Below are 47,811 nucleotides of genomic sequence, written 5' to 3' on the forward strand. Positions count from 1 at the left end.
CCGATGGCCATGACTTCACCGACCGACTTCATCTGAGTGGTCAGGCGGGCGTCGGCTTTCGGGAATTTCTCGAAAGCGAAGCGTGGCAGCTTGGTGACGACGTAATCGATCGACGGCTCGAAGGAAGCCGGTGTTGCGCCGCCGGTGATTTCGTTCTGCAGCTCGTCCAGGGTGTAACCGATCGCCAGCTTGGCGGCGATGCGCGCAATCGGGAAGCCGGTAGCTTTCGATGCCAGCGCCGAAGAACGCGATACACGCGGGTTCATCTCGATCACAACCATGCGGCCAGTGTCCGGGCAGATGCCGAACTGGACGTTGGAGCCACCGGTTTCCACACCGATCTCACGCAGCACCGCCAAAGAGGCGTTACGCATGATCTGGTATTCCTTGTCCGTCAGGGTCTGTGCCGGCGCAACGGTGATCGAGTCACCGGTGTGCACGCCCATCGGGTCGAAGTTTTCGATCGAGCAGACGATGATGCAGTTGTCCTTCTTATCGCGGACAACCTCCATCTCATATTCTTTCCAGCCGATCAGGGATTCGTCGATCAGCAGCTCTTTGGTCGGAGACAGGTCCAGGCCGCGGGCGCAGATTTCTTCGAACTCTTCACGGTTGTAAGCGATACCGCCGCCGGTGCCGCCCATGGTGAAGGACGGACGGATGATGCACGGGAAGCCCAGGCGCTCCAGGACCGCGTTGGCCTCTTCCATGCTATGGGCGATACCGGAACGCGGGCAATCAAGGCCGATGGACTTCATGGCCTTGTCGAAACGCGAACGGTCTTCAGCCTTGTCGATGGTGTCGGCATTGGCGCCGATCATCTCTACGCCGAACTTCTCCAGGACGCCTTCGCGCTCCAGGTCCAGTGCGCAGTTCAGGGCGGTCTGGCCACCCATGGTTGGCAGCAGTGCGTCCGGACGCTCTTTCTCGATGATCTTGGCAACGGTCTGCCACTTGATCGGCTCGATGTAGGTGGCGTCGGCCATGTCCGGGTCGGTCATGATGGTGGCCGGGTTGGAGTTCACCAGGATGACGCGGTAGCCCTCTTCGCGCAGGGCCTTACAGGCCTGGGCGCCGGAGTAGTCGAATTCGCAGGCCTGGCCGATCACGATCGGGCCAGCGCCGAGAATCAGGATGCTTTTTATGTCTGTACGTTTTGGCATGGGTTTGTCACTCAAATCCGCAGGTCAGTCGGCAAGCCGTCTTGAACAATCTTTGAAGAGCCCGAGGGGGCCGCCGGTTTCCCGGGCCGCCCTCAGGCCGCTCAGTTAGCGTCGCTTGGCCATCTCATTGATGAAACGGTCGAACAGCGGCGCTACGTCGTTCGGGCCCGGGCTTGCTTCAGGGTGGCCCTGGAAGCTGAACGCGCTCTTGTCGGTGCGCTCGATACCTTGCAGGGAACCGTCGAACAGCGACTTGTGAATCGCCCGGACGTTGCCCGGCAGCGTCGCTTCATCCACCGCAAAACCGTGGTTCTGGCTGGTGATCATCACGACGCCGGTGTCCAGATCTTGCACCGGGTGGTTGGCACCGTGGTGGCCGTGACCCATTTTCAGGGTCTTGGCGCCGGAAGCCAGGGCCAGCAGTTGGTGGCCGAGGCAGATGCCGAACACCGGGATCTCGGTTTCCAGCACTTCCTTGATCGCCTTGATGGCGTAGTCGCAAGGCTCCGGGTCACCCGGGCCGTTGGACAGGAACACGCCGTCCGGCTGCAGGGCCAGTACGTCGTTGGCCGGGGTCTGTGCAGGCACCACGGTCACGCGGCAACCGCGCTCGACCAGCATGCGCAGGATGTTGTGCTTGATACCGTAGTCGTAGGCCACGACGTGGTACGGCAGTTCGGAAGCTTCGATGGTCGCGTGGCTGTCGGTCTTCAAGTCCCAGACGGTGGAGCGCCACTCGTACGTTTCCTTGGTGCTGACGACTTTCGCCAGATCCATGCCTTTCAGGCCAGGGAAACCTTGGGCCGCTGCAATCGCTGCTTCTTCGGAGATGTTGTCACCGGCCATGATGCAGCCGTTCTGCGAGCCTTTTTCACGCAGGATGCGTGTCAGGCGACGCGTATCGATACCGGCGATCGCCACAACGTTGTTGGCTTTCAGGTAATCGGACAGGGACATCGTGTTACGCCAGTTGCTCGCTACCAGTGGCAGGTCACGAATGACCAGGCCAGCCGACCAGACACGATCAGACTCGGCGTCTTCCGGTGTAGTACCGGTGTTGCCGATGTGCGGATAGGTCAGGGTAACGATCTGTTGGGCGTAGGAAGGATCAGTAAGGATTTCCTGATAGCCGGTCATGGCGGTGTTGAACACCACCTCTCCAACGGTCTGACCGTCGGCTCCAATGGCTTCGCCGCGAAAAATGCTGCCATCAGCAAGGGCGAGTATGGCTGGCTTAGTCAAGAAGACCTCCCGTAAATAAAGCCTGAAAGGGCGATCGCAGGTTGTAAAAAAGCGGAGTGACGTATGGACACGTCACCCCGCTTCTTCACTGAATTATTCTGCGCGCTTTTAGTGGACACACTAAAGCTGTAGCTTACAGAAAAAGGCTTTTTTGGTCCACCGCTAATGAGCCTTAAAGGCAGGGGAATGCGACAGGACGTCGCCTAGCGGGTAAAAACGGGGTCTCAGCATATTCCTGAGACCCCGTTTTAGCTACTTCTTAATGCAGGTCCAGCACGTCGCGCATGTCGTACAGGGCCGGCGTACGACCCTCCAGCCACAGCGCCGCACGTACGGCACCCTTGGCGAACGTCATGCGGCTAGACGCCTTGTGAGTGATCTCAAGACGCTCACCCTCGGTTGCGAACAACACCGTGTGATCGCCCACCACATCACCGCCGCGAACGGTGGCAAAACCGATGGTGTCGTGGGCGCGAGCCCCGGTATGACCTTCACGACCATACACCGCCACCTTTGACAGGTCACGACCCAGGGCATCGGCAATCGCCTCGCCCATACGCAATGCCGTACCGGACGGCGCATCGATCTTGTGCCGGTGATGAGTCTCGATGATCTCGATGTCAGCCTCATCACCCATCACCCGCGCCGCCATGTCGAGCAGCTTCAGCGACAGATTGACGCCGACGCTGAAATTGGCCGCGAACACGATTGGAATATCCTTGCCCGCCTCCACCAGCAGCTGCTTTTGCTCGGCGCTCAGGCCCGTTGTGCCGATCACCATGGCCTTGCCCGCCTTGCGGCAGAACGCCAGGTTTTTCAGCATCACGTCCGGCAGGGTGAAATCGATCAGCACGTCGAACTCGTCGGCAACCTGCTCCAGATTGCCGGACAACGAAACGCCGATCCGCCCCAGGGACGCCAACTCACCCGCATCCGCACCAATCAAGGTGCTGCCGGGACGAACAATCGCCGCCGTCAGCCCGGAGGCCGGCGAGCTTGCCTGCACGGCCTCGACCAGGGTCTTGCCCATGCGCCCGGCAGCGCCCATCACCGCGATACGTCGCATACTCACTTCCTTACAGGTCGCCGAAGAAGCGCTTCACGCCTTCGAACCAGCCGGTGGTCTTTGGCGAATGAGTGTCATCGCCGGCCAGGGAGCTGCGGAACTCTTCCAGCAGTTCGCGCTGACGACGCCCCAGGTTCACCGGCGTCTCTACCGCCACACGGCACATCAGGTCACCAGCACCGCCACCGCGCACCGGCGCAACGCCTTTGCCACGGATACGGAACTGCTTGCCGGTCTGCGTACCCTCAGGGATCTTCAGCTTGACCCGACCGTCCAGCGTCGGAATCTCAAGCTCGCCACCCAGGGCCGCATCGACAAAGCTGATCGGCACTTCACAGAACAAATGCTTGCCGTCGCGCTGGAAAATCGAGTGCTCGCGCACATTGATCACCACATACAGGTCGCCCGTCGGGCCGCCCTGAGTGCCCGCCTCGCCTTCGCCCGACAAACGAATGCGGTCGCCAGTATCAACACCCGCCGGCACTTTCACCGAGAGAGTCTTGTACTCTTCGACACGCCCTTCGCCGTGGCACGAGTCGCACGGATCGGAAATGATCTTGCCCTGGCCGTGGCAGCGCGGGCAGGTTTGCTGCACCGAGAAGAAGCCTTGCTGCATGCGTACCTGGCCGATACCGCCGCAAGTCGGGCAAGTGATCGGCGAGGAGCCTTTCTTGGCACCCGAACCGTCGCACGGCTTGCAATTGACCAGCGTCGGAACACGGATATTGACGCTGGTACCGCGCACCGCTTCTTCCAGGTTCAGCTCCAGGGTGTAGCGCAGGTCGCTGCCACGCTGGGCACCGCCACGCTGGCCACCGCGGCCGCCGCCAAAGAAGTCGCTGAACACGTCGCCGAAAATATCGGAGAAGTTCTGCCCGCCGAAACCGGCACCGCCGCCACCCATGCTTGGGTCGACACCGGCATGGCCATACTGGTCGTAAGCGGCGCGCTTGTTCGGATCACACAGGCATTCGTAGGCCTCATTGGCCTCTTTGAACAGCTCTTCGGATTCTTTGCTATCCGGATTACGGTCCGGGTGGTGCTTCATCGCCAGGCGACGGTAAGCCTTTTTCAGGTCCGCCTCGCTGGAGCCACGCTCCACACCCAACACTTCGTAATAGTCACGCTTTGCCATAAGTCTTTGCACTCTTAAGGACGTCCGGCAAAACCCTCCTGAGCCTTGCCAAACTCGTTGAGCCCCAATACAGGCCCGGACCCAACTCACGTCAATTCAACGATCCTGGTCGTTACTGCTTTCAACCGGAAACCGGCCAAAAACGCGGTGAGTGTCGTCCGGAAAGCAGGAGCATTCCCGATCACACCGCCAGCATCCGAGCGTTGTCGCATGCTGTAAAAATTCGCGTACCCCAGACACGCCAACGCGGGAGCAAGCTCCCGCGCGGCGACATCCTACCAGTCACCGCTTGTGAGCGGTCAACCGGGCGACCAAGTTACTTCTGGTCTTTGACTTCTTCGAACTCGGCATCGACAACATCGTCGTGCTTGGCTTCAGGTTCTGCCTGGTGTGCAGCACCATCAGCCGGCTGGCCTTGTTCGGCGTACATTTTCTGAGCCACTGGCGCAGAGACTTTCGACAGCTCTTCAACCTTGGCTTCGATGGCGGCCTTGTCGTCGCCTTTAACGGCGGCTTCTAGGGCAACTACTGCGGCTTCGATTGCAGTTTTCTCTTCGGCAGTCACTTTGTCGCCAGCATCAGCGATCATTTTGCGAGTCGAGTGAACCAGTGCATCACCCTGGTTACGGGCAGCGGCCAGCTCTTCGAACTTGCGGTCTTCGTCAGCGTTGGCTTCAGCGTCACGGATCATCTGCTGGATTTCTTCCTCGGACAGACCCGAGTTAGCCTTGATCACGATCGACTGAGTCTTGCCGGTGGCCTTGTCTTTGGCGCCTACGTGCAGAATGCCGTTGGCGTCGATGTCGAAGGTCACTTCAATTTGCGGCACGCCACGTGGTGCTGGTGGAATCTCGGCCAGGTCGAACTTGCCCAGGGACTTGTTCTGACCGGCTTGCTTACGCTCACCTTGCAGCACGTGAATGGTCACGGCGCCCTGGTTGTCATCGGCAGTCGAGAACACTTGCGATTTCTTGGTAGGAATCGTGGTGTTTTTCTCGATCAGCGCAGTCATCACGCCGCCCATGGTTTCGATACCCAGGGTCAGCGGGCTTACGTCCAGCAGCAGAACGTCTTTCACGTCGCCGGCCAATACCGCGCCCTGGATGGCAGCACCCATGGCAACTGCTTCGTCCGGGTTCACGTCTTTACGCGCTTCTTTACCGAAGAACTCGGTCACCAGCTTCTGAACCAGTGGCATACGGGTCTGACCGCCCACCAGGATCACGTCGTTGATCGCGCCAACGTCGATACCCGAGTCTTTCAGCGCAATGCGGCAAGGCTCGATGGTGCGTTGAACCAGGTCTTCTACCAGCGCTTCCAGCTTGGCGCGGGAGATTTTCACGTTCAAGTGCTTAGGACCGGTAGCGTCTGCAGTGATGTACGGCAGGTTCACGTCGGTCGAATTGCTCGAAGACAGTTCGATCTTGGCTTTCTCAGCGGCTTCTTTCAGGCGCTGCATGGCCAGCGGGTCACCCTTGAGGTTCATGCCGCTTTCTTTCTTGAATTCGTCAACGAGGTAGTCGATCAGACGAATGTCAAAGTCTTCACCGCCCAGGAACGTGTCACCGTTGGTGGCCAACACTTCGAACTGGTGCTCGCCATCGACTTCAGCGATTTCGATCACGGAAACGTCGAAGGTACCGCCACCCAGGTCGTAAACGATCACAGTGTGGTCGCCCTTGGCCTTGTCCATACCGTAGGCCAGAGCGGCTGCGGTTGGTTCGTTGATGATACGTTTCACGTCCAGGCCAGCAATACGGCCGGCGTCTTTGGTCGCCTGGCGCTGGCTGTCGTTGAAGTAGGCCGGAACGGTGATCACCGCTTCAGTCACGGCTTCACCGAGGTAGTCTTCGGCGGTTTTCTTCATCTTTTTCAAGATTTCAGCCGAGATTTGTGGCGGCGACATTTTCTGGCCGTTCACTTCAACCCAGGCGTCACCGTTGTCAGCCTTGGCGATTTTGTACGGGACCATCTTGATGTCTTTCTGTACGACTTCTTCGTCGAACTTACGACCGATCAGACGCTTCACCGCGTACAGGGTGTTATGCGGATTGGTCACAGCTTGACGCTTGGCGGACTGGCCCACCAGGATTTCGCCGTCGTTGGCATAAGCCACGATGGACGGAGTGGTGCGTGCGCCTTCGGCGTTTTCAATAACTTTGGATACGCCGTTTTCCAGCACGGAGACGCAGGAGTTGGTAGTCCCCAGGTCGATACCGATAATTTTGCCCATGATTTACTCTCCCGAAACTTAGATTTTTTTGCCGCAGCAGTGGTGGCTAACTGCGACAGTACTTAAACGCTTGACTTATAGATGGGGCCGTTACGACTTATTTCAAGCCTGCTCATCAATAGAAGGTGCAACCGGTGCAGGAGCCTTGCTCACCACAACCATTGCCGGGCGCAGCAAGCGACCGTTGAGCTGGTAACCCTTCTGGAACACCTTCAATACGCTGTTCGGCTCAAGATCAGCGTTTTCCTGCATCGCCATTGCCTGGTGATGCTCGGCATTGAACGGCTCGCCGCCTTGCGGATCGATGGCTTCCAGCTGATAACGCTTCAGGGTGTCCTGGAACATTTTCAGGGTCAGTTCGATCCCTTCGCGCATTGGGCGGATGTTTTCGTCGTCCGGGTTGGACAGCTCAAGGCCACGCTCCAGGCTGTCGATGATCGGCAACAGATCACCGGCAAATTTTTCCAGGGCGAATTTGTGAGCTTTTTCTACATCCTGCTCGGCGCGGCGGCGGACGTTCTGCAGATCGGCGGCAACACGCAACGATTGATCCTGTGCGCCTGCCAATTGCTCTTCGAGCACTTGCACACGAGCGGCCAGGTCTTCACCTGCGGCCTGGTTGGCGTCTGGATTTTGCGTATCCTGCGTCTGTTCGTCAGCCATAGATTTCTCCTTTCAAAATCATGCGCGAACTCGACTCGCGCTTCTGTTCCGGTATATGGGGCCACAATTTTCAGGTTCAAGGGTTGAGGCGTTACCAAAAGTCTTTCACTTGTCCTGGATCAATTCTTATCAATCATTCCCTGTTGCGCTTAAAAAGCGATTTATTCAAGCAAATCGGACTAAGCATCAGGATTGTCACCTCCAAACAAAACACTGTATAAATAACCAGACCTAAAGCCTGGGAGCGGCCGTCATGCTGGTGCACCTGTCCGTACATAACTACGCCATCGTTGAACATCTGGATCTTGAACTGGATCGCGGGATGAGCGTAATCACAGGCGAAACCGGCGCCGGCAAGTCGATCATGCTCGACGCCCTGGGCCTGACCCTGGGTGATCGCGCCGACAGCGGGGTGGTACGCCCGGGCGCCGACAAGGCCGATATCCTCGCCACCTTTGACCTGGCCGATATCCCGGAAGCCGAGGCCTGGCTTGCCGAGCGCGACCTTAACAATGAAGGCCCGTGCATCCTGCGCCGGGTGATCACGGCCGAAGGGCGCTCCCGCGGCTATATAAATGGCACGCCCTGCCCGCTCGGCGACCTGAAAGCCCTGGGCGAACTGCTGATCGATATCCACAGCCAGCATGAACACCAGTCCCTGCTGAAAACCGACACCCATCGCCGACTCCTCGACGAATACGCCGGTGCCACCGATCTTGCGCGCCAGGTGCAATTGGCTGCGCAGCGCTGGCGCCAGACCCGCCAGGAGCTGGAGCGCCTCTCCAACTCCGGCGACGAGCAGCGCGCCCGTCACCAGTTGCTCAGCTACCAACTGGAAGAACTGGAAAGCCTGGGGCTCGGCGAGACGGAACTGGAGCAACTGGAACAGGAACACAAGAACCTCACCAACGCCGAAACCCTGCTGGGCATCTGTCGCCAAGTGGTGGAGCAGTGCAGCGAAAGTGATTCCGGCAATGTGCTCAACGCCCTGACTGCCAGCCTGAACCGGCTATCCAGCGTGAATAACGCATCAGGCTCGCTGAACGAAGCCACCACTCTGCTGACCAGCGCGCAAATCCAGGTAGAAGAAGCCGTGGGCGAACTGAACCGCTTTCTCGATCACTTCGATGCCGACCCAGCCCGCCTGCAGGATATAGAAGAGCGCCTGGACACCATCTACACCCTGGCGCGCAAACACCGGATCCAGCCGACCGAAGTCGCAACCATGCAGCAAAAGCTGCTGGATGAAATTGAAACCCTGAACGCCAACGACGAATCCATCGAGCGACTGGGTGAAGAGCTGGCGTCCTTTGCTCGCCATTATCACGAGAAAGCCCGAGAACTCAGCGACCTGCGCCATCAGGCAGCGACCGGCCTGGCCAGCGCGGTGGAGCAGGAAATCCAGCGCCTGGGCATGCCCGGCGGGCGCTTCACCATCGAGTTGCACACTAACACCAGCAATGAACTGCTGCCCAACGGCCTTGAACAGGTAGAACTGCTGGTCAGCGCGAACCCGGGCCAGCCACTCAAGGCACTGGCAAAGGTAGCTTCCGGCGGCGAGCTGTCGCGGATCAGCCTGGCGATTCAGGTGATCACCGCCCAGACCTCTCGCGTGCCAACACTGGTATTCGATGAAGTGGACGTAGGGATCGGCGGCCCGACTGCCGAGATCGTGGGCCAGTTGCTGCGCCGGCTGGGCGATCGCGGCCAGGTACTGACCGTTACCCACTTGCCACAAGTAGCTGCCCAAGGGCATCAGCACTTGTTCGTGCACAAGGTGCGAGGCAGCGATGCGACCCATACCGCCGTGTCCAAGCTGAACAAGACCGAACGGGTAGAAGAAGTGGCGCGGATGCTCGGCGGCATCGACTTGACCAAGGAGTCCTTGGCTCACGCGAAGAAAATGGTGGTAACCGCGAAGGCCTGAAGCCTGGCTTACTGAGTATTTTCTTTCTATAGAAAGCACGAAGGCGACCCTAGGGTCGCCTTCGATCGTTTCGCAGAGCGAATCTGCGTAGCTTTCTTACTTTTTCTTACGTATGTAGAGAACCAGATTGTGGTCCACCAAATCGAATCCATGCTGCTCAGCGATCATGTGCTGGAGCTTCTCGATTTCCGGACTGGTGAACTCGATAACCTCATTGGTATCCAGGTCAACCATGTGGTCGTGATGACCGCCGTCGGCCAGTTCGAACACTGCATGACCGCCGTCGAAATTATGACGAACCACCAGTCCTGCTGCTTCAAACTGGGTCAGAACACGGTAAACCGTGGCCAGGCCGACGTCCTCGTTAGACTCCATCAGCGCCTTGTATACATCCTCGGCACTCATGTGGCGCTGCTCAGCAGAATCGAGCATTTGTAGAATCTTGACTCGTGGCAGAGTCACTTTAAGACCGGCTTTGCGTAGTTCGCTATTTTCAACCATGGTTAGCTTTCTCGCGGATGCTGCTTCGCAGCTTCTCTTAATACGGGTATGATCGGCGTTTACGTTGTCCCAGCCAAGATAGTGGAAGTCGCCCACCGATGCAAAACACCAAGCTCTTGCTAACCAGTTTCACCTTTGTGGGACTGCTCGCACTCGCCGGTTGTTCATTCCCCGGGGTTTACAAAATCGACATCCAGCAGGGCAATGTCGTCACGCAGGACATGATAGACCAGTTACGCCCGGGAATGACCCGACGGCAAGTACGGTTTATCATGGGCAATCCCCTGCTGACCGACACATTCCATGCCGATCGCTGGGATTATCTCTATAGCATCCAACCTGGTGGCGGTGAACGCCAGCAGGAGCGGGTCAGTGTCATCTTCAATGGCAATGACCAGCTCGTCAGCCTGTCGGGGGACTTCAAACCGGGCGTAAGCCGCGATGAAGCCTTGCTGGGCAAGGACAACGGCACCACCGCTCCTGCGCCCGCGCAGAACGAGGAGAAGCCCAAGTCCGAGGTACCGGCCAAGCCTGGCTCGTTGCTGGACGAGATCCAGAAAGGCGTCGACGGCGTGCAAACCGTTCCGGTGCCAACTCCAGAACCTCTGGATGCCAGCCCGCAGTAAGTTTGTAACGCTCGATAAAAAGCCCGGCATGCCGGGCTTTTTGTTGTCTACCGTTTCTCAAGCTATGAATTCTGCTGTTTTGCCTTGGCAGCCTTCGCCGCACGCAAACGACGTATCTCCATCGGATCTGCGAGCAATGGCCGATAGATCTCGATTCGGTCTCCAGCCTGCACCACACGCACGTCAGCGTCCGCTACCACCTTGCCGAAAATCCCCAAGGGGCAATCCTGCAGATTCAGCTCCGGAAATTGCGCAGCCATTCCCGAGCCCAACACTGCGGCCCTGAGGGTTGAGCCCGGCGCTACTGCCAGGCTCATCAACACCTGGCGATCCACCGCGGCGTACACCACCTCGATTTCAACCAATGGCTCAGCCATGCATTTGCTTGGCGCGCTGGCAAAACGCGTCCACCAGAGTATTGGCCGCCTGATTGAACAGTGGCCCCAGGGTGGCACGCACGATAGGGCCGGCATAGTCGAACGACAGGTCTAGGCTGATCTTGCAGGCTTTCTCGTTCAACGCCTTGAACACCCACACACCGTGCAACTGAGTGAACGGACCTTCTTCGAGATTCATCTCGATGGACTGCCCGGGCACCAGCGTGTTGCGCGTGACAAAGTGCTGGCTCAAGCCGCCCTTTGCCACCCCCACGCTGGCAACCATGTGCTCATCACTGCTCTCCAACACCTCGGCAGTCGAACACCAAGGCAGGAACTCCGGGTAACGCGCCACGTCGTTGACCAGGTCATAGAGCGCCTGTGCCGGATAAGGCAGCAGGGCCGAACGTTGAATATGCGTCGTCATGTGAGCGTTATTTCCACAGCTGAGCGGCAAACATCGCGAAAGGACAACAGGATTCGCGAAAGAAAAAAATCAAAAACCAGCCTGCATTGTCCGGGATTCATTCAACACGCTCAAGCACGCAGGTTGACCGTAGCCGACGCGCTCGCAACTCCCTATAATGCCGCCCCTATGGCTAAACAAAAGAAACACCCAACAGGGACCATCGCGCAAAATAAAAAGGCGCGACACGATTACTTCATCGAACATCGTTTCGAGGCTGGTCTGGTCCTGGCCGGCTGGGAAGTAAAAAGTCTGCGTGCCAGCAAGCTGCAGCTGGTCGACAGTTATGTGCTGCTCAAAGACGGCGAGGCATGGCTGCTCGGCAGTCATATCACGCCGCTGATGACCGCGAGCACCCACGTGATCGCCGACCCGGTGCGCACGCGCAAGCTGTTGCTCAATGCCCGCGAGCTGGAAAAGCTCCACGCCGCCGTGCAGCAAAAGGGCTACGCCTGTGTCTGCCTGTCGTGGTACTGGAGCAAGCACCTGGTCAAGTGCGAGATCGCACTGGGCAAGGGCAAGAAGGAATACGACAAGCGTGATACCGAGCGCGAGCGCGATTCCAACCGGGAATTGCAGCGTGCCGTGCGCAACAAGGGCAAGGAAGACTGACTTTCTTGTGACTTGATGTGGATGACGGAGCCCGCTCCCTCATCCACAGCATTTGCTACATCCCTTTGCGCCGTTCCGCCCGGGCCATGCGCTGAACCTCCTGCCGCACTTCCTCCAGCACTTCCTGCACATACAGCAGGTGACGTGTTGAGACTTCCCGTGCCTGCTCGGCGCGCCCCTCGATAATCGCCAGATACAGGTCCCGGTGCTGATTGATCAGCATGTCGCGGGTCTCCGTACGCTGCTGGTACATGCCGCCAATATTGGTCACCACATTACGCTTGAGCAGGTCGAACAGGCCGCGAATGGTGTGCAGCAATACCGCGTTATGGCTGGCCTCGGCGATGGCCAGGTGAAACCTCGCATCCGCCGCGCCCTCTTCCGCCCGGCTCACTTCATCCGACCGCGTGTAGCAATCCTGCAACTCCTCGAACGCTGCCGTTAGCCGCTCGCGGTCCACCTCAGTGGCACGCAACGCTGCGTAATACGCGCACGAGGCCTCCAGGGTCTGACGAAACTCCAGAAGATCACGCTGAGCCTCCGGATTATTTTCCAGCAGATGCAGCAGCGGATCACTGAAGGTTGAACCCAGCGACTCCACCACATAATTGCCACCACCTTGGCGACTGATCAGCAAACCTTTTGCCACCAGCTTCTGGATCGCCTCACGCAACGACGGCCGCGACACCCCGAACTGCTCGGCCAGTGCGCGCTCGGCCGGCAAGCGCTCGCCCGACTTCAGCGTGCCCTCAAGGATCATGCCCTCAAGCTGCTCGACGATGTCGTCAGACAAACGGCGCTGACGCACCTGATCAAACCCCATAGCTCACTCTCCACCATCCCGACCACTCGCCGGGGCCCCTATTCTGGCCTATCGCCGCGTATCCGGCACCTATCAGAACGCCCTCGTTTAAGCCAATCAGCACCCACCAACCCCGACCTACGACCAAAGATTCACAAGCGGCAAATTGACACATCCCCCAGAAGGCTTTTAACCTAGCCAACGGTGATTGTAAATTGGTAATACCAATTACCCAAATCATCCAAGCAGTGCCTGACCAACAACAATTAGGGGCCACCCCATATGCAAACCTGGCAACAGCTCTACAGCCCGCTCGGCAGCCTCGGCCTGTCCGCACTGGCCGCCGTCATTCCTATCGTATTTTTCTTCCTGGCCCTGGCGGTGTTTCGCCTCAAAGGCCACGTTGCGGGCAGCATCACCCTGGCACTGTCGATCCTGGTGGCGATATTTGCCTTCCAGATGCCGGTCGACATGGCGCTCGCCGCCGCCGGTTATGGCTTCGCCTACGGCCTGTGGCCAATCGCCTGGATCATCGTCGCCGCCGTATTCCTGTACAAACTGACGGTCAAGAGCGGCCAGTTCGAAATCATCCGCAGCTCCGTGCTGTCGATTACCGACGACCAGCGCCTGCAAGTGCTGCTGATCGGCTTCTGCTTCGGCGCGTTCCTGGAAGGCGCCGCCGGTTTCGGTGCACCGGTGGCGATTACTGCCGCACTGCTGGTAGGCCTGGGTTTCAATCCGCTGTATGCCGCCGGCCTGTGCCTGATTGCCAACACTGCCCCCGTCGCGTTCGGCGCACTGGGGATTCCGATCATCGTGGCGGGCCAGGTGACGGGCATCGACGCGTTCAAGATCGGCGCCATGGCCGGTCGCCAATTGCCGCTGCTGTCGTTGTTCGTGCCGTTCTGGCTGGTGTTCATGATGGACGGCCTGCGCGGCGTCAAGGAAACCTGGCCTGCCGCGCTGGTTGCGGGCCTGAGCTTCGCCGTTACCCAGTTCTTCACCTCGAACTACATCGGCCCGGAACTGCCGGACATCACCTCGGCCCTGGCCAGCCTGATTTCCCTGACCCTGTTCCTGAAAGTCTGGCAGCCCAAGCGCAGTGCCGGCGCGCAAATCGTTGGCGCAACGTCCGGCACTGCCGTCACTGCCAGCGCCGGTGGCTTTGGCCTGCCTCGCAACACCCTGGCTTCGCCTTACAGCCTGGGGGAAATTTTCAAGGCCTGGTCGCCGTTCCTGATCCTGACCGTGCTGGTCACCATCTGGACCCTCAAGCCGTTCAAGGCGATGTTCGCCGCCGGCGGCGCGATGTACAGCTCGGTATTCAACTTTGCGATCCCGCACCTGGATCAACTGGTGATCAAGGTTGCGCCCATCGTTGCTACGCCAACGGCCATCCCCGCGGTATTCAAGCTTGATCCGATTTCCGCCACCGGCACGGCGATTTTCTTCTCCGCCCTGGTATCGATGCTGGTGCTGAAGATTGATTTCAAAACTGGTCTGACCACCTTGAAAGAAACTTTTTATGAGCTGCGCTGGCCGATCCTTTCCATCGGCATGGTGCTGGCCTTTGCCTTCGTCACCAACTATTCGGGCATGTCATCAACCATGGCCCTGGTGCTGGCGGCTACCGGCGCGGCATTCCCGTTCTTCTCGCCATTCCTTGGCTGGCTCGGGGTATTCCTGACGGGTTCTGATACTTCATCCAACGCACTGTTCAGCTCGCTGCAAGCCACCACCGCGCACCAGATCGGCGTCAACGACACCTTGCTGGTAGCGGCAAACACCAGCGGCGGCGTGACCGGCAAGATGATCTCGCCGCAGTCGATTGCCGTGGCATGCGCCGCCACTGGCCTGGTGGGCAAGGAATCCGACCTGTTCCGCTTTACCCTCAAGCACAGCCTGTTTTTCGCGACGATCGTCGGGCTGATCACCTTGGCCCAGGCTTACTGGTTCACCGGTATGCTGGTGCATTAAGACCTGCACGCGATAGGGTAAGAACCGACGCCGGGCAGCGATTCCGGCGTCTGCTATTTCTGGAGGACCGATGAGCCTGCCTGCTGCTTTTCTGAGCGACGCCGCACAACTGATCCCGAAAGATCGTCGTTTCGACGATCCACTTTCCACCCTCGCCTTCGGCACCGACGCCAGCTTTTACCGACTGATCCCACAACTGGTAATCCGGGTTGAATCGGAAGATGAAGTGGTGGCCCTGCTGCAACTGGCCCAGCGCGACCGCGTGCCGGTGACCTTTCGTGCGGCGGGCACCAGCCTTTCGGGACAGGCCATCAGCGACTCGGTACTGATCGTGCTGGGGGACAATTGGAACGGGCGTGAGATTCGCGGCCAGGGCACACAAATTCGTCTGCAGCCCGGCGTGATCGGGGCGCAGGCCAACGCCTGGCTGGCACCGTTCGGGCGCAAGATCGGCCCGGACCCGGCGTCGATCAATGCCTGCAAGATTGGCGGCATCGTCGCCAACAATGCCAGCGGCATGTGCTGCGGCACGGCGCAGAATACCTATCACACCCTGGCGGGCATTCGCTTGGTGCTGGCCGACGGCAGCCGCCTGGACACGGAAGATCCGGCCAGTGTTGCGGCCTTTCGCCAACGTCACGGCGACCTGCTTGAACGCCTGGCAACCCTGGGTCGCGAAACCCGGGCCAACGCCGAATTGGCTGCAAAAATCCGCCACAAATACCGTCTGAAAAATACCACCGGGTTGTCACTCAACGCCCTGGTGGATTTCGACGAGCCACTGGATATCCTCAGCCATTTGCTGGTCGGCTCCGAAGGCACCCTGGGCTTTATCAGCGCAGTGACCTACGACACGGTGATCGATCACCCGAACAAAGCCTCGGCCCTGATCGTGTTCCCCGATGTGCAAACCTGCTGCAACGCGGTGACCGTACTCAAAACCCAACCTGTTTCAGCGGTTGAACTACTGGACCGCCGCAGCATGCGTTCGGTGCAGGACAAACCCGGCATGCCGGCTTTCGTACAACAATTGTCGGAAAATGCCTGCGCGCTGCTAATCGAGTCCCGCGCGGCTTCGTCCTCGCTGCTGCATGAGCAACTGGCGCTGATCATGGCTTCCCTGGCCAGCTTCCCAGTGGAGAAACAAGTCGACTTCACCGAAGACCCGGTGGAAAACGCCCGCCTGTGGGCGATCCGCAAAGATACCTTCCCCGCCGTCGGCGCCGTGCGTAAAACCGGCACCACCGTGATTATCGAAGACGTGACCTTCCCGGTGGAACAACTGGCCATTGGCGTCAATCGCCTGATCGAGCTGTTCGACAAACATCACTACGACGAAGCGATCCTTTTCGGACACGCCCTGGAAGGCAATCTGCACTTCGTCTTCACCCAAGGCTTCAACAGCGCGCAAGAAGTCGCACGCTACCAGGCGTTCATGGAAGACGTCGCACAACTGGTGGCCGTGGAGTTTGGCGGTTCGTTGAAGGCGGAGCATGGCACCGGTCGCAACATGGCGCCCTTCGTCGAGCTGGAATGGGGCAGCGATGCCTACCAATTGATGTGGCAGCTCAAGCGCCTGCTCGACCCCAACGGCATTCTCAACCCGGACGTGGTGCTCAGCGAAGACCCGCAAATCCACCTCAAGCACCTCAAGCCACTGCCCGCCGCCGACGAGCTTGTGGATAAGTGCATCGAGTGCGGTTTCTGCGAACCGGTGTGCCCGTCGAAGGGGCTGACCCTGAGCCCGCGCCAGCGCATTGTGATCTGGCGCGATATCCAGGCCAGGAAACGCGCCGGTATCGACACCACTGAACTGGAAGCGGCGTATCAATACCAGGGCATCGATACCTGCGCGGCCACCGGGCTTTGCGCCCAACGCTGCCCGGTAGGCATCAATACCGGCGACCTGGTGAAAAAGCTGCGCAGCCGCGACGCCGACCGTACGAAAACCGCCGAATGGCTGTCGACGCACTTCGCCACCGCCTTGCAAGGCGCGCGCTTCACCCTGCACGTAGCCAACGGTGCGCGCATGCTGCTGGGCGCGCCGCGACTGGCGAAGCTCTCGGCCACGGTAACCCGGCTGTCCAAGGGGCAAATCCCGCAGTGGACCAACGCCATGCCGCAACCGGAAAAGGCCATTCGCTTCAGCCCCGCCGTGAGCGATGAGAGACCCCGCGTGGTGTACCTCGCCGCCTGCGTCTCACGTGCGATGGGCCCGGCAGCCGGCGACCACGAACAGATGTCGCTGTACGACAAAACCCGTGGCCTGCTGGAAAAAGCCGGTTACCAGGTAGTCTTTCCCGACAATCAGGACAACCTCTGCTGCGGCCAACCATTCGCATCCAAGGGCTACGCCGAACAAGCCGAACACAAACGCCAGGAACTGATCGGCGCTCTGCTCCACGCCAGCCGTGGCGGCCTCGACCCGATCTACTGCGACACCAGCCCGTGCACCCTGCGCCTGGTCCAGGACCTGGCTGAAACCCGCCTCGACCTCTACGACCCGGTACGCTTTATCCGCACGCACCTGATGGACCGCCTCGACTTCACCCCCCAGGAAGCTCCGATCGCCGTGCACGTCACCTGCAGCACCCAACACCTGGGAGAGAGCCAGGCGCTGATCGACCTGGCCAGGCGTTGCAGCAAAAACGTGGTGATCCCTGAAGGCATTCACTGCTGTGGGTTTGCCGGCGACAAAGGCTTCACCACGCCGGAGCTGAATGCGCACTCACTGCGCAGCCTCAAAGACGCCGTGCAATATTGCAGCGAAGGCATCTCCACCAGCCGTACGTGTGAGATTGGCCTGACACAACACGGTGGAATTGATTACCACGGCCTGGTGTACCTGGTGGATCGAGTAACCCAGGCGCGCGCCCACTAGGGCCGCCCTCTTTGGGTGCAAAACCTAATGATTTCGGGGTTTTTCGACTAATCCAGCGACAAAACAGAACCCCTGCGCGCCGGCGTAGTCATCTGCATAGGCCTCGACAAACGAGGCTCATCAGTGACCTCGCTGGCTGCACGGAAAACCGGCAGCATCGAGCCCTATTTGCACAAGGAGATACCCATGAAGCGTTCCGCTCTTGCTGGTTTGTTCATTACCGCTGCGATGCTGGCGTCCCCCGCGTTTGCGGCCGGAACAAAAGACGATCTGTGCCAAATCAACCTGGACAAAATCAACAACGGTAAAGCGTTGCTCGCCACCGACACCAGCGGCAAATCTGGCGAAATCGACACCGCCGTTTCCCAAGCCAAGGCAGCCCATGCGGCAGGCGATGACAAGAAATGCATCGAGATCACCTCCAAGGCCCTGCAAAGCCTGCAAGACACGGACAAAGGCGGCAATCAGTAACTCGCTGATTGCCCGAGGCCAACCTTCGGGTTGGCCTTCTGTGACCGATTGGCGTACACTGCACAGGCTTGTCACTCACTAAGAAACAACGAGTTACAAGCACGGGGCCGTTTAGGATTCGACGCCGGTTGCGAAACTTTAGGTGCATGCCGAGTTGGTAACAGAACTCGTAAATCCACTGTTGCAACTTCTTATAGTTGCCAATGACGAAACCTACGGGGAATACGCTCTCGCTGCGTAAGCAGCCTTAGCCCTTCCCTCCTGGTACCTTCGGGTCCAGCAATCATCAGGGGATGTCTGTAAACCCAAAGTGATTGTCATATAGAACAGAATCGCCGTGCAGTACGTTGTGGACGAAGCGGCTAAAACTTACACAACTCGCCCAAAGCACCCTGCCCTTCGGGTCGCTGAGGGTTAACTTAATAGAAACGGCTACGCATGTAGTACCGACAGCGGAGTACTGGCGGACGGGGGTTCAAATCCCCCCGGCTCCACCACTTCATCATCTAAAGACGTCCACGGACGTCTTTTTTTGTGCCTGAAATTCAGTAACCAGCAGATGCCGACAACGAACTCACAACCGGGCCACTGGCGATTGTTCCAAGTCGTCTTCGTACTCGCCACGGGGGGTCACCATCGAACTGCATAGCACACCGATTTCGAACAGCAGCCACATCGGCACAGCAAGCAGCGTCTGCGAAAAAATATCCGGCGGCGTAAGAATCATGCCAACCACAAAGCAGCCTATGACCACGTACGGACGAATCTTCTTCATGTATTTGACGTCTACGATGCCGATCCACACCAGCAGCACCACGGCAACGGGAATCTCGAACGCGACGCCAAAAGCGAGAAACAACGTCATGACGAAATCCAGGTAACTGGCAATGTCGGTCATCATCGACACCCCTTGCGGGGTGACGCTGGCGAAGAAGTGGAAAATCAACGGGAACACAAGGAAGTAGGCGAACGCCATGCCTGCGTAGAACAGGGCAATGCTGGAAATCAGCAGCGGTACCGCGACGCGCTTTTCGCGCGTGTACAAACCTGGCGCGATGAAACCCCAGATCTGATAAAGGATCACCGGCATAGCCAGGCACAACGCGACCATAATGGTCAGCTTGAACGGTGTAATAAATGGCGACGCCACATCGGTGGCAATCATCGTCGCACCTTCAGGCAAGAATTTGCGCAACGGCGCCGAGACGAATGTGTAGATCCTCTGCGTGAAGTAGAACAGTCCGCAGAAGATCACGAAGATCGCCAGCACACAACGCAGCAAACGCGATCGCAGTTCGGTGAGGTGTGAGACCAACGACATTGGCTGGTCGTTTTCCGGGATTTCGCTCATGGGACTCGTGGTCATGATGTCGGCTCATTGGTGCAATGCGCGTTCATCGAGACTGGCTCAGCCGGAAGAGCAGGCTGCACTGGCTCGAACTCAACCAGCGGCGTGTGTTCTTCCTGCGCGGGGATATGCTCGTGACGCAATTGGCGGCGAATTTCGTCAGCGCCGAGTTCACGCTCGACGTCCTGTTTGATGATGTTGAAGCTGCGTTTCAAACGCCCAACCCAAAGCCCGGCAGTACGCGCGGCACCCGGCAGTCGCTCGGGGCCCAATACCAGCAGGGCAACGAGAGCAACCAGCAACAGTTCAGAGAAACTGATACCAAACATGCGTCACGACCTATTCTTTGCGGATGGGCTCTTCGAATCGTGGTGCTGTGGCGTCGAGGGTCTGCGGCTGATACAGCGGCTGGACTGGAGGTTGTCCGCCAGTTTTTTCTTCATCACTCATGGCTTTGCGAAACCCCTTGATCGACTCACCGACATCGGTACCCAGGGTCTTGAGTTTCTTGGTGCCGAAAACCAATACGACCACCACCAGAATGACGATCCAGTGTTTCCAGTCAAAAATGCCCATGTCACGTGCCTCTTAAGCCTACAAATCGGCTGTTTTGGAGATAGCCCTTAAGCGTCAGACATGCTGACCTCAGACCGTCGACTGTACGTCTGACGCCCGAAGGCGCAAACGACATATTTCCCTTACTTCCGGCCAATTTCGTTTCAGCATCGACGCGCCTCGAAAAATGAGTTGCTATGGCGTAACTCGAGGGTTATCTATAAAAAAAGCCTTCTGAATATTTGAGGTCGCTCAACATGCATCGCGTTGGATTCTTCGTTTGCCATGGTCACGATGCTCTGGATCTTGCAGGGCCACTTTCTGCTTTTAATCAGGTGAGCACCGCTGCCGGCCATACCCCTTATGATCTTCGTGTCATCTCGACGTCCGGTGGGCTGATTGTTGGCAATGCAGGCCTGCCGATCGAAACAAGGCCGGTCGGCAACCGCAAGTTTGATACCGTGGTGTTTGTAGGCGGAGATATCGAGCCGATGCAGTCACCGGAGAACATCGCGGTTGCCAAGCAATTGGCCTCCAAGGCCTCGCGCGTGGCAAGTGTGTGTACAGGGGCTTTTTTGCTGGCGGAAACCGGCCTGCTGGACGGTCTGAGAGCAACAACGCACTGGAGCTACACCGCACAATTGCAGATGCGCTTCCCCAATATCAGGGTTGAGGGCGATAGCATTTATATCGCGGATGGACGCATCTGGACATCGGCGGGCATCGCCTCCGGAATCGACTTGACGTTGGCCATGATTGAACGGGATATGGGCGCGGAAACTGCGCGCAAAGTCTCCAGGCTCCTGGTCGTTCCCTATCGTCGGCCGGGAGGCCAGTCCCAATTCTCCGCGATGTCACAAATGGAGCCAGAGTCGGATCGCATCCGCATCGCCCTGAACTTTGCCAGAGAACACCTGGCAGAGTCGCTGCCTGTCGAGCGACTTGCTGACGCCGCGAGATTGAGCCTGCGACAGTTCGGACGAGCATTCCGCCGAGAAACGGGTGAAACGCCGGCCAAAGCGGTCGAGCGCTTGCGAGTTGAGGCGGCGTGTTTGCGTCTGCAAGACGGGAGTGAACCAATCGAGCAGATTGCGCTGGCCATAGGGTTCACCGATCCAGAACGCATGCGCAGAGCCTTCGTCAAAATCTACGGGCATCCACCGCAATCCATTCGACGTGAGAGCAGGCTCAGCGGTAGCAGTTGATGGTTCGATGGCCCATCAAGGCTTCGGCAGACCGAAGAGTTTCACCCGGGAATCGCCATCACTTCACCTTAAAGGGCGTGATCGTTCCACATGTCGCGATGCAACTTCCAAACGCCATCCTGTTTCAGGAAGATCAGCGTCTGTTTCCCGCTGTACTTGAGCGTTCCATCGGCATCACGGATCTCGGCATCCGATACTTCGGTAACGGTCTGACCGTCACCGTAAAACTCGTAATTGGCGAAAGACACGGTGTCGGACCTGGCCCCAACATGTTGTTTGCTGAAGTATTCCGTGATTGCCGCGGCTCCAGTGATTTTGCCGCCTCCGGGTGGCAAGAGTGCGCCATCCTTCGTATAAAGACGGCCGATCGCCGCATAATCACCTTGTCCGTAAGCTTGCGCAAATCGTGCATTCTCGGCTTTGATGGCCGCCTCAGGCGGGCGCTGCTGGTCACCTGCAGATGCCTCTACAGAGAAGGTAAACAGCGAGACGCAGGCTGTGAGAGCAGCGGCAATAATATGAAACTTCATCTAATGATTTCCCATTTTGACTTGAGTTAATGAGTGCTGCGCCGGATTGAACAGATCGGGCGCGTGTCAATCGGGCATCATTAGGAGTAAGGGATGCGGCCATAATGATGCCTGCCACTTGTTTCAGCGAACGCCCGGAATTCGTGCGAGCCCCTTGGATGCGTTAGGCAATATTTTGTCGACCATCGCGATGACTTCCGGCCGAGCGTCTCTGGGGTGACCGGAGTGGAACGGCGGATCAGGATCGTATTCAATCGCCAGTTGCGTGAATTCGGCGTCCAGGTTCCCGCGCATTTTCGCGGCAACGCGAATGGCGAAGTCGATGCCTGCCGTTACGCCACCGCCGCTCATGAACCGGCCGTTGTCGTCCTCTACGAAACGATCCGGAACGCCGATCGCGCCATATTCAGCCAGTTTGTTGACGAAGGCCCAGTGGCAAGCGCTTCGCTTACCGTTGAGAACGCCGGCGGCGGCCAGTACGAGCGATCCATTGCAAACCGACGTAATGTGCTTGGCCCCTTCAGCCAGCCGCCGGATCTGCGCCAGGTACTCCGGTTGCATCGGCGCCGATAAATCAGACCCGCCGGGAACCAGGATTAAGTCTGTCTGCTTGATATCAGCCAGTCGTTCGGTGTTGCCGTACACGACCCCAAATTCGAGGGTCACGTTGCCCCCATTGAGGCTTGCATAGCGAACATTTGTATTGGGCAGCCGGTGAAAAATCTCGCTAGGGCCAGCGAAATCGAGAAGCGTACCGCCGTCATAATTTACGATCAAAATATTGAAAGGCTCATCTGGGGCAAGTAGCCCCTTGCTGTCAGCCTGGGCAAAAGCGGACGTGGCATTGCCGAGCAAGGCACCGCCCCCCAGGATCGAGCCGAGCGTGGCAATACTTCCGAACTTGAGAACATCGCGTCGGGAACTGCCCACATTGATAGGCCGCTTGCCAGTTGTGTTGTTTTCATTATTGTCGGTCAAGATATTTCTCCTTGCGCCAGCCCTTCCCGCGGTCGCAGATGAAGTTGGGCTGGACTGAAGAACCACCACGACGAAAAGCGTGGCTGGGTATGATTGAGAGCGGACGAGCCGAAAATACGTCTAGGCCCCCCGAGCAGGAAACCAAGGTCTCACAGTTGCGAGGCACCGCCATCGACGACCAATTCAGTGCCGACGACGTAGCAGGATTCGTCGCTGGCGAGATAGAGCGCCGCGTAGGCAATGTCCTCGGCCTTACCCATGTGGCCTACCGGGACGAATTTCGCGAACTCATTCTTGAAGTGCTGAAGATCGTGCTCTGACATTCCCCATTTACCGAGCAGCGGTGTGTTTATCCCGCCCGGTGCGATTGCGTTGAAGCGGATCTTCCGGTCCAGGAATTCGAATGACCAACTCCGGGCGAGAGACCGCACGGCGGCCTTGGCAGCAGCAGTCAGGGAAATGTTGTGCTTGCCCGTCTGTGCAACAAACGATGTATTCAGAATAAATGAGGCGCCCTCCCGCAAGTCCGGCAGCACCGCCTGAAGTGTGAACACCACGCCCTTGACGTTAATGTCCATGATCTCGTCGTAGAGTGCTTCGTCGATATCGTTGATTGCTGATGGGAACGCTCGGCCCGCATTGGCAAACACGACATCCAGGCCACCGAACGTTTCCTTGATCTCGGCGGCAATCCTGCGCATGTCCTTGATCGAACGTACGTCGCCCTTGAGAACGAGCGCATTCTCACCAAGCTCGGCTTTCACTTGCTCAAATACGGCATCATCGCGCCCCGTAACGGCTACCCGGGCGCCTTCTCCAATGAAGAGCTTCGCGGTCGCGAGGCCAATGCCACTGGTACCGCCGGTGATCAAAGCTGTCTTGTTCTTAAGCCTCATCTTCTGTGCCTCTCTTTGCTTCGTGATTGATCAGGCCCTCGCTCATTGCACAAACACGTTTGTGCGCATGGCGCGCGCTTGATTTCCTGGGCAAATTATGGAAACAGACCCTGATGGCGTAAAGGTCGTATAACCCTCAAAAAACGCCACACCAAGAGGCATCCGAGCATGTGGAGAATTCAGCGTCGCGCCCTGCCTGTACGGGTGGGTACAAGCCTGCGAAAACCTCGCTTCGCTGAACGCGCTCAATAGTGGCAGTGGAGTTTACGTCTACGACGCGGAGCTGGATAAGCAATCAGGATTTGCCATCCCGCGAGAATGGGTAACACCGACAAGGTCAGGGAGTCGTAATAGAAGGCGCCGTGATATTTTGAGCGCAACTTTTCAACTTGGCTCCCTTCTATCAGACAACCGGAAGTCCGATATCCATGCTCAAGCCCTCTCTATTTCTGGCCCTCGCCACCCTCTCCACCCTCGCCAACGCCGACCTCGCAGGCGTCTGGCAGGGCATTCTCGGCAAGACGCCAATCACCGCATGCTTCAACGCCTCGCCCAATACAGGCGGCAGTTACTACTACCAGCGCTTCCTGACACCGATCCAGCTCACCCAGGAAACACCCGATGCTCCCTGGGCCGAAGAAGGCAACAGCGGCGTCTGGCAATTGGAGGCGCCACAGGGCGATTCCCTGAAAGGTTCCTGGAGTAAGACCAAGGGCAGCAATCCACTGCCCCTGGCATTGCAGCGCATGGCAACGCCGCCCGAAGGTTGTGCCAGCGATGCGTATAACGCCCCCATGGAAGCTGCGCCCCTACCGGTCAAGACGCAGAAGCAATCCTTCGCCGGGCACAGCTACCAGATAAAGACTCAAGGCGCCCAGGTCACGCTCAAGCTTGAGGGCGACAGCCCGGAAATTCAGAAAATCAACCGGCAGTTGGCAAGCCTGGCCGTCAGCGCTGAGGATCAAGCCAATTACTTCAGCGAACGACGGGAATACCTTGGACGCAACGGTGCGGCCTATACCAGCGAAATCAGCGTCGAACCCACGTACTGGTCATCCCAGTGGATCACTGTCAGGTTTTACCGATGGGCCGCCGGCACGGGCGCCAGGGGTATCAGTTGGGGGCTGCATTCCTGGAACCTGCAAACCGGCGAAAGCGTTGACCCATGGACTTGGCTCGGCGGGCATCAGGAATGGTATGACGCTTACTCCGGCCATCTGAAACTGCCCGCCAACTTCAGCGCATGGCTGGAGAAGCAAACCACCACCGATGAAGGCTGCCCGGCGGTCACCAGTTACTCGAGCTTCGACCTGACCTTCGACACTCAAGGCATGAAGCTGTCGACACCGGCCAATGGCGACGGTTGCGACAATGACCTGAGCTTCACTTGGGAGCAGTTGGAGCCTGTTTTGTCAGCCAAGGGCAAGGCCGCACTTGCCAGTCTGAAGACACCTTGAATGCGTGAGCATCGCACGACGGTTCAGACACTGATCAGCAGCGACCCTTTACGCTGGCACCTACTGGCCGTCGTCCGCTCCCTCGCCCTCCCCGACTGCTGGATCGGCGCCGGCTTCGTACGCAACGCGGTATGGGATCACCTGCACGGTCGCCCACTGTCTCCACTGACCGGTGACGTCGACGTACTGTGGTTCGACGCCACCTGCACCAGCCCCGACGAAGACCGCCGCTTCGAAGCCCTCTTACACGCAGCCGAACCCTCCATCGACTGGTCCGTCAAAAACCAGGCCCGCATGCACCTGCGAAACGGCGATGCACCTTACCGCAACGCCAGCGACGCCATGCGCTTCTGGCCCGAAACCGCCACCGCAGTAGCCGTCAGAAGAACCGCAGTGGACGTATGCGAAGTTTCAGCCCCTCTCGGCCTGGCGGACCTGTTCAATCTCCAACTCAAACCCACGCCCCGCGTCACCCAGGAAAAACACGCCATCTACCAACAACGCATCACCTCCAAAGGCTGGCTAACCCGCTGGCCACTGCTGAAACAACCCTAACCCTACAAAAACCTCACATTCATTCACGAATTATTAAGAATCGCCCTCGTATACTCGCCGATCGCCCGGGCCGTTCCCCCGAACGGCCCCCTGCCCCGGTAGCCAGAATCCATGACGCGTTCCGCTCCTCTGCTGCTCCTGCTCGCTGCGCTGTTGTTTTTCTTTGCCCTTGGCAATCACGAGTTGCAAGGCTCGACCGAGGCCCGTGTGGCCGGGATCGCCATGGCCATGCACCTGGATAACGATTGGGTGGTGCCGCGACTGTTCCGTGAACCCTTCCTGGAGAAACCGCCGCTGAGCCTGTGGCTCGACGCCGGCGCGATCCGGCTGTTTGGCGGTACCACTTGGGCAGTGCGTCTGGCGTCGGCGTTTGCCGGGCTGTTCAGTGTGATGCTGCTGTACGGGATGCTGCGCAAGTTTGGCCGGCCCAAGACCCTGGCGTTTGTCGCGGGCCTGATGCTGGCGACCATGGCCAGTTACTGGAGCAACGTGCGCGGTGTGGGTGAGGATTCGCTGCTCACCCTCGGGGTCACCATGGCTCTGCTGGCGTTCTATCAGGCCGCTCGGCCCGCGTCGGAGCGTGACAGTTCCAACCTGGGCACCTGGTTGCTGTTCACCCTCGGGATGGTCATCGCCACCTTGAGCAAAGGGGTTCTGGGCCTGGCCATGCCGGGCGTGGTGATCTTCGTCTATCTGGCCAGTACCAGCCTGATGGATAAACGCTTCAAGCTCGGCGATTGGATCAAGCCCGGGCTGTTCACGCTGCTGGCGCTGGTGCCGCTGATGATCTGGCTGGGTTTCCTCTACCAGCGCGACGGGTTGCAGGGGGTACGTGAAGTGCTGCTGACCAACAGCGTCGGGCGCTTCAGCGGTTCGTTTGTCGAAGCCGGCCACTACGAGCCGTTCTATTACTACATCGTCAAACTGCCCGAAGCCTTTTTGCCCTGGAATATCCTGGTGTACCTGGGGCTGTGGCACTTCCGCAAGAGCCTGGTGCGCAACCGCTACCGGCTGTTTTTCAGCATATGGCTGGTGGCGCAGTTCACCCTGCTGACGTTCGCCTCCAGCAAGCGCACGGTTTATCTGATGGCCTTGACGCCCGCCGCGGCAGTGCTGGCCGCCGAGTATGGCGGCGTGCTGCTGGGCTGGCTGAAAAGTCGTGGGCAGGTTTCACACGTTGCCGAACACGTTTATGAAAACCGGCGGGGGCTGTTAGGTGGCTTCTTCACCGTGGTGGTGGCCTGCTACCTGATTGCGGCTTTCTGGTTCGCGCCCAAGGCCGATGTGCGCCAGTCGTTTGTGCCGGTAATCAGCCAGATCCATGCGATGCAGGCGCAAGGCAAGGAAGTGGTGCTGTATCAGGCCAACGAGCGGATCGCCGGCGCCGGGGTGTTCTACATGCAGGCCTATTTGACGATTCTGCAGACGCCGGAGGAACTCAAAAGTTACCTCGCCGCCAAGCCCGGCAACGTGGCCTTGGTGGACAATACTGACCGGCTGAACGTCCCGGTGAGGGTGGTCAAGGAGATGGCGATCAACCGTCAGCCGTACTATTTCGTCGAGCAGTAGGGCCTGTCACCACAGCGCCAGGTCGTACGTGAGGTAGATCCGGTAGTTGTCACGATCGCTCGCATAGGTCGAGCGATACGTGGCCTTGCGCAACTCGATGCCTACGCCTTTGAAGGTGCTGTCCTGGATCACGTAGCGCAGATTGGTGTCCGACTCCCACTCACGGGCTTCGCGGCCCTTGAAATCACCGTTCTGGCCCTTGTAGTAACGGGTCATGAAGGTCAGGCCCGGCAGCACGGCGGCAAAGTCGTAGTCATAACGCAGCATCCAGGTTTGCTCACCGGCCTGGATGAATTTGCCGACACCTGCGTTGCTGAAGGAATACACCGTCGACACGCTGGCGTAGGGCAACGCGGTATTGCCGGTGACTTTCTGATAACCCACGCCCAGCGCCTGCGGCCCTAGCCGGTAGGTGAACAACCCGCTGAACATGTCGCTGTCGACCTTGCCGTTGCGTGCCTCGCCCGCTTGGTTGCTGATGAAGTAACGCAAGTCGCTGGTCAGGCTGCCGGCACCCACTGGCTGTTTATGCACCAGGCCAAAGAACTGCTGGCGATAGAATTCACGCATTTCGCCGTAGTACCAGGTACCGCTTAGCTTGGGCGTGAAGGCATAGGTGGCGCCGGCAAAATCAAAGTCGCTGCCCTTTTTGCCGCTGTAGCCCTGGGGATATATATCCACGCTGTCAGTAGAGTTTCGCAGCTTGAACTTGTCCAGATGCCCGGCGTGCACGTACAGGTTACGGACGCCGCTGTACTCGACTTGAGTGCCCTGGAATGTTTGTGGCAACAGCCGGCCATCGTTGTACACCAGCACTGGAATCTTCGGCAGCAGCGTGCCGGTTTTCACCACGGCTTCGCCGATGCGCATCTTGGCGGTCACGCCCAGGCTGGAGAATTCGCTGGCCGCGCGGCCATCGTCGTGCACCGGCAACAGCCCGGTGCCGGCATGGGCGCGGCTGGAGTCGAGCCTGATCCCCGACAACCCCAGCGCATCCAGGCCGAAACCCACCGTGCCTTCGGTATAACCCGATTGCAGGTTGAGCAAAAAGCCCTGGGCCCACTCCTTGCGGTCCTCGCCGCCGTCGCGGTAACCGTCGTTGAAATAGTAATTGCGCAAGGTCAATTTGCCGTGGGAATCCTCCCAGAAACCCTGGGCCATCAGTGCCGGTGACAGGCTCGCCAGCAAGCCCGTGCACACCACTCCTCCCCTCGTGAAAAGCTCACGCATAACCGTCTCCCGAATGCCGTATTGTGATTTTTTATGGGCAGTTGCTGCCTGCGACACGCTGGACGGCGCCTCGCATTGCGGCGGACACTAACGGCTCCTCGAACGCCCGGCAACGTTATGCGAGAAGCGCATCAGGCTATGCGCAAAGCCCTCAAACCACAGGAAAATCACGGTGAATCTCAAGCAGCTCGAAGCCTTCAAGGCGATCATGTCCACCGGTTCGACCATCGGTGCGGCGACCCGCATGGGCCTGTCGCAATCCGCGGTCAGCCGGTTGTTGAGCCAGTTGGAAGAAGCATTGGGTTTCGCGTTGTTCCTGCGCAAAAAAGGCCGCTTGATGGCGACCCCGGAGGCTGAAGAACTGCTCGCCGAAGTGGCCGGCCTGGTCGACGGCATGCAGCGTATCCAGCGCCTGGCAGATGAGATGCGCGTGGGCCGTTCGCGCAAGAGCCTGATCAAGGTCGGGGTGCCCACCAGCATGACCCAGGAGCTGCTGCCGCGGATCGTCGCCGAGTTTCTCAAGGGCCGGGAAGACATCGTGGTCGAGCTGCTGACCGGTTCCTACGACATGATCGAACGGGCCGTGCTCGACCGTTCCGCCGACCTAGGTTTTGTGCGCTTGCCTACCGAGATTCCCGACTTCGAGATTGAACCGGTGCTGGAAACCGAAGGCGTGTGCGTGATGCCCGCTGACCATCCGCTGACCCGCCACGCCTGCATCGAAGTGCAGCACTTGCGGGACGTGCCGCTGGTAATGCTGGGCCGGCAACGGGCCCTGCGGGCGGAGTTGAACCAGGTGTTTCGCGCAGCCAACCTGACGCCACAGGTGCGGGTGGAAGTGCACTCGGTGGGCGCCGCGTGCAGCTTTGTCGCCGAGGGGCTGGGGGTGTCGATCGTCAATGGTTTGCTGGCCAGCCACTTCATGCATTTGCCGATTGTGGTCCGCCCGTTTCGACCGGCATTGCCCTATGCATTCGGCCTGGCGTTTCGCGCGGATGAACCCAGGTCCAAGGTGGTGACGGCGTTTGCCGAGCACCTCAAGCACCGCCTGGCCGCACAAAACGCATAGCCCAACCCAGCCCGCGCATAACGTTGTCGCCGTTAAAACTTTGCCCTAGTGTCCGCTCCACAAGTGTCACCCGACACAACAATAACAGCGCACACCGGGGCAACCAGCATGACCGAACCGCAGATCGTCCGTACCCACTCGCCCACTGAAACGCCGGTGGAAAAACCCGCGCAGCGCAAGCAGATCAACCCGGCCATCATTCTGTTGAGCATCGTGCTGCTGGCTGTCGCCTTCACCTACGCGGTGAACTCGGGCAAGTTCCAGCGCCAGAACGGCCTGGTGGTTCCGGGCTCCTATCAGGTGCTGGAAAAGCACGACTCCCTGGGCCAACTGTTCTCCCTCGAACCGCGCAAGGCCAGCGATACGGTCGCTCGCCCGGTATCGTTGGTCGAGGGCTTCATGGCCATTCCCCAAGGCATCGAAAAACGCGCTGCGCTGATTTTCATGGTGCTGTTCATCGGTGGGATGTTCGGCGTGTTGAACAAGGCCGGCGTGATTGATGCCGGTCTTGAACGCCTGCTGGGGCTGACCCGGGGCAATATCTACGTGCTGGTGCCCAGCCTGATGCTGGTGTTTTCCGCCGGCAGCACCTTCATGGGCCTGGCCAAGGAATTCATCCTGATCGTGCCGTTGATGGTGGCCATGGCCAACCGCCTGGGGCTGTCGAACCTGATCGGCCTGGCCATCGTGACCATCTCGGTGAAGATCGGCTACCTGGCCTCCATCTCCAACCCGGTGGCGCTGTCCGTGGCACAGCCGATGGTGGGGCTGCCGATTTTCAGCGGCCTGAGCATGCGCGTCCTGGCCTACTGCACGTTCCTGCTGGTGGGCATCGCGTTCGTACTGTGGAGTATCCGCAAGCACGGGTTTGATGCCAGCGCGCAGATCACCTTCAAACGCAAACCGCTGCCCCTGCGCCACCTGCTGAACCTGATCGTGCTGGGGGCCGGTATTGGTTTCCTGGTATACGCCTCGAACCGCTGGGAGTGGAAATACCACGAGCTGTCGGCGTTCTACCTGCTGCTGACCGTGGCGTTCAGCGTAATCGCCGGCCTGGGTGCCAGCACCGCCGCCAGCGCCTTTGTCGACGGCATGAAAAAGGTGCTGATCGCCGGTGTGTTGATCGGCCTGGCGACCGCCGTGGAAATCATCCTCAGCACCGGCCAGGTGCTCGACACCATCGTCAACAGCCTCGCCAATCTGGTGGGCGATCATGGCCCGGTGGTCTCGGCCTACGGCATGTTCTTCGCACAACTGGGGCTGGATGTACTGATCCCGTCCACCTCGGGGCAGGCGGCGGTGACCATGCCGATCTTCGGGCCGCTGGGACAGCTCTCCGGCGTCAGCCCGCAAACCACGGTGTTCGCGTTTTTGATGGGCAACGGCCTGACCAACATGATCACCCCGACCTCCAGCGGCCTGTTGGTATTGCTGGCCACCGCCAACGTCGGCTGGGGCCAGTGGGCACGCTACATCCTGCCGCTGTTTCTGATCTATGCGGTGCTGGCGATGGTGTTGTTGGCCATTGCCGTAGGCACCGGGTACTGAACCCATGAGTGTTTTTCCCATGCAAACGTTGCACAACCAGATGATCGCCATGCGCGACGGCATCCACCTGGCCACCGATATCTACTTGCCCCACGGTCCAGGCCCTTTTCCGGTGGTGATCGAACGCACCCCGTACGACAAGAGCAAACCATCGCGCTCGGAAATCCAGCTCGACGGCCAGCATATTTCCCGCGAGCAAATGGCCGCGCGGTTCACGGCCCAGGGCTTTGTCGCGATCTTCCAGGATTGCCGCGGGCGCTATGCCTCCGAAGGCGTGTTCACCAAATACACCGCAGAGGGCGAAGACGGTTGCGACACCCTGGCATGGATCGTCGAGCAGCCGTGGTGCAACGGCAAGATTGGCAGCATGGGCCTGTCCTACGCCGCCCACACGCAACTGGCGATGGCCTGCCTGCATCCGCCGGGCCTCGCCAGCATGGTGCTGGACAGCGGCGGCTTCGCCAACGCCTACCAATGCGGGATTCGCCAGGGCGGCGCGCTGGAGCTCAAGCAGGCCACCTGGGCGTTTCGCCAGGCCAAGGAAAGCCCGGCGGCACTGGCGGATCCGAAGATCCTCGAAGCCCTCGAACAGGAAGACATCCACCAGTGGTTCAAGCGCATGCCGTGGCACGCCGGGCAATCGCCCCTGCGGCATGTGCCGGAGTACGAAGCCTATCTGCTGGAGCAGTGGGCCCAGGGCGACTTCGGCCCGTACTGGCAAGCGCCGGGCATCTACGCCGAGGGGCATTACCACGATCTGCCGGATATCCCGGTGCTGTTCATGTCCAGTTGGTACGACGCCTATGTCAGTTCGACCCTCGCCAACTACGCGGCGTTTTGCGCCGGCAGTACGGCGCAGCATCAGTTGATCATGGGCCCCTGGCTGCATGGTGATCGCAATATCACTCACAGTGGCGATGCGCAATTTGGTGCACCAGCGGCTTTCGACGGGCAGGTGGCGAAAGACTGGTTGAGCTGCCGCCTGGACTGGTTTGAACGCACCCTCAAGGGTTCGCCGCTGCCTGCACCCGCGGCGGTGAAGGTGTTCTTGATGGGCGGTGGCACCGGTGAGCGCGATCAACAGGGGCGCTTGCAACATGGCGGGCACTGGATCGACAGTCATCAATGGCCGCTACCGGATAGCCGGCAACTCACCCTGCACCTCACCGCACAACGCCACCTGCAACCTGAACCACCGACCACCGAGGGCCAGCTCAGCTACTGCGCCGACCCGGCCGATCCGGTGCCGACCATCGGTGGCGCCCTGACCTCCGGCGCGCCGATTTTTGTCGGCGGCGCTTTCGACCAACGCGAGCGGGCGGACTTCTTCGGTACCCGTGGCGACCAGCGCCCCCTGGCCGAGCGCAGCGATGTCTTAAGCTTCCAGACCGAGCCACTCAGCCACGACCTGATCGTCGCAGGCCCGCTGCGCGTGGAGCTGTGGATCGACAGCGATGCGCCCGACACCGACTTCACCGCCAAACTGGTCGATGTCTACCCGGACGGCTACGCCATGAACATCACCGACGGCATCCTGCGGGCCCGCTATCGAAACACCTGGGAGCACCCCACCCTGCTGACCCCGGGTGAGCGGGTCAAGGTGGTGATCGAACCCTTCGCCACCTGCAATCTGTTCCAGCGCGGCCACCGGTTGCGCCTGGACATCGCCAGCAGCAACTTCCCGCGCTTTGACGTCAACCCCAACAGCGGCGAAGCACCCGGCCAGGCAGAACATCCCAGGGTGGCGCGCAACACGCTACACCTGAGTACCGATTGCCCGTCACGCCTGATACTGACCGTGGTCGAGGCCTTGAGTAACTAACTACCGCCATCGATACGCCGAGACTGCGCACCCTCAGGGACCATTGACTCCCTGAGGACCGGCCATGCCCGCCCAGCCCCCGAACACATCACCACTTACCCCGGAACAACTGAACGGCTACCTGCTGCAAATCGGTCATCGTCTACAGATTTTCCCCAACGGCCACGCACCGGCAGCGCAGTCTTCTACCGAGTTGCTGGAGGTGCAGGCATTGCACGCCGCCCTGGCAGAAGAAAGCCGCTGGAGCCTGCAGAGCGCACAAGTGCATTACACCGTCCCCGGCGACTGGGTGATCCAGGGCGAGCCCGGCCGGTTGAACCGCACGCGCATCAGCCAGGCATTGCACAAGAAGCTGGCCGCCCTGGAAATCGAACGGCGGCCCAACGGCCATCTACGCAAGAGCTGGATACTCGACAGCCACCAGCCGATGCTGGAGGCCGAGGCCAGGCTGAAGGTCAAGGATCGCCTGCTCAGCCCCGCCGACCAGCTGCTGGTGACGAATATCGTCAGCGGTCCCGAGCTGCGCCCGGGTATCCATCGCCTGACGTTTCGCTACCGCCAGCAGACCATCGAGTTCGCCGGGGTGTTCGTCCTCACCCGCAGCCAAACACCGGCCACCCACCTGGAAATCGAGGACGGTGATGTGTTGCTGTTCACCCCTTCCCGAGGCCTGGAGGCTTTCACCTCGCTCAAACACCTGGACCGCACGCTGCAGGAGCGCATGAAGCAGTCGGCCTGGCGCCAGGAACTGCTGCAACACTTGCCGCGCCGTTACCAGCACTTGCGCGCGGCGAGTATCTGGCCGCTGGTGCCAGGCCCTATCGACAGCTTCCCGCTGAACGAACACACCTACAACGCCCTGCAGGACAAACAACATCAGGACATCGCGTTTGCCCTTGGCCTGGACGGCCATCCAGCGCCGACAGACGTCGCCAGAATGACCCTCGAACTGGACCAGGCGCTGCGCTGCTCGCCTTGGGACTTGTCCTCGCGCCTGGAACTGCGCGCGCAACAGTTACTGGAAAAACTGCTGCACGAATCCGCTCCCGACTGGTACCGCAGCGCCAATGAGGCTCAGCGCAAAACCCTCGCCGAGCACCTGCGCACCTATGAACACCTCAGCCTGCAAATGCTGGCGCTGCTCGGCCCGGCGGCCTCGCCCGAGGCCATGGCGCGCCTGCAATTGCTTGAGCACCTGGACGACGACCTGGATATCCAGGGCCTGATCCCCGAGCAACTGCAGATCAGCACCGAGCGCACCCTGAAGTCAGGCAACTCGTACAACCAGCACAACAACCTGGTGCAACTGGCGGTACGTGGCTTGCACCGTGGCGATGAACACGCCGGTTCCGAGTTTCTCGAGCACACCCAACTGACCTACGCCCAGCAGCCATTGCCGCCCGAGTTCCAGGACGTCACCCCGGCTTACCTCGCCGAGCTGCTGGCCAAGGTTCAACCAAGCCTGAGCTTCGCCGAAGAACAAAAGCGCGCCCACAGTTTGCCCGCCGTACAGGAAGCCATGCAGCAGATGCTCGACAGCCGCCTGCACGCGCTGGCCTACAGTGCGTCGTTGCAAAACCATATCAGCGCGGACGACTACGCACTGCTGCAGACCCTGAGTGAAGGTCCATCGCCCACACTCACTGCCTGCTGCCTGTTCCTGCACAAGGCTCCGCTCAAGGACCTGTGGGTGCTGCGCCAGACCGATGCAACGGGCGCGGTCAAACGCTTGCTGCTGTGCACGCCTCACGCGCCACGCGCCGAACAGTTCCAGGCCTTTGGCAGCGAGCGGGAATTGCAGGCGCATATCCTCGGCTGGAGCCAGGAGATAGCGTCCGCTCCCGGTTCGCGCAGCATGAAAGACTACCTGCTTGAACAGTTGGTCAGCCGGATCCGGCCCAAATACAGCGCGATGCTTTCCGCCCTGGGTTTTACCCCGGCCAGCCTTGAGTATTTGATGATCAGTTTCGGCGCGCCCTCCACCTATGAGGCCTGCCTGGTGGAAATGAGCACCACGACGCTGGCCATGCAGGCCGATGAATACCTGTATCAGATGCCCAAGTGGCTGAGCCAGGCATCGGCAGCCGACCGACAGAAACTCGCCGATCTCAAGGAACAGGCACTGGGCGCGGCACAGGCCTACGCCGCAAGCCCGGGTAGCCCACAACAGTTTCCCGACTTCGACAGTTACTTGCACAAGGCGGCAAAAGCCGCCCTCAACCAACTGCTCGGCAACCCGATCCCGGCGGTAGACCCAAATCTCGTGGGCGTGATCACCCCGCGCGAACGCGTCAGCTACACCACGCTGTACCGCAATGGCTACGACGCCAGCCTGGGCTTTATCAACCCCGACGCCAGCACCACCGCGCAGTTCAAGGGACCGCCCGGCGTCGACCTGAGTCGACTCACCGCGCAAACGGTGAGCAACTCGGTCAGAGGCACCTGGATCGGTGACCGCTATGTCGCCGAGGTCGAGAAAACCCTGTTGGACCCGCAAGGCCCCCACTATGCATGGCGCCGCAACATGGCCCTGGAGGTTGCCCAACTGCACATGCACGTCGCTGCGCTTGAGTGCTGCCTGCAAGGCTGCCTGGCAACAAGCGACCTGGCCTGGCTGGAAAAAAGCATCGACAGCCTGGCCGATAACAGCGATGCCGTGCGCAATCGGTATCGGCTCTATCCCCTGCACATCAGCGGGCAAGTGATCGATGGCTGCTACCTGTTCCACCACGCCAACGACCTGCCCCTGCTCTACACCCCGCACGTACCGGATGGCATCGCCTTCAGGCCGCAACGGGAATTCAACGAACGCCTGAAAAACCTTGAAGGCATGGACACCTACTACATCAGCCGGGTCGCCAGCGTTGAGCGCGCGGCGTTCGAGCCGAGGTTGCATGCGTTGGTGGCCGGCCTGCCGGCACAGCTCAAGGGGCTGTATTCCAAGCCGGTGTTCGACGAAGTGCCTCGCACCGCACTGCCGCTGAAGAACCTGCATTACCACACCTACGACAAAAAGCTGCGTCACCGTATCGACGAAGTCAAAAGCACCACCACCGGGCGCTTGCAGATGATCATGGAACTGGTCAGCGTCATCGGCGAAATCACCATTGCCGTGCTGACCGCGCCCTTCCCGGCACTGAGCCTGGCCTTGGGCGGCTTGCTGGTGTTCAAGGATTCGATGCTCGCCCTGCATGCCTACAGCCGCAACGACACCGCCGCCGCGCTGGGACACTATCTGGGTGCGCTGCTCAATGCCGGCGGGACGTTGTTGACCGACCTGCGACCCCTGCTGTTCGCCCCCGTCAAGCTCGCACGTCCGCCGTTGCGCCACGTTGCCCGGGTGCCCAAGGACCAACAGGCCATGACCTTGATCAAACAACTGCAACCGCAACCCCCATTGCCCCAGGGCATGCAGCCCGTGCTGTTTGCCGGCGACAGCCTGTGGGCCTCGCACACCCCGGACAGCCTGGGGCGATTCCTGTTGTTTCGCTACGACAACACCAGCGGGCAATTGCGCTCCACCGGCAAGCTGGTGAACCAGACGGTGGACGGCCAGTGGCAGCGCTCCGGTGTCATCGGTGGCATGCCTGGCCCTGAAAGACTCGGCCAGCCCTATGAGTTGTCGGAAAAGTTTCGTCGCGACGTATCGGCTGTCATCGCACCCGAGGACCGGTCGGCGCTGTTCCTGCAGATCGCCTACCTGGATCGAGACCTCAATACCCACAGCATCTGGATCTCGCGTCGGCAACTCGCCCCGGCACTCAAACAGCACCTGGACAATGTCAGGGCCCTGACGGATGACGCCGACGCGTTTTTTGCACGGTTGCCCGCCGTGGTTCCCCGGGCCGAAACCCTGAACCCGGCGCCAGACATTGCCCTGCGTGATTTGCTCAAGCTGCTGATCGATGACGCGCACCACCTGGTAGTGGGCGAGGCACCGTTTTCCACCGCAGCTAAACAGGTGCTGATCGAAAACATGCAATACCTGCGCGAACTGAACGTGACGGTTCTCTATATCGAGCCGCTGTGGCGCGACATTCATCACCTGAAAACCCACTCACGGTTTTCCAGTGGTTTCTCCAAACGGGCCGAGGGCCAGCTCAAATCCATCGACAAGGAAAATTACCGCGACCCCGACGGGTTGCACGGCCACTGGATGCTGGTAAACACCGCGCAACAGCACGGAATTGAGGTCAGACCGTTGAACGCCTCAAGCTCCTACGACCTGGAAAACACCCTGTGCCTGCTTGATTCACGCCCGGCCCCGATTCGCGCCAACCGGCTGACCAACTTTTACTCCCACACCCTCATCAACGACGACCAGGCGAAAAAACCGGGCGAACGCTGGATAGCGTTGGTTGATCAAAAACGCATGAGCACCTATCGCGGCACGCCGGGCCTGGCCGACCTGCAAAAGAGCATTGCCCTGCGGGTCGATGATGCGTTCGACCAACCCACCCAGGTCATCGCGGATGTGGCCGGCGGCATTCCCGGCGATGCCCTGGCCAAGGGCGACCTGAAGCTCTCGTTGCACACGGCAAGCCAACCGGCACCGCGCCCGGGCCCCTCGGTGGAACGCTCACACTCGCTACGGCCAACGCGCCCTCTGCCTGTTGAGGCGCCGCGCCACTTCAGCACCTTTGACCTGCCACATGAACACCTGAGCCTGATCAGCGAAGAAATCACCTTGCCGATGGGCACGCGTGAAGCGCTCTTCGCCACCGCCTACAGGGAAACCGCCAGCAGCCGTCGCGCGGCGCAAACCACGTTCGACCAGACTCGCAAAAAACTTCAGGATCAGGCCCAGGCGTTTTTTACCGAACACACACCGCCTGCGCGGGGAGCACTGCCTGCGGTCGACCCGGCCCTGGATGAGGCGAAGTTTATCGATCAACTGCTGGACACCGCCGATGGCCTGGTCGTCGGCGAAGCCCACGCCGGTACGTCGAGCAAAGGCTTCCTCAGCCGGCACATGGAATATCTGAAAGGCCAGCGCGAAGTAAAAACCCTGTACATGGAGCAACTCACCACCGAGCTGCATCAGGCCGACCTGGATATCGTCCACAGCCTGGGCTTTATGCCCGATGAGCTGTGGAGCTACCTCAACGCATTGGACAAAGGCCACGGCGTACCGGCCGACAGCCCCTACAGTTTTGTCAGCCTGGTGCAGGTGGCGATGAAGCATAACGTGCGGATCCGCGCGCTCGACTGTGTCGCCAGCCTGCGGGTGGACGGCATGACCGCCTCCAGGACATCAATGTTCAACTACTTTGCGACCCAGGTGATCCGCGCCGATCAGCTTCAACAGGGGCCGCACAAGTGGGTCGCGCTGGTGGGCGAAACCCACGCCAATACCCATCGCGGCGTGCCGGGCATTGCCGAGCTCAACAACGGCATCAGTCTGCTGCTGGACGATGTGCCTCCCGGCTCGGCCAGCGGCTTTGTGCGTGAGCCCGCCAGCGTCCAGGCGCTGCCGCGCGAGCAGCAATGGCCACTGGTGCGCTACGACTTCAAGAAAAACGTCGAAGTCGCCGGTGCGCCATTGCCGCTACCTGCCACGCCCGCACCACCCCTCAGCCTCGAACAACGCCTGCGGCGCAAAGGCGACTACCTGCTTCAGCGCACCCTGGACGACGGGTTGGAGATGGTCCATAAAAACCGCGACGGCGTACTGGTCCACACCGCGTTGCAGCAGGATGCCAGGGGGCACTTCGTCAATCGCTGGAACCTGGATGACCGCCGTTTCAGCAGCAGGGAAGCGTTGATCGACATCATCACCACCAGCAAAAGAATGCGCCAAGTCCACTGATCCTCGCACCGCCCTCTGCATGAGGGCGGTGCGACCGCTCGTCGCTCACGTTCCATAAATCCTGCCCTCACGAAAAAACCGTTTCAGCTCTCGCCAGGGCTGCCGATACCTCCTGACTACCCATCGGCTGGTCGCTACTTCCAGCAACCGGATGTACCCGCAAATCTGTTCCTGGAGGAATGCGATGAATAGTTGGTTCGGCAACATCAGCGTCAATATGAAACTGGGCCTGGGCTTCGGCCTGGTACTGGTCCTCACCTCGATCCTCGCGCTCACCGGCTGGACCAGCCTGGGCGGCCTGATCGACCGCAGCAACTGGATGAGCGACATCACCCAGCTCAACGCTTCGCTGACCAAACTGCGCATCGTGCGCCTGCAATACATGTTGGCCAACGGCGACGAAGCCGTGGCGCAAAACGTGCAGACCAACCTCGACAGTTTTGTGGCCCAGCAACAGAAGCTGCTGGACAGCTTCAAGAGCCCGGACAACCTCAAGCTGCTCAATGAGCAAAAAGCGATCATCACCGCTTACCAGCAGTCCTTGAACAAAATGCGCGAGGCCTATCGCAACGGTAACGCCGCGCGCCAGGTCATGGGCGACAAGGCTGACATCGCCAATGCGCAGATCAGTGCCCTGGACGCCAGCGTGCGCCAGATGCCCGAGAGCACCGAGCGCTTTGCCCAGTTCGAGGCCGTGACCAGCGCCAAGGAACAGTTCCAGTTGGCCCGCTACGAAGTGCGCGGCTACACCGGCAACGTCAACGCCGAGACTGAAGCCCGCGCCGCCGCGCAGATCGAGAAAGCCATCGACGGTCTGAAAGGCCTGCACGCCGCGTTTGGCGCCAGCCAACAGCCTGCACTGACGGCCCTGGAAACCGCCCTCGGCGCCTATCGCAGCGCGGTGCAGAACTACAAGGCGGCCAACGCCAACATCGTCTCGGCCCGGGCAGAAATGACCACCCAGGGCACCGACATTGTCACCATCAGCGACAAGCTGTACGACATCCAGCTGCAACGTCGTGACGCCGAAAGCGCCCAGGCCCGCAGCCTGCAACTGATCAGCACATTGCTGGCCTTGCTGGTGGGCATCGTGGCGGCCGTGATCATCACCCGCCAGATCACCCGCCCACTGCGCGAGACCCTCGCCGTGGTGGAGCGCATCGCTTCCGGCGACCTGAGCCACAACATCCAGGTGACCCGCCGCGACGAACTCGGCGTGTTGCAGCAAGGCATCCAGCGCATGGGCACCACCCTGCGTGAACTGATCAGCGGCATCCGCGACGGCGTGACCCAGATCGCCAGCGCCGCCGAAGAGCTGTCGGCCGTGACCGAACAGACCAGTGCCGGGGTCAACAGCCAGAAGATCGAGACCGATCAAGTGGCCACCGCCATGCACGAAATGACTGCCACCGTGCAGGAAGTCGCACGCAACGCCGAACAAGCGTCCCAGGCTGCCTCGGCCGCCGACGGTGAAGCCCGTGCCGGTGACAAGGTGGTGGCCGAAGCCATCGCCCAGATCGAACGTCTGGCTGCCGAAGTGGCACGCTCCACCGACGCCATGACGCACCTGCAACAAGAGAGCAACAAGATCGGCAGCGTGATGGACGTGATCAAGGCCGTGGCCGAGCAGACCAACCTGCTGGCGCTCAACGCCGCCATCGAAGCAGCGCGTGCCGGTGAAGCCGGTCGGGGTTTTGCGGTGGTCGCCGATGAGGTGCGCGGCCTGGCCCAGCGCACCCAGAAATCCACTGAAGAAATCGAAGGCCTGGTGGCCGGTTTGCAGAACGGCACCCAGCAAGTGGCCGCCGTGATGAACAACAGCCGCAGCCTCACCGACAGCAGCGTCGAACTGACGCGCAAGGCCGGTGTGTCACTGGAAAACATCACCCGTACGGTGTCGAATATCCAGTCGATGAACCAGCAGATCGCCGCAGCCGCCGAGCAGCAGAGTGCCGTGGCGGAAGAGATCAGCCGCAGTATCGTGAATGTGCGGGACGTGTCGGAGCAGACGGCAGCGGCCAGTGACGAGACGGCCAAGTCGAGTGTGGAACTGGCGCGTTTGGGCGGGCAGTTGCAACAGATGGTCAGCCATTTCCGGGTGTAAATCCCAGGTACAAAAAAGCCGCCCCGGTCGAAACCGGGGCGGCCCACTTCTCAGACCTTAACGGTCATCAAAGCTGTCCCGCAGGAATTTCCACACGTGATAAACACGCAGGGAGTTCACTACGAGGTCCCACGTACGTCGTGCAAACTTGGACATACTCGGCCCTCCATCAGTTGGGCCTACCTCCAGCGCACTTACCGGAACACGTGAGCCTTCGGACGCAGGTCAATGCTTCCAGTGAGGCGGCCGGGCTTTGGGTCCTCCCGCATGAATCCGGCACGGATTACTAGCCCGTGGCGTTCGGTCCATAAATTCGCGCGCGTACCCAGCCCACCTACAAACGACATACACAGAACGGGGGCGATACTAACCAACATCCCGCTCAAAGGTGTGACCTGGGAGAACTAATCCACCGGTAACGCTCCAAGAATTTATTGCCAGTTTTTGCAGTCGTCCTTAAATAGCGTAGATCTCAAAGAACTGAAAACACCGAGTGTCACCAGGCCTTGCGTGATGCCTGAACCGACAGTAGTATCCGGTCAGCAGGTCAATGCTTCCGGTGAGGCGCAACCCCAGCCGCGAACTGGGATTGCAATAAAAAACCGCCCTACTAAGGCGGTTTTTTATTGCCTGCGATTTATGCGCGCAGCCTCATCTGCTGACTTCTTCAACAAACACCAACCGGTTCCCCGACGGGTCGCTGATGCTCATCTCGCGGCTGCCCCATGGCGTGTCTTCAATCCCCGGCTTGGCGTTGCGGTAATGCTTGGCCAGCAACTGTTGCTGGTACGCTTCCAACCCTTGAGCCTGAATCCGCACCGCCGCACCTGGCGTGCAATCGCCATGGTGCTCGGACAAGTGCAGCACGCAGTCCCCCAGCGACACCTGCAGGTACAGCGGAAAGTTATCTTCAAACCGGTGCTGCCAATCGACCTTGAACCCCAGGAAATCGACGTAGAACTCCAGGGTTTTGGCCTCGTCGAAACTGCGCAAAATGGGGGTGACTTTTCCTAAGTGCATGGCGATTGCTCCGTGTTTGAGAGCGGCCACTATACGGCCGCAAACCCCTTTCGCAAATCCCCACTGCGCGCCAGGAATCGTCCGGGACGCTGCCCGTTGGCCTGCCCGTCGCTGTAGCTGAGCACGCCGTTGACCCACACACCGTCAATCCCTTCCGCCGCGCGCTGCGGCTCTTTGAAGTCCGCCACATCCCGCACCCGCAACGGATCAAACAGCACCAGATCGGCCCAGTGTCCTTCACGGATTTCACCGCGCTCGGCCAAGCCAAAGCGCGCTGCCGACAAGCCAGTCATCTTGTGCACGGCGGTGTGCAGCGGGAACAAGCCAAGGTCCCGGCTGAAATGCCCCAGTACCCGGGGAAACGCGCCCCACAGACGTGGATGAGGAAACGGATCTTCCGGCAAACCATCCGAGCCAATCATCGACAGCGGATGCGCCAGGATGCGCTGCACGTCGGTCTCGTCCATCCCGTAATACACCGCCCCGGCGGGTTGCAGGCGGCGGGCGGCGTCCATCAGCGGCACCGCCCACTCGGCGGCGATATCCTGCAGATCCCGCCCGCCCATTTCCGGATGCGGCGCAGACCAGGTGATGGTGATGCGAAACGCATCGGTGACTTGCTTGAGGTCCAGGGTCGAAGAGCTGGCCGCATACGGGTAGCAATCGCAGCCCACCGGGTGGGTCTTCGCCGCGTGTTCCAGCGAGGCCAACAACTGCGGACTGCGCCCCCAGTTACCGGCGCCCGCGCACTTGAGGTGGGAAATGATCACCGGCGCCTTGGCATGCCGGCCGATCAGAAAAGCCTCGTCCATCGCCTCCAGCACCGGTTCGAATTCGCTGCGCAAATGGGTGGTGTACACCGCGCCATACGCCGTCAGTTCTTCACTCAACTGCAGCACTTCATCGGTCTCGGCGTTGAAGGCGCTGGCGTATGCAAGCCCGGTGGATAAACCCAGGGCACCGTCCGCCAGACTCTCCTGCAACTGCACGCGCATCGCGGTGATTTCACCCGGCGTGGCGGTACGGTGCAGGTCGTCCATATGGTTGCTGCGCAGCGCGGTGTGGCCGATCAGCGCCGCCACATTGACGGCCGGGTGGGCGTTTTCCACCGCCGCGCGGTAATCGCTGAACCGTGGGTAGGCAAAGGCCTCGGCGGTGCCCAGCAGGTTCATCGGGTCCGGCGGATCAGCCTGCAAGCTCACGGGCGAGGCGCTGATGCCGCAGTTGCCGACAATCACCGTGGTCACGCCCTGGCTCAGCTTGGGCAGCATCTGCGGGTGACGGATCACCACCGTGTCGTCGTGGGTGTGCACGTCGATAAACCCCGGCGCCAATACGCGCCCGGTGGCGTCGATTTCATGCTCGGCGCTGTCCCGGGACAGGTCGCCGATCTTCTCGATACGCCCCTCGTGCACCGCCACATCGGCGACATAGCCGGGGGTGTTGCTGCCATCAATGATCAGCGCCTGGCGGATCAGCGTGTGGTACTTCATCTCAATCTCCAAGCGGCAGGCTGTCAGGGCCGCCGCGATAATCGTCCAGGGCCAGCTTGATCCGTCGCAGGCGTTCCTGGTTGTCGTCCGGCATGGCCAAGGCCAGCTCGGTAGCGAGCACATCGATGGCCAACAGCATTCCGTAGCGCGCCGCCGTTGGCTTGTAGATAAAACTGGTTTCGGCCGGTTGCAGCGGCAGCAGCACGTCGGCCAACTGCGCCAGCGGTGAATCCGGCAGGGTGATGGCGATGATTTTTGCGCCGTAGTTGCGTGCCAGCGCCACCACGCCCAATACCTCCGGGGTGATGCCGGTCAGCGAGCAGACGATCAGCGCATGCTCCGGGCCCAGGGTGGCGGCGGTCACGCGCATCATCACCGGGTCGTGGCAGGCGTTGATCGCGTAGCCCAGGCGCACCAGGCGCACTTGCAACTCGTCGCTGCACAGGCTCGACGGCCCGCCCATGCCGAACGCGTGGATCATCCGCGCATTGCCCAGCAGGCTCACGGCGTCGACAAAACTGCGCTGGTTGAAACCGGACAGGTGCCGGCGCAACGTCGCCTCGATATCGCTGAGAATCTGCCGGTGAAACGCCGACTGCTCCGGCAGGCCCGCCGGGTCGAGGAAACGGCTGCCGACACCGCTGGCCTGGGCCAGTTGCAGGCGCAGGTCACGCAGGTCGCGGCAGCCGACGCTGCGGGCAAAACGCGACAAGGTGGCGGTGCTGACCTCGGCCCGTTGGGACAATTCTTCCAGGCTGGCGGACGCTGCAAAGCCGACATCATCGAGCATCAGCTTGGCGATACGCCCTTCGCCGGCGCTGAAGGAATCCTGGCGGGCGCGGATCTGGTAGAGGATGTCCATCGGTTCGGCTCCGGGTTACAAGATGCAGGACAAACCATAAGTCAGACCGAAGGCGACCACCGAAATCAGGGTCTCCAGCACGGTCCAGGTCTTGAAGGTCTGGATCACCGTCATATTGAAGTATTCCTTGATCAGCCAGAAGCCGCCGTCGTTTACGTGGGAAAAGATTACCGAACCCGCGCCGGTGGCCAGCACCAGCAATTCCGGGTGTGGATAACCCAGGCCCATCGCAACCGGTGCAACCACGCCTGAGGCCGTGGTCATGGCCACGGTGGCCGAGCCGGTGGCGATGCGCATCAGCGCGGCGAACAGCCAGCCCATCACCAGGGGCGACAGGTTGAAGGCGTGGGCCAGGCCGAGGATTTCATTGGTGACCCCGGCGTCCACCAGAATCCGGTTCAAACCACCGCCCGCGCCCACCAGCAAGGTGATGCTGGCGGTCGGTGCCAGGCATTCGTTGGTGAACTTGAGGATCGACTCGCGGTTGAAGCCCTGGGCCAGGCCGAGGGTCCAGAAGCTCACCAAGGTCGCCACCAGCAGCGCAATCACCGAGTTACCGATAAACAACAGGAACTGGTTAAAGGCGGTGCCCGGTGTGGAAATCAGGTTGGCCCAGCCGCCGATCATCATCAGCACCACCGGTAACAGGATGGTGCCCATGGTCAGGGCGAAACTCGGCAGGCGGGTGCGCGGCTCGCGGTCGATGAACTGGCGCTCCAGCGGGTTTTCCGCGGGCAGGTGAATGTGCGGCACGATAAATTTGGCGTACAGCGGGCCGGCAATGATCGCGGTGGGTATGCCGATTAAAATTGCATACAGCACCGTCTGCCCGACCGAGGCGTTATAGGCCAGCACCGCCATCATCGCCGCCGGATGCGGCGGCACCAGCGCATGCACCACCGACAAGCCCGCCACCATCGGCAGGCCGACCATCAGGATCGACACGCCCACCCGCCGCGCCACGGTAAACGCGATCGGCACCAGCAACACAAAACCGACCTCGAAAAACAGCGGCAGCCCCACCAGGAACGCGATACACACCATTGCCCAGTGCGCGTTACGCTCGCCGAACCGGTTGATCAGCGTGCGCGCCACCTGCTCGGCGCCACCGGACTCGGCCATCATCTTGCCGAGCATGGTGCCCAGCGCGACCACCAGCGCAATATGCCCCAGCGTCTTGCCGACGCCCGCCTCGTAGGAGCCCATGATCGTGTCCGCCGGCATCCCGGCCAACAGCGCCAGGCCGATAGACACCAGGGTGATGACGATAAACGGGTTGAGCCGGTAACGCGCGATCAATACGATCAATGCAATGATGGCGATGGCGGCGTAGATCAACAGCCAATACCCCGGTGATGCGGCCATGCGGTACTCCTCGGAAAGGGTCACGTCGAATAGGTTGTGAAAGTCATAAATCATTACCGGGGTGTATTTTCAATTTTTATGAAAGTAATTTTCGCCCACAGACAAGCCCTGTCGCGCAGGGATATGCCCGGGGTCAGTGGATGAAAATTCGGGAGGCGTTCTTACATGAAGATCGCCGGGGCTGGAAACTCAACTGCGCAGGCCGAGTCTTAGACTGCACACCGACTCATGACCAGGAAAACCCAGAATGAATCGTAACCCCCTGCTTGTTCCTTTCGCCGCCGGCGCACTGTTGCTGGCCTTGTGCGGCACGGCCTCGGCCGATGAGAACCCGGCACTGAAAAAATGCATGGACGGTGCCAACACCACCGCCGACATGGTCGATTGCAACGCCAAGGAAACCAAGGTGCAGGACGCGCGCCTGAATACCGCCTACAAAACCGCGATGACCGCGATGGAAGGCAACCGCAAGCAGCAGTTGCAGGACGTCCAGCGCCAGTGGCTCAAGTTTCGCGATGCCAATTGCGGCTTCATCGGCTCGGCCACCGGCGGCACCATTGATCAGGTCAACGGCTCCGGCTGCGTGCTGGACATGACCCAGACCCGCGCCCAGGAACTGGAAAACCTGGTCGGACCATGATGATCGTTCCCACGCTCTGCGTGGGAACGCATCCTGTGACGCTCCGCGTCACGATTTTAAGAGCGGACGCGGAGCGTCCAAAGCGGCGTTCCCACGCAGAGCGTGGGAACGATCATTGCGCTTCAACAACGGTCAGTCGTGCTGCACCCGGGCGCGCTTGAGCAGTTTGCGGCAGCGCTCGGACAGGTGCAGCACCCGCAAATGCTTGCCGGCCTTGGTGTAGCGCTCGCGCAGGGTCATCAACGCAGCAATCGCTGAATAGTCGACGAAGCTCAAGTGACGGCAATCCAGCGTCACCTGGGCCGGGTCGTTGGCCGGATCGAAGCGATTCAAAAACGGCGTGGTCGAGGCAAAAAACAGCGTGCCGTGCACCCGATAGAGTTTGCTGCCGTCCGCTTCCATATGTTCATCCGCGTACAGCTCGCGCGCTTGCTGCCAGGCGAAGTTCAGCGCCGCAATCACAATCCCGCACAGCACCGCCGTCGCCAGGTCGGTGAACACGGTAATCACCGTCACCGCCATGATCACCAGCACGTCGTTGAGCGGCACCTTGTTGATCACCCGCAGGGACGCCCAGGCAAAGGTCTGCTGGGACACCACAAACATCACCCCCACCAGCGCCGCCAGCGGAATGCGCTCGATCAGCGGTGACAGAAACAGAATGAACAACAGGATCATCACCCCGGCAAATACCCCGGAGAAGCGCCCGCGCCCGCCGGAGCTGAGGTTGATCACGGTTTGTCCGATCATCGCGCAGCCGCCCATGCCGCCGAACAGGCCCGAGACCATGTTGGCGGCACCCAAGGCCACGCTTTCGCGGTCCGGGTAGCCGCGGGTTTCGGTGATTTCGTCGGTGAGGTTGAGGGTCAGCAGGGTTTCCAGCAGGCCGACCATGGCCATCAGGATCGCGTAGGGCGCGATGATGTGCAGGGTTTCGAGGGTCCAGGGGATCTGCGGCAGCGCGAAGGTCGGCAGGCCGCCGGCGATGTGGGCCATGTCGCCCAGGGTGCGGGTCGGCAGGCCGAGCAGGTATACCGCCAGGCCCACGCCGAGGATCGCCACCAGGGCTGGCGGTACCGCGCGGGTCAGGCGCGGCAGCAGGTAGACGGTGGCCATGGTTGCCGCGACCAGCCCGGTCATTACGTACAGCGGCGTGCCGCTGAGCCAGGTGTCACCGCTTTTGAAATGCTCCAGCTGCGCCAAGGCAATGATGATCGCCAGGCCGTTGACGAACCCGAGCATCACCGGGTGCGGCACCATGCGCACCAGCTTGCCCAGGCGCAACAGGCCGAAGGCGACCATGATCAACCCGCCCAGTAATACCGTGGCCAACAGATACTGCACGCCGTGCTGCACCACCAGCGCGACGATCACCACCGCCATCGAGCCGGCGGCCCCGGAGACCATGCCAGGCCGGCCGCCGAACAGCGCGGTGAGGGTGCAGATGATGAATGCGCCGTAAAGGCCCATCAGCGGGTTGAGATGAGCCACCAGGGCAAAGGCGATGCATTCGGGCAGCAAGGCAAAAGACGTGGTGAGTCCGGCCAGGGCGTCGGCGCGCAGACGGGTGAGGTTCATTGAAGTACCGGGGAGTTGCGGGGGATAAGGCTGGGG

The 47,811-nt window shown here is 60.3% G+C and carries 37 protein-coding genes, 1 other RNA gene and 2 pseudogenes (1 of these 40 cut by a window edge); 18 read left to right on the plus strand and 22 right to left on the minus strand.

Features of this window, described 5'->3' with window-relative positions; all coding sequences use genetic code 11:
- From carB to grpE, 6 genes are all read right to left on the minus strand, one after another.
- Positions 1-1,163 carry the beginning of a carbamoyl-phosphate synthase large subunit gene (gene carB / locus HX869_RS09590; RefSeq protein ID WP_003212212.1) on the minus strand. Its footprint begins 2,059 nt before the window's first position, so 1,163 of the gene's 3,222 nt are visible here — the first part of the coding sequence; it begins with the start codon at positions 1,161-1,163; its stop codon lies off the left edge, out of view.
- A gap of 105 nt (positions 1,164-1,268) precedes the next feature.
- Positions 1,269-2,405, minus strand: a complete 1,137-nt coding sequence (carA, locus tag HX869_RS09595; protein ID WP_003212214.1) for a glutamine-hydrolyzing carbamoyl-phosphate synthase small subunit — start codon at positions 2,403-2,405, stop codon at positions 1,269-1,271.
- A 259-nt stretch (positions 2,406-2,664) separates the two neighbouring features.
- Complete coding sequence (gene dapB, locus HX869_RS09600; protein WP_178903016.1) at positions 2,665-3,471, minus strand: 4-hydroxy-tetrahydrodipicolinate reductase; 807 nt, start codon at positions 3,469-3,471, stop codon at positions 2,665-2,667.
- 10 nt (positions 3,472-3,481) lie between these two features.
- Positions 3,482-4,606 carry a molecular chaperone DnaJ gene (dnaJ, locus tag HX869_RS09605; RefSeq protein ID WP_003212219.1) on the minus strand — a complete coding sequence of 375 codons (1,125 nt, stop codon included), beginning with the start codon at positions 4,604-4,606 and terminating at the stop codon, positions 3,482-3,484.
- A gap of 316 nt (positions 4,607-4,922) precedes the next feature.
- Positions 4,923-6,839: a molecular chaperone DnaK gene (gene dnaK, locus HX869_RS09610; RefSeq protein WP_003212222.1), complete on the minus strand. Its 1,917-nt coding sequence runs from the start codon at positions 6,837-6,839 to the stop codon at positions 4,923-4,925.
- Between the two features lie 102 nt (positions 6,840-6,941).
- Positions 6,942-7,502: a nucleotide exchange factor GrpE gene (gene grpE / locus HX869_RS09615; protein WP_003212224.1), complete on the minus strand. Its 561-nt coding sequence runs from the start codon at positions 7,500-7,502 to the stop codon at positions 6,942-6,944.
- 253 nt (positions 7,503-7,755) lie between these two features.
- On the opposite strand from grpE, the gene recN reads away from it, so the two are divergent.
- Complete coding sequence (gene recN, locus HX869_RS09620; protein ID WP_008436836.1) at positions 7,756-9,429, plus strand: DNA repair protein RecN; 1,674 nt, start codon at positions 7,756-7,758, stop codon at positions 9,427-9,429.
- A gap of 96 nt (positions 9,430-9,525) precedes the next feature.
- Here the strand turns inward: recN and fur are convergent, their stop codons facing one another.
- Positions 9,526-9,930 (minus strand): ferric iron uptake transcriptional regulator, encoded by a 405-nt coding sequence (fur, locus tag HX869_RS09625; protein WP_003212228.1) that lies wholly within the window; start codon positions 9,928-9,930, stop codon positions 9,526-9,528.
- A 98-nt stretch (positions 9,931-10,028) separates the two neighbouring features.
- Here fur and HX869_RS09630 point away from each other — a divergent pair, with 98 nt between their 5' ends.
- Entirely contained in the window at positions 10,029-10,556 is a 528-nt protein-coding gene (locus HX869_RS09630) for an outer membrane protein assembly factor BamE (RefSeq protein WP_003212232.1), read from the plus strand.
- 62 nt (positions 10,557-10,618) lie between these two features.
- On the opposite strand, the gene HX869_RS09635 is transcribed toward HX869_RS09630, so the two are convergent.
- Both HX869_RS09635 and HX869_RS09640 read right to left on the minus strand, forming a co-directional pair.
- A complete protein-coding gene (locus tag HX869_RS09635) occupies positions 10,619-10,933 on the minus strand; it encodes an RnfH family protein (RefSeq protein ID WP_177009217.1) in 315 nt (104 codons plus the stop codon).
- Positions 10,926-11,360, minus strand: coding sequence for a type II toxin-antitoxin system RatA family toxin (locus HX869_RS09640; protein ID WP_003212236.1), 435 nt, complete (start codon positions 11,358-11,360; stop codon positions 10,926-10,928). Before HX869_RS09640 ends, HX869_RS09635 begins: the two co-directional genes overlap by 8 nt.
- A 168-nt stretch (positions 11,361-11,528) precedes the next feature.
- On the opposite strand from HX869_RS09640, the gene smpB reads away from it, so the two are divergent.
- Positions 11,529-12,011, plus strand: coding sequence for an SsrA-binding protein SmpB (gene smpB / locus HX869_RS09645; RefSeq protein WP_003212238.1), 483 nt, complete (start codon positions 11,529-11,531; stop codon positions 12,009-12,011).
- 55 nt (positions 12,012-12,066) lie between these two features.
- Here the strand turns inward: smpB and HX869_RS09650 are convergent, their stop codons facing one another.
- A complete protein-coding gene (locus HX869_RS09650; RefSeq protein ID WP_003212240.1) occupies positions 12,067-12,834 on the minus strand; it encodes an FCD domain-containing protein in 768 nt (255 codons plus the stop codon).
- A 261-nt stretch (positions 12,835-13,095) separates the two neighbouring features.
- On the opposite strand from HX869_RS09650, the gene HX869_RS09655 reads away from it, so the two are divergent.
- The 4 genes from HX869_RS09655 to ssrA all read left to right on the plus strand — a co-directional run bounded on the left by HX869_RS09655 (position 13,096) and on the right by ssrA (position 18,639).
- The gene (locus HX869_RS09655) at positions 13,096-14,790 is read left to right on the plus strand and encodes a lactate permease LctP family transporter (protein ID WP_003212243.1); all 1,695 of its coding nucleotides are present in this window, start codon (positions 13,096-13,098) and stop codon (positions 14,788-14,790) included.
- 70 nt (positions 14,791-14,860) lie between these two features.
- A complete protein-coding gene (locus HX869_RS09660) occupies positions 14,861-17,671 on the plus strand; it encodes an FAD-binding and (Fe-S)-binding domain-containing protein (protein WP_178903017.1) in 2,811 nt (936 codons plus the stop codon).
- Between the two features lie 186 nt (positions 17,672-17,857).
- A complete protein-coding gene (locus HX869_RS09665) occupies positions 17,858-18,142 on the plus strand; it encodes a hypothetical protein (RefSeq protein WP_003212250.1) in 285 nt (94 codons plus the stop codon).
- Positions 18,143-18,245: 103 nt separating this feature from the next.
- Positions 18,246-18,639: a transfer-messenger RNA gene (ssrA, locus tag HX869_RS09670) on the plus strand.
- Positions 18,640-18,716: 77 nt separating this feature from the next.
- On the opposite strand, the gene tatC is transcribed toward ssrA, so the two are convergent.
- The 3 genes from tatC to HX869_RS09685 are packed head-to-tail and all read right to left on the minus strand — an operon-like array spanning position 18,717 to position 20,066.
- On the minus strand, positions 18,717-19,493 hold the full coding sequence (gene tatC / locus HX869_RS09675) for a twin-arginine translocase subunit TatC (protein ID WP_043226579.1): 777 nt from the start codon (positions 19,491-19,493) through the stop codon (positions 18,717-18,719).
- Between the two features lie 11 nt (positions 19,494-19,504).
- Complete coding sequence (gene tatB, locus HX869_RS09680; protein WP_003212255.1) at positions 19,505-19,819, minus strand: Sec-independent protein translocase protein TatB; 315 nt, start codon at positions 19,817-19,819, stop codon at positions 19,505-19,507.
- Between the two features lie 10 nt (positions 19,820-19,829).
- Positions 19,830-20,066, minus strand: a complete 237-nt coding sequence (locus HX869_RS09685) for a twin-arginine translocase TatA/TatE family subunit (protein WP_003212256.1) — start codon at positions 20,064-20,066, stop codon at positions 19,830-19,832.
- Between the two features lie 236 nt (positions 20,067-20,302).
- On the opposite strand from HX869_RS09685, the gene HX869_RS09690 reads away from it, so the two are divergent.
- Positions 20,303-21,250 carry a GlxA family transcriptional regulator gene (locus HX869_RS09690; RefSeq protein ID WP_003212258.1) on the plus strand — a complete coding sequence of 316 codons (948 nt, stop codon included), beginning with the start codon at positions 20,303-20,305 and terminating at the stop codon, positions 21,248-21,250.
- 68 nt (positions 21,251-21,318) lie between these two features.
- Here the strand turns inward: HX869_RS09690 and HX869_RS09695 are convergent, their stop codons facing one another.
- The 3 genes from HX869_RS09695 to HX869_RS09705 all read right to left on the minus strand — a co-directional run bounded on the left by HX869_RS09695 (position 21,319) and on the right by HX869_RS09705 (position 23,654).
- Complete coding sequence (locus tag HX869_RS09695; RefSeq protein ID WP_003212260.1) at positions 21,319-21,780, minus strand: DUF4440 domain-containing protein; 462 nt, start codon at positions 21,778-21,780, stop codon at positions 21,319-21,321.
- A 123-nt stretch (positions 21,781-21,903) separates the two neighbouring features.
- On the minus strand, positions 21,904-22,758 hold the full coding sequence (locus HX869_RS09700; RefSeq protein ID WP_003212262.1) for a DJ-1/PfpI family protein: 855 nt from the start codon (positions 22,756-22,758) through the stop codon (positions 21,904-21,906).
- A gap of 149 nt (positions 22,759-22,907) precedes the next feature.
- Positions 22,908-23,654 carry an SDR family oxidoreductase gene (locus tag HX869_RS09705; RefSeq protein WP_003212263.1) on the minus strand — a complete coding sequence of 249 codons (747 nt, stop codon included), beginning with the start codon at positions 23,652-23,654 and terminating at the stop codon, positions 22,908-22,910.
- A 428-nt stretch (positions 23,655-24,082) separates the two neighbouring features.
- Here HX869_RS09705 and HX869_RS09710 point away from each other — a divergent pair, with 428 nt between their 5' ends.
- The 3 genes from HX869_RS09710 to HX869_RS09720 all read left to right on the plus strand — a co-directional run bounded on the left by HX869_RS09710 (position 24,083) and on the right by HX869_RS09720 (position 27,235).
- Positions 24,083-25,111 carry a hypothetical protein gene (locus tag HX869_RS09710; RefSeq protein ID WP_178903018.1) on the plus strand — a complete coding sequence of 343 codons (1,029 nt, stop codon included), beginning with the start codon at positions 24,083-24,085 and terminating at the stop codon, positions 25,109-25,111.
- Entirely contained in the window at positions 25,112-25,666 is a 555-nt protein-coding gene (locus HX869_RS09715; RefSeq protein WP_178903019.1) for a nucleotidyltransferase family protein, read from the plus strand. It begins immediately after the preceding gene.
- Positions 25,667-25,777: 111 nt separating this feature from the next.
- Entirely contained in the window at positions 25,778-27,235 is a 1,458-nt protein-coding gene (locus tag HX869_RS09720; protein ID WP_178903020.1) for a glycosyltransferase family 39 protein, read from the plus strand.
- A 6-nt stretch (positions 27,236-27,241) separates the two neighbouring features.
- Here the strand turns inward: HX869_RS09720 and HX869_RS09725 are convergent, their stop codons facing one another.
- Positions 27,242-28,465, minus strand: coding sequence for an OprD family porin (locus HX869_RS09725; RefSeq protein ID WP_178903021.1), 1,224 nt, complete (start codon positions 28,463-28,465; stop codon positions 27,242-27,244).
- A 172-nt stretch (positions 28,466-28,637) separates the two neighbouring features.
- Between HX869_RS09725 and HX869_RS09730 the strand changes: the two genes are divergently transcribed.
- The 6 genes and pseudogenes from HX869_RS09730 to HX869_RS31810 form a co-directional block, all read left to right on the plus strand.
- Positions 28,638-29,534, plus strand: a complete 897-nt coding sequence (locus HX869_RS09730) for a LysR family transcriptional regulator (protein ID WP_003212270.1) — start codon at positions 28,638-28,640, stop codon at positions 29,532-29,534.
- A gap of 108 nt (positions 29,535-29,642) precedes the next feature.
- Positions 29,643-31,082, plus strand: a complete 1,440-nt coding sequence (locus HX869_RS09735) for a YfcC family protein (protein ID WP_178903022.1) — start codon at positions 29,643-29,645, stop codon at positions 31,080-31,082.
- 19 nt (positions 31,083-31,101) lie between these two features.
- Positions 31,102-32,904, plus strand: coding sequence for a CocE/NonD family hydrolase (locus tag HX869_RS09740; RefSeq protein ID WP_003212273.1), 1,803 nt, complete (start codon positions 31,102-31,104; stop codon positions 32,902-32,904).
- Positions 32,905-32,968: 64 nt separating this feature from the next.
- A complete protein-coding gene (locus HX869_RS09745; protein WP_178903023.1) occupies positions 32,969-38,713 on the plus strand; it encodes a membrane-targeted effector domain-containing toxin in 5,745 nt (1,914 codons plus the stop codon).
- A 217-nt stretch (positions 38,714-38,930) separates the two neighbouring features.
- A pseudogene (locus HX869_RS31805) lies at positions 38,931-39,962 on the plus strand (methyl-accepting chemotaxis protein); the annotation flags it as partial.
- 258 nt (positions 39,963-40,220) lie between these two features.
- Positions 40,221-40,817, plus strand: a pseudogene (locus HX869_RS31810) (methyl-accepting chemotaxis protein); the annotation flags it as partial.
- 651 nt (positions 40,818-41,468) lie between these two features.
- On the opposite strand, the gene HX869_RS09755 reads toward HX869_RS31810, so the two are convergent.
- From HX869_RS09755 to HX869_RS09770, 4 genes are read right to left on the minus strand one after another with little or no spacing between them, the layout of a single operon-like run.
- Positions 41,469-41,837: a glyoxalase superfamily protein gene (locus HX869_RS09755; RefSeq protein WP_087693433.1), complete on the minus strand. Its 369-nt coding sequence runs from the start codon at positions 41,835-41,837 to the stop codon at positions 41,469-41,471.
- Between the two features lie 29 nt (positions 41,838-41,866).
- Positions 41,867-43,330 (minus strand): amidohydrolase family protein, encoded by a 1,464-nt coding sequence (locus HX869_RS09760; protein WP_008436702.1) that lies wholly within the window; start codon positions 43,328-43,330, stop codon positions 41,867-41,869.
- A gap of 1 nt (position 43,331) precedes the next feature.
- Positions 43,332-44,192: a MurR/RpiR family transcriptional regulator gene (locus tag HX869_RS09765; protein WP_003212283.1), complete on the minus strand. Its 861-nt coding sequence runs from the start codon at positions 44,190-44,192 to the stop codon at positions 43,332-43,334.
- Positions 44,193-44,207: 15 nt separating this feature from the next.
- Positions 44,208-45,611 (minus strand): gluconate:H+ symporter, encoded by a 1,404-nt coding sequence (locus HX869_RS09770; protein WP_017478510.1) that lies wholly within the window; start codon positions 45,609-45,611, stop codon positions 44,208-44,210.
- A 193-nt stretch (positions 45,612-45,804) separates the two neighbouring features.
- On the opposite strand from HX869_RS09770, the gene HX869_RS09775 reads away from it, so the two are divergent.
- Positions 45,805-46,197 (plus strand): lysozyme inhibitor LprI family protein, encoded by a 393-nt coding sequence (locus tag HX869_RS09775; protein ID WP_003212286.1) that lies wholly within the window; start codon positions 45,805-45,807, stop codon positions 46,195-46,197.
- A 132-nt stretch (positions 46,198-46,329) separates the two neighbouring features.
- Here the strand turns inward: HX869_RS09775 and HX869_RS09780 are convergent, their stop codons facing one another.
- A complete protein-coding gene (locus HX869_RS09780; RefSeq protein WP_177021606.1) occupies positions 46,330-47,775 on the minus strand; it encodes a SulP family inorganic anion transporter in 1,446 nt (481 codons plus the stop codon).
- Positions 47,776-47,811: the final 36 nt, after the last annotated feature.

Origin of the sequence: Pseudomonas sp. P7779 (assembly GCF_013386315.1) — a bacterium.
GTDB lineage: Bacteria > Pseudomonadota > Gammaproteobacteria > Pseudomonadales > Pseudomonadaceae > Aquipseudomonas.

Coding starts and splice junctions, on each gene's coding strand:
- HX869_RS09760 (WP_008436702.1), bottom strand. CDS start 43,330: ATGAAGTACCACACGCTGATCCGCCAGGCGCTGATCATTGATGGCAGC.
- recN (WP_008436836.1), top strand. CDS start 7,756: ATGCTGGTGCACCTGTCCGTACATAACTACGCCATCGTTGAACATCTG.
- HX869_RS09735 (WP_178903022.1), top strand. CDS start 29,643: ATGACCGAACCGCAGATCGTCCGTACCCACTCGCCCACTGAAACGCCG.
- tatB (WP_003212255.1), bottom strand. CDS start 19,819: ATGTTTGGTATCAGTTTCTCTGAACTGTTGCTGGTTGCTCTCGTTGCC.
- grpE (WP_003212224.1), bottom strand. CDS start 7,502: ATGGCTGACGAACAGACGCAGGATACGCAAAATCCAGACGCCAACCAG.
- smpB (WP_003212238.1), top strand. CDS start 11,529: ATGGCTAAACAAAAGAAACACCCAACAGGGACCATCGCGCAAAATAAA.
- tatC (WP_043226579.1), bottom strand. CDS start 19,493: ATGAGCGAAATCCCGGAAAACGACCAGCCAATGTCGTTGGTCTCACAC.
- HX869_RS09705 (WP_003212263.1), bottom strand. CDS start 23,654: ATGAGGCTTAAGAACAAGACAGCTTTGATCACCGGCGGTACCAGTGGC.
- HX869_RS09740 (WP_003212273.1), top strand. CDS start 31,102: ATGCAAACGTTGCACAACCAGATGATCGCCATGCGCGACGGCATCCAC.
- HX869_RS09685 (WP_003212256.1), bottom strand. CDS start 20,066: ATGGGCATTTTTGACTGGAAACACTGGATCGTCATTCTGGTGGTGGTC.
- dnaK (WP_003212222.1), bottom strand. CDS start 6,839: ATGGGCAAAATTATCGGTATCGACCTGGGGACTACCAACTCCTGCGTC.
- HX869_RS09660 (WP_178903017.1), top strand. CDS start 14,861: ATGAGCCTGCCTGCTGCTTTTCTGAGCGACGCCGCACAACTGATCCCG.
- HX869_RS09755 (WP_087693433.1), bottom strand. CDS start 41,837: ATGCACTTAGGAAAAGTCACCCCCATTTTGCGCAGTTTCGACGAGGCC.
- HX869_RS09775 (WP_003212286.1), top strand. CDS start 45,805: ATGAATCGTAACCCCCTGCTTGTTCCTTTCGCCGCCGGCGCACTGTTG.
- fur (WP_003212228.1), bottom strand. CDS start 9,930: ATGGTTGAAAATAGCGAACTACGCAAAGCCGGTCTTAAAGTGACTCTG.
- HX869_RS09765 (WP_003212283.1), bottom strand. CDS start 44,192: ATGGACATCCTCTACCAGATCCGCGCCCGCCAGGATTCCTTCAGCGCC.
- HX869_RS09630 (WP_003212232.1), top strand. CDS start 10,029: ATGCAAAACACCAAGCTCTTGCTAACCAGTTTCACCTTTGTGGGACTG.
- HX869_RS09695 (WP_003212260.1), bottom strand. CDS start 21,780: ATGAAGTTTCATATTATTGCCGCTGCTCTCACAGCCTGCGTCTCGCTG.
- HX869_RS09725 (WP_178903021.1), bottom strand. CDS start 28,465: ATGCGTGAGCTTTTCACGAGGGGAGGAGTGGTGTGCACGGGCTTGCTG.
- HX869_RS09780 (WP_177021606.1), bottom strand. CDS start 47,775: ATGAACCTCACCCGTCTGCGCGCCGACGCCCTGGCCGGACTCACCACG.
- dnaJ (WP_003212219.1), bottom strand. CDS start 4,606: ATGGCAAAGCGTGACTATTACGAAGTGTTGGGTGTGGAGCGTGGCTCC.
- HX869_RS09665 (WP_003212250.1), top strand. CDS start 17,858: ATGAAGCGTTCCGCTCTTGCTGGTTTGTTCATTACCGCTGCGATGCTG.
- HX869_RS09710 (WP_178903018.1), top strand. CDS start 24,083: ATGCTCAAGCCCTCTCTATTTCTGGCCCTCGCCACCCTCTCCACCCTC.
- HX869_RS09720 (WP_178903020.1), top strand. CDS start 25,778: ATGACGCGTTCCGCTCCTCTGCTGCTCCTGCTCGCTGCGCTGTTGTTT.
- HX869_RS09690 (WP_003212258.1), top strand. CDS start 20,303: ATGCATCGCGTTGGATTCTTCGTTTGCCATGGTCACGATGCTCTGGAT.
- HX869_RS09655 (WP_003212243.1), top strand. CDS start 13,096: ATGCAAACCTGGCAACAGCTCTACAGCCCGCTCGGCAGCCTCGGCCTG.
- HX869_RS09650 (WP_003212240.1), bottom strand. CDS start 12,834: ATGGGGTTTGATCAGGTGCGTCAGCGCCGTTTGTCTGACGACATCGTC.
- HX869_RS09640 (WP_003212236.1), bottom strand. CDS start 11,360: ATGACGACGCATATTCAACGTTCGGCCCTGCTGCCTTATCCGGCACAG.
- HX869_RS09715 (WP_178903019.1), top strand. CDS start 25,112: ATGCGTGAGCATCGCACGACGGTTCAGACACTGATCAGCAGCGACCCT.
- HX869_RS09635 (WP_177009217.1), bottom strand. CDS start 10,933: ATGGCTGAGCCATTGGTTGAAATCGAGGTGGTGTACGCCGCGGTGGAT.
- HX869_RS09770 (WP_017478510.1), bottom strand. CDS start 45,611: ATGATTTATGACTTTCACAACCTATTCGACGTGACCCTTTCCGAGGAG.
- dapB (WP_178903016.1), bottom strand. CDS start 3,471: ATGCGACGTATCGCGGTGATGGGCGCTGCCGGGCGCATGGGCAAGACC.
- HX869_RS09745 (WP_178903023.1), top strand. CDS start 32,969: ATGCCCGCCCAGCCCCCGAACACATCACCACTTACCCCGGAACAACTG.